This is a genomic window from Candidatus Margulisiibacteriota bacterium (assembly GCA_003242895.1).
In the GTDB taxonomy this organism is placed as follows: Bacteria; Margulisbacteria; Riflemargulisbacteria; order GWF2-39-127; family GWF2-39-127; genus GWF2-39-127.
This window is the reverse complement of sequence record QKMY01000052.1, coordinates 1-53,702: the sequence shown is the minus strand read 5'-3', so window position 1 is coordinate 53,702 and position 53,702 is coordinate 1. Positions and strand designations below refer to the sequence as shown.

Genomic DNA, 53,702 nt, shown 5'->3' with positions numbered 1-53,702 from the left:
TGGAGATGTTTTTTTATGATTACTTGATGCTAGCCTGTTTATTTTTTTAACTCACTAACTATTTCTGTTAACCTTTGCTCTTTATAATTAGAACTACTGCACGGCAGGAATATAACGTTGACAGTAAATTATTTATTGGTTAGTATTTATTTGATCTTTCCCTTGATTGTTTGGAGTATACATAGTGAATAGAGCAATTTCAAAATATCGTAGAATTGTTTTAAGTATATTATTTTTGTTTGCTTTCGCTTCATCAACATTTGGATTCAGCGCTGCAAATGTTGACAAAAATAACTACATGGCTTTTGCCATTGATTACGAAAACAACAACACTGATGTGGATTTTTCTAAGCCGATGAAGGAAAATGATACGCTGGCAAAAAATAGCTCCGATTTAATAGAGCCTCGGTTCACACTCAATAATGAGGAAAAAGACTATATTACAATCTATAGTCCCCTGGACAAATTAATAACAATAAAAGATAAAATCCTTATTAAAGGATTGTTCCTTAAAAACGGCAAGCTGCTGGTTAACGGACAGCCAATCGAAATCAAGGCTGGTAGATTTTACAAACGTGTTGACGTTCCGGAAAATGGAAAAAATCTATTAAGATTCGATTTTATTGATGCTGACAATAGAATTACTACCATATACAGAAGAATTCTATATCTTAAGGCGTTTGATAGCATCTCACTAGAGGAATATCACAACAAATTCGATAACTGTGACCTCAAAGACGTACTCTCTGCTAAAAATGAAGGGAAGTCGCCTTCCCCGCAATATGTCACGAGAGAAAAACTTGCTAAAATATTCGTTCTTATTGAAAAATTAGAATATAACCATGTGAATAATCCGCAATTTATTGACATCCCGGATAATTATGAATATGCAAAATATATTAAAACTGCTGTAAAAAACGGTGTTATGGACGGCTATCCCGACGGAACGTTCAGGCCTCAGGAGTACATTACAAAAGCGCAACTCATTGTGATTTTTTCACGGTTCAATAAGCTGGATATTCCTGTAAAAGAAGGTAAGCTGGTATTTAAAGATATCCTGGCCTATCATTGGGCAGCGAAATATATAAGCGCTGCCATAGAAAATGGTCTGATTAATTCCAGCGACTATTTTTATCCGGATAATCTTGTCACGAATAAAATGCTTGTCGAAATGCTGGCCCGCTCATTACGCGTCAATGAGAAGGCTAATAAACTCTATAACTTTAACGAAGGATACCGATATGCACAAGCTGCTGCTTCCAAAAACATCGATATCGAAAAGACAACTTTACAACTGAAAAAAAAAGCAGAGTTAAAAACTCCTACACCCCTACAAGTTGAAAAAAGACCTGTAAAAAGCAAGGTCCCGGATAATAAGATTGAAGAAAAGCCGATATCAGAAAAAACACCGGGAATAACACATCCGAAAATACCAAGTTCCAGCATCAAAGAAATCAAAATTACCAAGGTTAAGTCAAAAATAGAGAACTTAGACAAAATCGCAGACTATTACCCTAACCTCATATTAACAGCTATAAAAAACAAAGAGATAACTACAAAAGATAAAATATATATCCGAGGTAGAATGAATGGATATCTCAACAATACAGAGATTAAAATAAACGGCGAATTAGTAAGGCTCACGAGGAGTGGCAGGTTCAATCATAAAGTAACCCTTCCGCCGGGAAAATCAGATATAATTCTAACCGTAAATAATATGGACTTCCAATATAGGATATTCAGGCTCAACACCTATAAAGACGTACCACCAAATCACTGGTGCTATACTACAATCAACAAACTCAATACCTTAAAGTATCTTTATGACAGTGAATATTTTTATCCCAACAACTATCTTACGAAAAAAGAACTGGCATATACTTTAAATAAAATATATGGATTACTTGAGACAACTGAACCTGCAAAAAAAATAAGAGATATAGACAATAAAAATCCTTATCAAAATTCTGTAAAAAATGTAGTAGATAATAATATTATGTATCTTGATGCCGAAGGATTCTTTCATCCTGATGATAAGATAAAAAAAGCTGAGGCGATTATCTATTTGAGCAGCCTGTTTACAATAACCGGAAACACGCAAGAAATACCTTATAAAGATGTCCCCCTTGATCATTACGCAATAGATGAAATAACCTATTTCAAAAATCAGGGAGTTATTTCTAATGACGAAAATTTTAATCCTGATAATTACATTACCAAAGCCCAATTTGTCGCGTTAATATCCAAGATACCCCAAATTAACGTAGATATTAATAAAATGGAAAACTGGAAATAAAGATGACCTATGATTTGGCGGTTGACATAGGTACTACAAATATATGTGTCAGCCTGTTCGAAGATAACATCTCTGTATACTCCGAAAAAATAAAAAACAGCTTATCTAAATATGGGACGGATATTATGACTCGTCTTTCCCACTATAAAAACAATGAAATGTTAAAAAAACAATTTCAGGCAGCTTTGTTTTCAGACATTATCTATCTTATCAACTCCTTCAATTGCCATCCGACCAGATTCAGGAATGTATTGATAGCAGGCAATACAGTTATGCTCTATTTCATGATCGAGAAAGATGCCATTCCGCTTGGCAGATATCCTTTCGAAGGATCGATTACTGACAATGATATTGTTCATTTCAAAAAAGCTTTTATAAAACAATTAGGAGCGGTAGAAAACATCACTATCCCTCCGATAATAGGCGGATATGTAGGGGCTGATATGTTCTCGGTTCTCTACTGGATCAATAAAAACATGAGCACCTCAAATTTCATGGTTATCGATCTTGGAACAAATGCCGAATTAGCAATCAAATCAGCAAGTAAATGGTGGGTAGCATCAACGGCAGCAGGTCCGGCGTTTGGATTTCAGGGAAGTAACTTAATAAAAAATGTCGCTGACGGTTTAAGAAGCAATTCGATTTCGAGAGATGGTCAACTGAAAGACACCGATTATCCGGTCTCACAAGCACAAATCAGAAATCTTCAGCTCGCGAAGTCAGCAATATATACAGGAATAGAAACCCTAATTTCCATAAGTAAAATTCCGACAGCCAATATCGACACTATCTATATTGCCGGGGTCTTTGGAAGCCTTTTGACCGCCGATGATATCCTCGAAATTAAATTGATACCGCATATAAAATCAAAAATAATTATAATAGGGAACGCTTCTCTCTCAGGCCTCGAAGAAATGAACAAAAATTATCCTGAGATTAGTTTTTCTATCATAACAGACCACTTGCATTTTGTTGAACTTGCTAATACTGAACAATTTAGTGTAAACTATGTTAAAAATATGAACTTTTAGAGGTATCCACATGATCGAACATCAAATAAGGAATGTCCTTGGCGCATCATTAGAGAAACTAAATATTAGCACTCCCTTAGACCAGATCGTTATTGAGACCCCGAGAAATGAAGAGCATGGAGATTATGCAACAAATGTAGCATTTTCTCTTACAAAAGCACTGAAAAAGTCTCCGGCACTCATCGCGCAGGAAATCTCAACAACGATTAATGATAGCGCTCATTCCAGCATACTTGCAAAGCCAATAAACGGATTTATCAATTTTTTTCTTTCTGACGAATATCTTCATAAAGAAGTAACTTCGATTAACGATAATTACGGCAAATCTGACAAGGGTAAAGGCGAGAGATATCTTATAGAATATGTTTCAGCTAACCCTACCGGGCCACTTCATATCGGGCATGGAAGATGGGCTGCAATTGGGGATAGCCTCGTTAAAATGCTTAAAGAAGTGGGATTCGATGCGCGGTCTGAATTCTACATCAATGATGCAGGTAATCAGATCAACAAATTCCGGGAATCAGTTCTTGCTGCAAAAAAAGGCCAACCGATACCTGAAGACGGTTATCATGGGTCCTACGTTCTTGACCTTGCACATGTTGATCGAGATCCGGTTTTAGCTATGCTTGAAGATCAGGAAAAGACTCTGGAATTGTTTCGTTGTTCTTTTGATAACTGGATAAATGAATCTAGCCTCCACCAAAGAAACCTTGTTTCACAGCTAATCGAAGTGCTCAAACAAAAAAATGTCACCTACGAAAAAGATGGTGCATTATGGTTCAGGAGCACTGATTACGACGATGACAAAGACCGTGTACTGATTAGGGAAAACGGAGAACCGACATACTTTGCTGCGGATATTGCCTATCATTATGACAAATTTCAAAGAGATACCGATCATGCAGTTAATATCTGGGGAGCGGACCACCATGGATATGTACAACGGATGAAAGCAGCGCTCCAGGTTATTCTGGATGAGAAAATCCGTTCTCAGAATAAAACAATAGATGATTATTTTACGGTTATCATAGGCCAGTTGGTAAAATTGTTTCGATCAGGCGAAGAAGTCCGTATGTCTAAACGGACTGGCGATATGATAACGCTACGAGAAGTTATTGACGAAATCGGTGTTGATGCGGCGCGTTATTTTCTCGCGATGAGAAGTAATGACCAGGTACTCGATTTTGATCTCAATCTGGCAAAAGAGCAGTCGAGCAATAATCCGGTCTATTATGTCCAGTACGCCCATGCTAGAATATGCAGCATAATAAGAAAAGTTGAAAATTATTCTGCAGATACTGCGCTGAATCGACTTCTCGAAGCTGAGGAAAGAAAATTATTAGTAAAATTAATTCGATTTCCAGGCCTGCTTCAAAAAGCAGCCAGAGATTATTCTCCCTATATGCTCACACAATATATGGAAGAACTTGCAACGACCTTCCACGCTTTCTACCAACGATGTAAAGTGATCGGCGATGACGCAGCAATTATGGACCAAAGGCTCACGTACATTGAGAAAGCAAGTGTGATAATCAAAAAAGGATTAAATCTGATCGGGGTTGATGCTCCGCAGAGCATGTAAGTCTATGAGAAAAAAAACAAAACAAATAGCAATCGGTAATGTCTTTATTGGCGATGAAAATAAAATCGCAGTTCAATCGATGACCAATACCAATACTGAAGATTATGAGGCCACGTTACAGCAAGTTAAACGGCTTGTCGAGTCCGGTTGCGAAATTATCAGGGTGAGTTTTCCAAGCGATAGATCAGTCGGGCTCATACCTGAATACAAAAAAATGTTTACGGTGCCACTCGTTGCTGATATACATTTTGATCACACCTTAGCTATTAAAGCTATCGAAGCTGGAGTTGATAAGATAAGGATTAATCCAGGCAATATTGGTTCTGACGAAAAGGTCAGAAAGGTTATACATGCTGCGCGTAGCCATAACATACCGATAAGGATAGGAGTAAACGGCGGCTCGCTTCCTTCCAATATTGACCAGAATCGTGATCTATTACCAGTAACTATTGCCGCGATAAAATACATAGAATTCTTTCATAACGAAAAGTTCTACGATATCATTATTTCCGTAAAAATGAGCGATGTAACCACAACAATAAAAGCGTACCAGGAAATATCGAGCTACTGTAATTATCCATTGCATGTCGGAATCACCGAAGCCGGAACGAAACACTACGGTATCGTTAAGTCGTCAGTCGGCATAGGCGCAATACTATCGCAAGGAATAGGCGACACCATACGAGTCAGTTTGACAGGTGACCCGGTACAGGAAGTGTCTGTTGCCCAAAATATCTTGAAATCACTGGGACTGAGAAAGTTCGGACCGGAAATAATAGCCTGTCCTACCTGCTCAAGGACAAAAGTAAATCTTGAAGAAATCGCACTTCTCGTCGAAGAAAAAACAAAAAGATTAACGACACCGATTACCATAGCCGTTATGGGATGTGCAGTTAACGGTCCGGGAGAAGCGAAACACGCGGACATTGGAGTAGCCTGCGGTCAAGGAGAAGGTCTGCTTTTTAGGAAGGGCGAAATCGTAAAGAAAGTCCCCGAAAAACAAATCGTTGACGAGTTGCTCCAATTAATTGATACAATAGCCAAAGAATATGAGAATACTTAGTGACAATGGGTACAGAAATCAAAAGAATTTTAATAGAGCAAGAAGTAGCAGAACATCCTTCTGTTCGGAGAATTGTTTCACAATTTAATACCCTTGAGTTCCAGTATATCGACACACTTGATAGTCGCACCTTAAAAAATGAAAATGATTACAAAAACACTCTGGTCCTTGCGAAACAGCGAGGGAAATTCGTGTCAAAATGTCCTGGAACTATGGGGCATATCTGCTGTAATTATTATGTTGTTCACAATGGCATGAATTGCATCTATGATTGTACCTATTGTTTCCTTAAATTTTATAATAATAATCCGTTTTTATGCATCTACGTCAATAAAGAAGATCTTTTCAAGGAAATCGATGAGTTGCAAGCGTCGGGTCATGTCCGACATATACGGATTGGAACAGGAGAATTCACCGACAGCCTGGCATTAGATCACATTACCCAGGAAAGCATGGATATCATTCCTTATTTTTTAAAAAATCCTTTAATCTTCGTTGAATTAAAGACGAAAAGTAATAATATAGAAAACTTGAGACGCTTCAAACCTACGGCAGGAAACATCGTTATCGGATGGTCCGTAAATACAGAAAAGGTCATTCAGGGAGAGGAACATTATGCTTCGAACCTCGAAGCCCGGCTACAAGCTGCAAGTGAATGCGCTAAAATGGGCTATAAAATTGCCTTCCATTTTGATCCGATAATCCATTATGAAAACTGGGAAAATGAATATCGGGAGGTAGTCGATAAAATCTTTCAATATGTCAGCCCCGATAAGATTTCATGGATAAGCCTGGGTACCCTTAGGTACCACAAAAGTTTGAAAAATGAAATTATCTCAAAATTTCCCGAATCAACTATAATCTATAATGAAACTATTTACGGAAAAGATGATAAGGTACGATATTTCAAACCTATCCGAGTAAAAATATACCGGACATTGAGATCACATATTATGAAGTACTCAAAAGATGTTCCACTCTACCTCTGTATGGAATTACCGGACGTTTGGGAAAAAGTATTCGGTTATTGTCCTGACTATACAAATAAACACGATATCTTATTTGCCAGATAACTAATATATCTTTTTGGTTAGAGTAAAAATTTCCGAAGGCATATTAATTATCTATTTTTCAAATTCAGAATATATTCTTTCTTCTTCTCCGCATATTCTTTTTTATCTTCCACGGTTGGTGCTGTTACCGCTGAATTTGATGAATTGTGATTATCGGAATCATTATGATAGTAATGATATGAATATGGAGCATCACCACGGACAATATAGCCTTGACGATAATATAAACCATACGGCGAATACATGTAATTATGTCGCAAATACACTACCTGCTCTTCGATCGGCTGCTTTTCAGTATGCATATTATCCCATTGCTGGTTTAAGCTAGTTAACCGATCTTTAGCTTGCGAAACTTCCAGGTCAAGTCTTTTTACCTTTTTTTCTAAATACTGTACTTTTTTGTATTGTTTTGCAAATTCAGGATCATTTTCATCGTAATCCTTTTCGGAATAAAACTCATCGATATGTTGTTCTATCTGTTTCCGTTTCTGCTTAATTTCATTGATTTCGGTTGTCAATTGTTGTATTTCAAGCAACATTTCCTCTTCTTTTTTATTATATTTATAAGCGACCTTCTCATTATTGTTCTGCCCAATTCCCCTATCATTTATTGGAACCGAGAAGCCGATCCCTACAGTGAACGTCCAACTGTTAAAATTCTGGGATTTATCGAAAAATATTTTCGGTAAAAATTGCTTTTGATAAATAGCATCAAGGAAAAGCCCTTCAGCTACATCAATTTTTGCACCAGCAAGGAAATGAGTTCCAAATTTAGTGTCCGTTTCCAATTCTCCATAAATATTGTCTTCTACGTCATAGAAATAAGCGCCAATTCCGCCGCCTATATAAGGACGTATAGGTAATCCAAACGGAATATTGTAAATTATCGACCCGGTTAAGGGGGTTATCCCTAACGTTAAATCGGTTCCGATATCAGCATCTTTATGGCTTATATCACTATAATGCCCTAGCCCTGCACGAACTTCTAATCCATTAGCAGCCATAAATCCAAGATAACCATTTATTTGAAAATTTGCGCCAAAGGTCTCACGAACTTTTTGATCTTCAGGATTGAGCATTCCCATGTTTAGGGCCATTTCAAATCGCGGACCGGCGTATACATCAGAAATTGTGCCACAGAGCGCAAAAGCTATAGCAAAAATTATTATTATTCTATTCATAGTAAGTTCCCCTTCTTTTGATAACAAGTTCGAAATTAGAGCTATTCTCTCTATTACATTCAACAATTCCGCAACTCAAAAAGTTCCCGGTATAATGTAATACGTGCTGACTTTTATTCAATCACCAGCTAATAAAGAATAAACCCGTACAGAGGACGGCTCGTCCACCTATTATCAATTATATACCAATTGTCTCTGACGGTTAAGAACCGTAATTAAAACAGTGCGTGAAAATTAATGAGTTTATTGATTCGATCAGAATCCAGCTTCTCCTGATATTCCCAGTACAGTAGGATTTGCTCAGATTTTTACCTATACTATAATCTCAGACATCTCGGCGTCCTATAGTTACCTCTACAGGCATACCGATCTTGAGGATTCCGGATTTATTAATTACGTCAATTTTAACTTCATAAACAAGCGTGGTACGAGTCTCTTTGGTGAGAATAGTTTTAGGGGTAAATTCAGCTTCTGAGGCGATCCAAGATATGTTCCCGGTAATTGTTGATGGTAATCCATCAACATGTATGTAGGCAGGTTGCCCAAGTTTTATCCCGGACAACTGTTCAAGTGGAACATATATGTGGACCTCGATATTTCTAAGGTCTGCAAGCTCAACTAAGGGTGTCCCGGGATTAACCAACTCGCCTTCATTATGGTACTTGTTCGTTATCGTTCCATTGATAGGCGAGCGGACAATAGCGTCCCCTACCTGTATATCAATTAGATCGATGGCAGTTTTGGATTGCTGTATCCTATTCAGAGCTATTCGATAATTGACCCGCAACGAATCGACCTGAGCTTGAAGTGACTTTACCTGTGACAAAAGTTGATCACGTTGCTGTGTTGTAGCAGCACCTTCTTTAACCAGTGCTGCCGTCTTTTCCAACTGTTCCTTGTTGTAGTTAAGTTGTGCCTCAATTTGTCTGATCTGGGCATTCGTTGATTGCACGTTAAGGTTAGATTCCTGGATTTTCTCTTGCTGCTGCTTACGTTGCACTGTAATATTCTCTGTGTCTATGGTTACCAGCACTTGACCGGTTGCTACGATATCGCCCTCATGGACTGTCACCGAAGCAATCGTGCCCATTAATTTCGATGACAACTTAATCTTAGTAGCTTCAATCTGTCCATCATAGGTATCAGCCCGACGTGGATTACAACTCTGTACTAATAACAGTAATAACAAAAAAACAAACCAAAACCCAACCTTAATATAAGATCTCATAGAGACAACCTCCATTCACAAATATTCTTTCCGCTCAAGGAATCAATCTCTGTAGTTTTTAAAGCTATTTTGACCATCTCCATTTTTTTCTGCGCCATTGTGTTATATTGTCTGACAACTATGTTATAAAAAGACGATATCTGGTTTCGAGCATTAGCTTCTTGCTGATCAAATGACATTATACGGGCAAACCCTTAAACGCTTCAGCGGAATTTGCCTTCGACATCAGAATAACATTTTACGGCATGCACTTTATCACATCCAAGATTCAGGCGTCAAATATGATTATATATTAATATTACATCCATACAATATTATTGATATACAGACTTTTCTAGCCTATAATAAAAGCACACTATACTAAACAATTATTTCGCAACATATATAATATCAAAAGGAGTATCTCCGGTTATGAAGGAAAACAAATACGTAACAGCATTTATTGCGATTTCTTTCATTCTTCTCATTGTGGTTTCATTTTATATTTGGCATTCAAGCAAAATTACGGAAAAACAGACTAAAGCCAAAACACATGTCAACACAGGATTACCTGTTCCGGTCAAAGAATACTATCAACTCTACAGCAATTATAAAAGCTTCAATTTTTCTGATACTACCGATGAAAAGTTCAAAGAATATATGGGCAATAGGTTTAAACGGATCTTTATGCCGCCATTGTTAGATGATTACCTAAGTTTCCTTAATAACGGATCAATCAATTCAGATTATTATCCCAGCTTCTTCGAGTTCGAAAAAAGCCCAAGAATCCTTCATTATAGTTACAAAAATGGAGTCTGCACCGTCTTCATTCAAAAATATCTGGAACTAAGTGCAGGCTGGGCATCGATGGAAGGTGCAATTAATCTCGATACTATAGCCAAAGACCTTAAAATCAATAATATCACGCAGGATGAGATTAATCGAAAACTTAATGATAACAGTGACAAGTCAAACCTTGTTCTTAAATTAGATATCTACGAAAAAGATACCTTCCAAATTATCAGCATCGTTAATCCGCCGCTTGTCAGCAGCATGAATAGAGAGTATCTATCCACAACAATGAATTTTAACCAGGCTCTTGATAAGAATTAATTACTGATTAAGTTCATCACAGTTTTTCCCGAATTCTGAGAATCCAACAAACAAAGTAACCGTGATTACCTCTTTAGGTTGTTAACGATTCGCATACATATTCCTTGACAAAACAAAGATAAAGCAATAAATAACATCAGAAATTCAGAATGCAAAATTGACCCATCGGGGAATAAAATGTATAGCAGATTTAACATTAATCATAAGGAAAAAGGCTATTATTTCAAAGAAGTGGCACAAAAAATATATTCGTACCAGGCGCATAAGGATAGGAAATCCATACCATTACACATCTCGTTCTAGAGGAGTTCAATTATGATAAGCTACATTACCAGTAAAATACCCGGAAAAAGCGTAGCAAAAAACAGCATTATTAATTTGTCGACAAAGATAGCCTTGCTGTTCATTACACTAGGCTATATTGCTTATACATCCCGACATTTAAGTCAGACAGATCTAGGTATATTCGCAGCTATGTTCGTTTTTTACTCATTGCTGGGTCTGGTCGGAGGTTTGGGATTGAACACGATGGCACTTCGATTGATCCCAGAATTACAAGCAAAAAAAGAACAAGGAAAGATATCCGACATTGTCAAAATAACCGTAGCAATCTCTGCTCTTGCTACATTTATTATCGCTTTGATCGGAATTCTTTTTGACTATCAGATATCGATGATATTTTTAAAATCCCCTGTATACTCAAACTATATTGACTGGATAATTATTAATAGTTTTTTCTATGCGATTTTTGATAGAATGATACTCATTTATCAGTCTTTCCAAAGCTTTACAACAATGTCCGTATTAAATGTTATAACTAACATTTCTCAAAGAATAATCGCTGCGATATTGATGATTTTAGGATACGGGCTGCAAGGTATCATGGTGGGATTTCTAATCGGCACACTCCTCGGGTTAATCTGGTCAATAATTGATCTGCGTTCATACTTGTTCGGCAAATACAACAAATACCCGGCAATGGATTTCATCAAAATCTCTTTCCCATATTACGGTCAAGGAATTATGAGGTTTATATTTACCCAGGCCGATCAGGCATTGATCGCTTTCATGTTCTCTCCTGACAAATTGGCCATTTACTTTATCGCAAAAAAAATAATAAATCTCATAACCCTTGTTTTTGAAGCTCTTTATGATACGGTGGTGCCTAAACTGGCAGAAATCAAATCCCGTGGCATTGAAGTTTTCAGGGCAAATCTGGATAAAGTATCAAGCATACTCATTTTTCTGGTGGTTATTGGAATATCACTGGTATTTCTCAATTCAAAACTATTCATGTACCTGCTAGGCGGCGAGAAATTCATAGAATATTACTATCTTTTGAATATCCTGGCTTTATCTATTGTTTCCTATATGCTGTATACGGTATCAATTACCGGTGTATATCTCTACAACGAACCAAACGATGTATTTAAATTATCTTTTTATGTAGGAATTACCACAGTCTCACTTGAAATCATATTCGGCATGACATTCGGACTCATTGGCTTTTCTATTGCGCAGACTTTAGGATACCTGGTCGGGATAACAGTTATCAGGTTGAAATACAAGGAAACGTCGATAGAATATGCCTGGAATAAAGACTTACTCCACGTAGCGTTAATTAGCTGCGGACTTATTCTAGGGTACTATATCAATACCTACTGGTTTTCAATAGGATTTAGCATTCTTTCATGCATAAAAATAACACTTATCAACTTCGTCATGATAATCTTAGCAATCGGATTTTATCTAATAAAAAACAAGGCTTTTTTATTGAATATTAAAAAAACGTAGACCACAAAAAAGGGGAAAGAAATGAGGACAAAAAGTTTCATTCAAGATGTAATATGCAAAAATCCAATAAAAATGTCGTTTTCGCGATTGGGAAAAAAAGATTACTGGAAAAACCTTCATCAAAACCAACTAATCCATCATTCTGAGCGTTCTACCATTGAACGGTTCCAGCTAGACAAGCTGAAAAAGTTGTTATATGTAGCACAGAAAGCGCCCTATTATAATGTGTTCATTAAAAACCTAAAGAAACCTATAGAGAACATAACGATTACCGACTTAAAAAAATTCCCGATTCTGACAAAGGAGATTATTCGCAGCGAAGGAAGAAACATGCTCACGAATAATCAAAAAAAACTCATCCCGATAACAACCAGCGGGTCGACCGGAACACCTCTGCTTTTTTATCAGGACACTGACTATCAAAAGCATGTCTGGTCAACTAATATGATTATCAATGAAATGTGCGGCTGGTATTATGGTGCACGACTGGCCAGAATATGGGGCTGCATGCCAAAAACCAGCAAATTGTTACTCAACTGCAAAGACTATATCCAAAACACCAGATTCTATAATATAGCCGAGCTCTCTGAAAAAAAAATAGAAGCCTATCATCTCGATATGTCAAAATTCAAACCTGAAATTATCAGTTCATATACTTCTTCTATCTATTTAATCGCGAAATATCTTGAGGCAAGAAAGATTAAACCAAATTATCCGAAAATAGCAATCTCGACTTCCTGCGAAACCCTCTACCCGCATATGAGGAGGACCATCGAAGGGGTATTCGGAGTAAAAATATTCGATCGATACGGCAGCCGTGAAGTCAACGGTATCGCAAGTGAATGCGAGGCACATTCCGGTCTCCATATCTTCGTGGAAAACGTAGTAGTTGAGTGTCTGGACCCGATAACCGGAGAAGAGGTCATTGATAAGCCGGGAGAAATTATTGTTACTGATCTTAATAACTATGGAATGCCTTTTATACGCTACCGCGTTGGAGATGTCGGGATCGCAACAAAACAAATCTGTAGTTGTGGAAGGAATTCTCTTATGTTCAAACAGATTATGGGAAGAGATACCGACTTCCTTACCTTAAAAAACGGGTCGGTTTACGACGTCGATCATTTCACACATAAATTCTTTGACATCCAGGGAGTCAAAGAATTCCAGTTCTGCCAGGACACCATCGAAACATTCACGATATCAATTGTTACGGATAATTCCAATAACCAGCAAATCATTGATAAAGTAAAAAAAGAAATATCAGATGTACTGGGCCATGGATCATCGTTAGATGTTAAAGTTGTTGATTCAATACCAAAACCGGCAAACGGTAAATACCGTTACTTCATATCAAAAGTGTCCCCGGATAAAATATGGCAACAAGTGAGCTGCGAGCAACGGAATTAGAAAATAAACTATCATTTTGAAATATATAATAAACTTCAACGATATAATAATAGACTAAATATTTCAGGCAAGGATTTTTGAGTGAAAAACAAAGTCATCTCTATACCAGAGGAACCTACTCATATTGTATTTAATAAGCAGAGCATCGGAATACCTGATGATCAATATACTGATAATATCAACAAAATAAAGTCTTTCATTAATGAACAGCTATGGGTAAAAGCTCTTGACGAAATAAAATATTTACTCAATGACCTGATAACCATTGCACATCAGGATATACCGCAGATTAAAGATATAGCAAGGATTATAGAAGAATATACAATCGCCAATGAATCAAATAAACGAATTAATACCCAATTAAATAATATTGATAAACTACTCAGTAACAACAAACACAAAATAGCTCAGAATTTAAAGCCATTAGTTAATCATTTTGAACGGCAACTCAATATATGGAAATCCTATCATGCCCGAACAACTGCCGGAATTTCCACTAATGTTTCCATTCATTTTGCTAATAATGTTATGGACAATGAACAGACTGTTCTTAATGATATTTTGAAGCGTAAAGAAGTATATGACGATGTGTTCAGAAATATCTTTCGCCGTTCGGATATTTCAATAGATAACATGAGAATAATCAATGCTTCTTATTTTTCGGAAGGCGGATTTAAACGAGTATACCGGATCTCCTGTATCCTTGATACAGGGTATCATTTTACTTTCCTGGTAAAAGTAGTTAAAAAAGATGTGGCTTTTTCTGACACAGGGCACAAATATGATATTGAATATGCTAGTAAATATATTGAAATTGCCCACCAGGCAAGGGAAATCGACCTGTTCTTACACCTGCCGATAGGAGGCTTATACCAGGCGAAAGATAATGATAAACAGCAAAGGATTGTCTACACAGAAGCATTGCTACCATCAATTGCCAGCGAACCTGCCAAAGAAATAAAAGGAAGAATAACTGTTGCTGCATATCTTCGTTACTGGACTGCCTTTAATGAAAAAATATTTTTTGATGATCCTAATAATCGGAATGTGGTCATTCAGGTAATAGGAGATAAATACAAATGCACGGTTATTGATCTCGACAATATAGACTTTGACAAAACATTCTATCCTTATTCATTCTCCGAGCCGTTTATATTAAACGGCTTTTCTTACGCAGATCTGGCAATGGGAATTGTGGATGCCTTGGATAAAAACAAAGCCATGGATTTTGCTCAATCAATAAAACATGTACTCGATATATTAGGGGATAAAAAACATGCCACTGATTTCTGGGAATATTTTCTCGTAACTAAAGAAGAAGGTCCCTATGAAGCCCGCCCAAAAAAATCGGATAATAAAGTAAATATTATAGTCAACGGAATAGATGCAAAAATAAGTGAAGATACAACCCTTCTGGAATTACTCCAGGATTCTTACGTTGATATTAATGAAACGATAATAAAAATTAACGGAAAACCCATCGATATTAGCAATCCTAATAACAGAGAATATATATTATCGTCTTACTTAGCCCATGGAGACGAAATCTCTTTCCATCATAGATATACAGAATTAATAACCTGAAGTAATTCATATAATCATTTTTACATTTTAGAGATATTCTGATCAATCACTATTCCCATCGGATCCTGGGATTATTAGCGAGATTGAACAAGCACTAGAAAAGATATAAACTAATCTATAGAATTAAGTTTAAATAAAAATACTTTTTTGGAAAAGAATTAAAGGAGGATCTAAAATGAAAATTGCGAACAACATTACCGAACTCATTGGGAATACCCCATTAGTCAAAATCAGCAAATTAAACAAAGACGGAAAAGCAGAAATCGTTGCCAAACTTGAGTACTTTAACCCAGGATCGAGCGTTAAAGACAGGATCGGGGTTGCTATGATTGAAGACGCGGAAAAAAAAGGATTACTTAAACCCGATACTACAATAATCGAACCGACAAGCGGAAATACCGGAATAGCACTGGCTTTTGTAGCGGCAACCAAAGGATATCGGCTAATCCTTACAATGCCTGAAACGATGAGTATCGAACGAAGAAAAATGCTCAAGGCACTTGGCGCCGAGTTGGTATTGACCGAAGGTACCAAAGGAATGAAAGGCGCGATTGCCAAAGCGGAAGAACTAGCAATGCAAATACCAAACTCGTTTATTCCCCAGCAGTTCCAGAACCCGGCCAATCCTGAAATACATCGGAAGACAACAGCAGAAGAAATCTGGAGAGATACTGATGGCAAAATAGATATTTTCATCGGAGGAGTAGGGACCGGTGGTACTATCACCGGTGTTGGAGAAGTTCTCAAAAGCAAAAACAAAAACGTCCGGATTGTGGCAGTGGAGCCGGAGAGTTCCCCTGTAATTTCAGGTGGCACACCCGGACCACACAAAATACAAGGAATTGGCGCCGGATTCATTCCTCAGATATTGAATACATCAATAATTGATGAAATTATAAAAGTGAAAGATTCAGATGCCGGAACAACAGCCAGGCGACTCGGAAAAGAGGAAGGAATTCTTGTCGGCATATCATCGGGAGCTGCGCTTTGGTCTGCACTTGAAGTGGCAAAAAGATCGGAAAACAGCGGCAAACGTATTGTCGTAATTTTACCTGATGCTGGTGAGCGGTACCTTAGCACATGGCTTTTCGAAGAGGCTGCACTTTGATTAAATACAAGGTTGGGAGAAGAGCATGGATTTTGATACGCTGATTCTGCATAATGGAAATGAAATTGATGAACAAACAGGGGCGATGAGCATCCCTATCCAGACTGCTTCCACCTATAGGCAAAAGGACATCGACTGCAAGCAGGACTACTATTATTCTCGCTCCGAAAACCCTACAAGAAGTGCCTTAGAAAAAACCATGGCCATCTTGGAAAAAGGGAAAAACGCTTTTGCTTTTTCATCCGGAATGGCAGCGGTATCAGCGGCACTCCTGGCTCTACTGAAAACGAATGACCACATTATCCTCTCCCGGGATATTTATGGCGGCACCTATCGTCTGATAACAGAATTCCTGACGAAATACGGTATTTCCCACTCCTTCGTGGATACCTGCAATCTCCAAGAAATCAAAAATGCAATCCGGCAGGAAACCAAGGTACTATTCTTAGAATCACCTTCGAATCCGCTACTCAGGATCGTCGACCTTGTCGGAGCAGCTAAGATAGCCCAAGAGAACAACCTGATCACTATGATAGATAACACGTTCATGTCGCCCTATCTCTTAAACCCTCTTGATTATGGCATAAACATAAGTATCCATAGTGCAACCAAATTCCTTGGAGGCCATAGCGATTTGATTGCCGGGATTGTTGTGACTGACTGCACACAGCTCGGGGAGAAAGTCTACTTCGTACAGAATTCGCTTGGAGCAGTTCTCGGGCCTCAGGACTGCTGGCTTCTCTTAAGGGGCATTAAGACCCTCTCGGCAAGAATGACAATCCAAGAACGATCGGCAACTGTAATTGCACAATGGCTCCAAACCCAACCATGGGTCAAAGAAGTATACTATCCCGGATTAGCCAGCCATCCCGGACATGATATCTTAAAAGCACAAGCACGCGGGTTTGGAGCTGTAGTATCATTCAAAACTACTACAGAACAAATCGCACAGGATATAATGAAAAAAGCCAAACTATGGACTGTTGCCGTAAGCCTTGGAGGGGTTGAATCTATCCTATCTTATCCATGCAGAATGTCCCACGCGTCAATCCCTCCGGAACAGCGAAGAAAGCTGGGAATAACAAATGATCTGATACGGCTCTCGGTTGGTCTTGAGAACAAAGATGATCTAATCAAAGACCTTACCAACTAAGCCATTCTCCCTCTGATCCAGAATAATCCATTATGCAAATGTCCATGCTCGATTTTATTAAAGCCGCTGAGATGGAACAGACATATTAATTCTGAGGGTTTTCTAAGATACCCCCAGAACTGACCGGGGTTATAGGCATTACAGGCTGCCAGTATATCCTTGACCAATTCTTTGGCAAGCAATCTATAGGACTTCCTGTTATATCTCCTTGTAGCTATTAATATAAAATCTTTTATCCCGGAAGCTATAATTTTATTTAAAAAATATAAAAGCTCTTTATCACTAAAGACATAATCAACATATACCATGTAAGCCAAGTCATAATTGCATTGAGTGGGCTGAGAAAAACATTGAGGAAAATACCCGTGGAATAGTTTTGTCGTGCTGTAACCATCCAGAAACTTACAAGCTTTTTCGGAAGGCTCTATCGCGGTAATGTCCCTTCCGACTTTTCCAAGGAGATACTCTACATACCCAATCCCGCACCCAATGGATAATATGGAAGTATGAACCTGGGTATTCTGGAGAATAAATTCCGCAACTTCTCTTTTTTCTTCTCTCCATTCCCAAGGCAATTCCTGAAATGACAGGTATCTCGAAAAAAAACTCGTATAAAACTTATCGTAAAAGGAATTATCTGCAATATTGTTACGATCTAATGTTGTAAAATCCGCAAACTTTATAGTGAACCATTCCTTAAGATACATCTTCTTCATTGAAATTAATCCCTTCAATTAAAAAAAATCCTTTGACTACGAGTACCTAACCGGACTGCCTCTCCCATAGTACTTCAGATTTTACTTTCGATATAATAAATTGTACTTTTCCTGACAGTAATAACGGTATATTATCAACATAATTTGCATTATTTATTATCGCTTACTAAACCCTGACTGATCTTAGTCAAAGAGGCATCAAATTGCAAGGGACGAAAATTGTCCATTATTACGATGTTTAAAGTAAAGTCTCCCATAATTATTGTCCCCACAAATAGAGTAAGTATCTCCAAGTTTGCCGATATTTATTGAGAAGTACAACGATATCGTATACTTCTAAAACTAGGCAGCATGTTCGTGTGGAATATTAACCGATCGCAGGTTCCCTATCGCCCAGCCGGCAACTTCATTTAGAGAGGGATGGATAACCATAGATCTATCAAGAGGAAGGAAGGTCCCGGCACCCGGACAGGCTTTTAACAGCTTGTCTGCAGTTACTCCCCGGCCTCTTTTTTGGATGAGCCCTTCGCAGGTATAGCCTGCATTCATCAAATAAACAAAGGGCTGAACAAGCAATGCTGCTTCCGGGCCTATCGCGTGAGCACCGAGGATCTTATACGACCTGTCAATTATCAGCTTGAAGTACCCGTCGTCATAATCTCCCGGTTCAAGCCCCATAGCAAACCCTTTAGCAACTGAAGAATAATTGTTTTCAGCAACATAGATTTTGTGACCTTTGGCTATCGCCTCTTCTTCCGTCATCCCGACATGCCCAATTTGGGGATCAGAAAAAACCGCCCAGGGAACTGAAGAGTAATCAACCGCGATTTTTTTGGTTCCGAACATATTCTGCATGCAAATTGACGCTTCCATGTTGGCCTTATGCCGGAATTGATATTTTCCATTCGCATCGCCAAATGCCCAGATATTCTGTTTCGAAGTTTCAAGGTATTCATTTGTCACAATCCAGCCATTATTGTCCGTGTGAACTCCGGTTTTATTAACATTGAGCACATCAGCATTTGATCTTAGACCAGCTGCAATAAATATCTCTTCTGCTTCCAGTTCAATTCTTTCAGCTGTCAGGGTATCTTCTACGGTAACAACCTTCATTCCCTCTTCAATTCTGGCACTCACCGCCCGATACGTCGTAAATACGTTCATACCTCGAACAATGAACTGCTCTTCCAGTTTCCGGCTGATCAACTCCTCTTCCGTCGAGACGAGTCGCGGTTTCATCTCAACAATAGTAATATCCGTGCCAAAGGCTGATAAAATGTGAGCAAACTCAACGGCAATAGTTCCCCCACCGATAAGTATCAAACTATTCCACGGGGAACGAGGGAACTTGTCACCGAAAAACGTCTCGTAGGTCACATAGCCAACCTGTTCAATGCCTTCAATATAAGGAATAACCGGTCTAGCCCCGCTCGTCAAAAGAATCTTTTTCCCTACAAACTCTTCGGAATAATCTCCTTTTGCATTGGTTCTTACTTTCATTCGATATTCGTCGGTAAACTCGCCAACTCCCCGGTAAACGGTTAAGTTTTCTATCGAAGACAAACTCTCGTTCATGGCTTTACTCTCATCAATTTGCGACCACATCCGTTGAGCTATCAGATCCCAGTCATATTCCTTAATCTCGAAGCTAAGACCAATTTTTTTTGCCCGCTCTTCCTGCCGGATTATGTCTGCCGGTTCAGTGAGTATCTTGGATGGAATACATCCTCTCGTCAAACAGGTACCACCCATCTTCCCACTCTCGATTAAAGCACACTCAAGTCCCTGATCAATGCCCTCGCTCAACACCGTCAAGCCCACCCCGCTTCCAACAACAATGAGATCATAGATTTTCATAATATCAACCTTTCAGTTTCAAGCATGGACCCATTAAAAATTAATAATTTTTGGCTATTATAATGAGCGGCTGCTCAAAATCAAGGTTAAAAATAATCGGCAAGAGTGATCATTTTCATACTCCTATTTCATTCAAGCGATAATCATTATTTCTATAGTTGCAGACTATTCAATTAAGCGATTTCGCCATTAGATTTTCTTGACAAACGTAATCGGGTTCATTGCTGCGGGAGTTGTTTCCGGGTCAAAAAAGATGTCCACTTCTTTCTTCCCGGACCTAAGTCCGGAGGTACTTAAAGTGGACACTCGCTAGCTACCCGGCATTATAGTCGATCTTATCCCGCTGTCAATCAACTGTTATTTTCTGCGAATATCGAAAAAAAGTATCTCTGCCACTACCTTTGAATGACTAAGTTCTGTACACCGTTTTCTTCGAATTCATTTTCGTATTTTTCAGTTAGCGGCAGACGCAAAATTAATTTTTCTTCAAGAGATAAGGCAGAGAACTTTTTGAGCGTGAATTGGTTACGTAGCTCATTATTTACCATTTCGTCAGTCAAATGATCCCAGAACGCATCATGTTGAAACCTATCGATTATCGGACAGAGTTCCTCGTCATAGGCTTGTTCGCCCGGCAAGTTTTCACTGCACGGAATTCCCACATCACGCTGATAGTCTCTCGTAGACAACAGCACGTATTTTTGTAATTCAGCCATGTCCTCATACAGTTGATCCGGAGCAAAACCGTCACAAACAAACGTTGCAACATAGAGCATCTTAGTTAATGTAAAGCATTGTTCCTTCGTAAGCTTAAGATCCATTTATAACTCCTTTTGTTTCCCAATTTATTATAAACTCAGATAATTCTTCTATACTTTCCACTAAGAATATAATTATTATATATTTCGAGAGGACTCCTGATCGAATAGCACTTTAATTAATCCACTTCTCTTTCCTAATGCCCATGTTTCCCGTGACTGCTATGCTTCCCAGGTTTCCAGGTTTCTTTACCCTTATGGTCCTTAATGATTACTTCACGGCGGGTAGTCTTATCGACAACAATTACGTCTGCCCCGCCTTTCAGTTCTTTGAATTCCCTTGATCCCGGCTTGATGCCCATCTCGTGCGCCAAAACGCCCCACCCTCTACCGTGACGCCGCCGGACAATCTCACGAACTGGCCTTTTCGTCATTTTTGAAAGTTTCACGGCCATATAAACATCAGCAGGATCCAGCTTCTCTACAATTATCAGATTGTGGACTTCTCGCTTCGGAACTCCGTAAGTTACGTTCATTCTCGTAGAAAACGAATCGATATCACCTCGAGCGTTGTGATTAAGGTTATTTAAAGAAAACTCCAGTTCGCTGTCAGCTGACCTTGAGTTAAACTGAAAACCAAGTTGAAGTTCGGCACAGGCACAACTCCCTGTAACAATACAAAATGATAATGCAATAATTGCCTTTTTCATAATGCTCCCCTTTTCATAGAATATATTTAAATTATAAGTTATAGAATTGAGTAAAACAACTTCACATTATGGCTGGAGAGCCTATACCATCTAACTTTAAGCCCAGGCATCATCAAATTATTTTTTATAAAAAAACCTCTAATTATTACCTGGCAATTACCAGGATACAATTTTTTACAGATTGCTTAATAAAGAATAACTATTACTCTCGTGTTATAATTTTAATATACCTGCTTGTATTAAAGAGAAAGCTATAAGATTAAGGAGATGATGATTCTGTATCATTTGAGTGCCGTCGAAAAAGTTTATCTAAGGCAAAGTACCAGAGAACTGATCTATCCTCAAGAAAAAATCCCGGTTATCGAGGTACAGAATGTTGTTGAACTTGGCAAGCTAACGGTCCTCCGCTTTCTGGAATGGGTTATCGCTCATCCGGAAGGAGTCATAGCGCTTCCCACAGGCAAATCACCGGAATATTTTATTAAATACCTCCATCACTATAAAGCCCATTGGAATGACCAGGGAGTCCAGCTCGACTTAAAATCGAATGGAATTGACAACCTTCACTTCCCGGACACTACCAGGCTAAAATTCATTCAAATCGACGAGTTCTATCCGATCGATCCCTGCCAGCATAACAGTTTTAATTATTATGTACGGAATTACTATCTTCCTTTACTCGGAATTACACAAGTGAACGCATTGTTAATTGATAGTTCCAAAATCGGGCTATTGTCAAAAACAAACTATCACCGGATTTTTCCAAAGGGTAACGTCGATCTTCTGCTCAGAGAACGGGAACCGCGAAATAAACTCGAAATACTTCAGAAACAGGCTATCCTGGAGGCCGACAACTATTGTCTCGATTACGAAAAAAAGATACGTTCATGGGGCGGTATAGGATTCTTCCTCGGCGGTATCGGTCCTGACGGCCATATCGCATTTAATATTAAAGGATCAGATTATTCTAGCAGGACAAGATTACTAGCTCTCAACTATGAAAGTGCAGCTGCTGCTGCGGCTGACCTGGGCGGGATTGAGACAGCGCGGAACAAAGCTGTCATCACAATAGGACTGGGAACCATAATAGAGAATAAGGATATTACAGCTATTATAATAGCTTCAGGTGAAGCGAAGTCAGTCATGGTTGCCAGTGCAGTCCAAAACCGGCAGCACCCGGACTATCCAGCAGCTATATTACAGGACCGGACTAACGCCCGCTTCTATCTGACCAAAGGAGCTGCATCCCGGCTGCAAGCCAGAGAAATTGAGGACCTCAAAGTTATCCCGACAGGAACTGCCAACCAGCACCTTATTGATGATATACTCATTACTGTTTCTTTAAACTGCGGAAAGAAACTCGATGATCTCAAGATCGAGGACCTGCGCAGTCATCTGCAGGGAAAAGCATTACTGGAAAAACTGGAACCCGCAAATATTGATCATCTATTACAGGGAACAAAAGCTGCAATTATCAGAAAGATACAGAGAGGCCTTCATTTGCCGCAGGGAAAAACAATCCTCCATACTTCACCTCATCATGATGACATTATGTTATCATATTTGCCCGCCATGAATTACCTGGCGCATACCAATACTAACTTCTCCGCCTATTTGACCAGTGGCTTCAATGCGTTGTCGAACCATTTCGTGGAAGACCTGTTAATCAAAGTTGACCGGGTCTACACGAACGACGAGTTGGATCTCCTGTTTAATCATCACGAACGTGTTATTCTGGAGCAGTTCACTTCGGCTTATAAAAGCAATGATTATGAAAAAATGCATGCAGTGGAAGAGCTGCTTTTCGTTAAAACAATTATCCGATGTTTTACCATTACCGATATTGATCATGTTCATGTAAAGATCAGGGAACTGCGTACGTATTTCCATAACGCGTATCCCGGACAGAAAGATCCGCATGATATACAGATATTCAAGGGAGCTATCAGGGAAACTGAGTCTGACAGAAAGTGGAATATCATTGGGGTTCCCAATTACAATATTCATCATATGCGCCTGCATTTTTATACCGGAGACCTCTTCACTCCTGCTCCAACTATTGATGAGGATGCACTCCCGGTTTATGAACTTATGGAGTCTATAAACCCTGATTTCGTCACAGTTGCTTTTGATCCCGAAGGGAGTGGCCCGGATACTCATTATAAAGTATTGCAGATTATAGCCCAGGCTATTCGTATGGCACCGGACAAAAAGCCATTGTTCTGGGGTTACCGGAATATCTGGTACCGGTTCACCCCGGCAGAGGCCACTACCTTTATCCCTGTCCAAAATGCAGATCTGCTTGAAATGCAAAAAATGTTCCTGAGTTGTTTTTCATCACAAAAGAACGCATCCTTCCCGAGTTATGAGTATGATGGTCCTTTTTCTGGCTTAGCTGTCAAAATACAGGCTGAGCAGAAGAATATCATCACCCAATTGCTGGGTGATGATTATTACAAAAACGAGGCTTTCACCGATGTTCAGAGCAATATCTTAAAAACCACCCGGGGATTTGTTTTTCTCAAAGAAATGGATGTAGATCAATTCTTACATTCTGCCCGCGAATTACAAAAAAGCACTGAATTGCTAGATGAAACACTTACCTGATGGGATGATCATAGGCCAGCTCCATGAATTAGAGGTGAAGGGTATAAGATACTTCCGGGAAAGAATTCGGGCGAAAAAGGCAAACAAGATTGTCGGATACGACGAACATCCCGGTATAATTAGCGGTAACACAGATGAGTTTTCTTATTAGCAAATTAGTTTAATTATATGTCCCCTTTATTTAATACGTCGGAACAAACAGTTCGAAATATGCTTGCGGATGTGCGCATGCCGGGCAGGATTTTGGTGCTTCTTCCCCGAAATGATGGTACCCACAATTCCGGCATTTCCATTCAACTGACACTGACCTACGAAACACTTGTTTTTCTTCCAGATTTTGTAATAAGTTCAGGTATCTCTTTTCGTGCTGATTTTCCACTTCCGCAATCCGGTCAAATTGGGTAGCAACTTCAGGGAACCCTTCTTCCCTCGCAATGCTTGCAGCATCAACATATAACATAGTCCATTCCAAATGCTCTCCTGCCGCTGCGTCCCTAAGATTATTATCGGTTGAGGTAATGACTCCCGCAGGATACGTACCATTTATTTCTACCATGCCCCCTTCTAAAAAACGGTAGAACCTCTGGGCGTGCTCTTTTTCGTTATCGGCAGTTTCCAGAAAAACTGCCGCGATTTGTTCGTACCCTTCTTTTACTGCAACCCCGGCAGCATAAGTATACCTGTTCCTTGCTTGCGACTCCCCTGCAAATGCAGTAAGTAGAATTCGTTCGGTCTTAGTACCTTTAAGGCTTTTCATACAGCACCTCCCAGATAGCTTTGGCTCAAATCGGGGGTACTTTAAAGGACGCCGATGGTTATGTCAATGTGACTTGCCCTGTACTAATAGACAATCACTTAAAACCCGGTAAGGTTCTGAAGATTAAGGTATTTCATCGTCGTACTTTTTGCACCAACCGGAACATCAGTGACATATCCCAGTACAACACCGAATTCTGTTCCGTTATAGCCTGCAACTATCAGATCGTACGTCCCCTCTTCAAGAAATGGGATGACAAAGGTCATGTCATCATTAACCTTTGCACTGTTAATGCTATCTGAAAATAACAGGTTATTTGCACTTACCTGGCTCAGATCAAACGTGTTAACCCTGTAGGCATAAATAACAAGATCAGAGTAACTGTTTATCCCCTGGACAGAGCCTTTGATATCCCCGGCCTGATTGTTAACTATGAGCCTGATCGTTGGTTTGAGTATATACCTTTCATTGCCGGCAATTTTGGTCCCTGTTTTGGTGAGTGATTTTCTCAGGTCGAAATCAGCGGTAATATCAACGCTTCCATTGATTGGAACAGTAAATGTCCCGGTTGCTTTATATCCGGTATTTACTCCACTGGGTATAAATAAAGGTTTCTTTTCACCACTAGTAAGTTCGACATAACATCCACTGTTTTCTGATGTTATTTGATCCGAGCCCCCGGTATCCAGGACAAACCTGATCTGACCATACTCTCCGGCAGGCAACGTTGAATTACCAAGGAGGGCAGATTTCCCTTCTCGCAGCTGCGATAAATTATAGGTCATAGGATGATCCAAAACTTTCCAAGTTACCCATTGTCCGTTATGATTGACCTCTATTCCCGACACAGTAACGTAAACACCGGAAATATCCAGAGAATCCACCGGGGCATCGGTGATATTAATCCGCAACCGACCTTCTTCAGTGCTACTAAATTGATACATGTTCTGGCAACCCACCAAAAATAACAAAGCCAGGAAGACAAGAAACAGACCCGGTTCTTTATAATGAAACATACAATACTCTCCTTTATTATGATTTATTTTATTGATACAAATGGAATCAAAATAAGTTCCTGGAAAAATCAATGAGTTAGAGAGATTTCAATATTTCCTGCACGGTTTTATCTTTGGTTATTTTGTAGAGAGTTGCTAGTATTTTTTTCGCTTGGACAGGCTGTTTGGCTTTTATGTAACTATGCCCTAACAAATAATATGCTTCTATATAGGTGCTGTCTTCTTTTAGTACTTCGTTAAAACAATCTATAGCCTTCGCATATTCTTTTTCTTTGTGATATGAGAACCCTAACCAGAAGAGAGTTTCTGAGTTTTTCCCATTGCTGAGGAGTATTCTATGCAGGTATTTCCGGGCACTGGCATACTGATCTTTGTTTATGCAGGTTTGCGCTTCGGACAGTAAATACGAGACATAAGAAGAATTCTTATTGGGAAACTGGTTTCCGATAGGTAATGAATAGGACACACCCAGGAATGAGACCTTATTGGCATAGCGATTGTCATCATCTGTCGAATTATCAACACTAAAAATATATCCGGCCTTTAGCATAAAATTATGCCAGAAGCTGTAATCTATCTGGTAGCTTTGTACACTGATTTCGTCATGCCTTCGAGGGGATGGATAATCCAGAAACTCAAGATCTATTTTTGATGTGAACGACAGCTCGTTTGATGGATAGAATACTGCCGTCACGTTATATCCATGTCCTTTGCTGGCATATGACTCCGTTCTTGAGGTATTGTTTATCAGCTTCGTTCCCACGGCACCCATAAGCCAAGGAAATAACTGCCAGGTGAAAGTACCATAATATTCGTTCGAAATTAAACTTTCATTGGAGTCATAGAATGTGTTTTTGTAATTAAACGATAGGGCTAATGCAGAATAGGGCCCTAACTGGTAATATAGGGTTGGGTCCATAGACATCTGGAGGTAATCATGCTGAGAATAGAGGGAGTCTTTATTCAACCCGGAAGCAAAAGAAATACCAGCTTTCATTTCCGGCGCAAGCAAATATTCTCCATATATTTCCAGATTATTTGAACGTTGAAAACTATTACCTTTTTGCACCAAACAAGAATATAAATAGGTTCCTTCCAGGTAAATATCCGGATTAAGATAAGAAGCCAAAACTATAGAGAACTCGGTCCTTGACGGAATTCCGGAGGTTATATTGCGGGAAGCCATATAGGTTGTGCTGTTAGCTCCGCTGTCTAGGATCAAGGCAGGTTTAATGAGTACATCCGGATATATTGATATAGGAATAATGAGAATAAGGAAAATACAAGACAAGAAAGCAATTCTATTCATTGTTTGAGAAAAATCCCGAGAGCTGTATCGTCCCTTTTGCGGATATGGCACGTCAGCTCTCTATTACTCTATCATATCCTGTGAGACCTAACGAAGTCTACGGCTGTGTACAGTGATTGCTCGTGGTTTGATTTCCCGGTCTGATTTATTCCTTACCTCTTTCGGCCTCCCTACCCGAGTTTCGCCCTTTTCGCTTCGTTCCATGACCCGGTCCATCTTTCTCAGCTGATCTTTGGTCATTACTTTTCTCATATCCATAATCGCATCCACTTTTTTCTCCAAGAGATCGTCTCGCAATTCGTTCAGTGTTTTGGTAAACATTTTTATTTTTTCCTTGTCAGGTTCGGCGCTCGTCATCTCCTTCTTAAGTATTTGTTCATTTTCTGATATTTTAGTTTTAAGTGATTCCATTGTTCTTGTATGTTCTAACTGCTGATCTCTGAGTTTTTTTACCTGAGGATGTGTCAAATCCAGTTTGTCGATCAGATTTTCAACCGAGGCATAAAGCGTTGATCCATACAAAACTATTATAATAATAAAAATAAAAAGTAGTTTCATGATTATTCCCTCCTATAATTTTATACAATCGACCGACTAAAAAGTTCCCGGCAACTTTACATCTTCTACTAAAGGTTCATCTGTATAGGTAGACTGCATCAGATCATTGATATATAAGTTCGTTTCTTTATACATAATAAGTTCTTTTGTTCCTGTGAATAATGCAAAGACAACCAGAGCAAGACTGGCTGCCAAAGCAAAACCTTTTTTGGTCCTAAATGAAAATAACTCTTGAATATACTGAAAGTAGTTCTTTGACTGCTCTCTCGATTCCAATGTTGTCCTTACCCTCTCCCATATTTCTGCTGGATGATTATCCAAGGTTATGGATTTCAGCTCAGGACGTATATACCCGTTATAAAGAATACTGTCTCGCTTCTTGAATTTCATATTGGCCCACCTCCTTTATATAGCTATCGAGAAGCTGTTTTCTTCCCCGGTTTATTCTCGACCTGACTGTCCCTATGTTTACACAAAGCTGTTCTGCAATTTCCTCATATGACAGGTCTTCGATATCCCGCAAAATTACACAAATCCTATATTCCGGCTTAAGCTGCTTTAATGCTTTTTGTATAGGGGGAATATCTTCTTCAACCACATATTCACTAGTATCTGAGCTATGATGAAAAAATAGCTGAGGTAATCTGATAAAAAAAGACCGTTTTTTGTTCAAATAATTAATAGCGTGGTTCGTCGCTATACGATAAAGCCATGTCGTGAACTTGTTACCCGGAACATACACTTTCCGGTTTTCATAGATTTTCACATAAATATCATGAGTAAGATCTTTCGTTTCCTCACGGTCCAGAACCATTTTATAGATGATAGAGTATACGTACCCTTGTGTCAGGTCATAGATAGTTTTGAAGGCATCAGAGTCGCCTTGCTGAAATGCTCGGATAACATGTAGCTCAGGCTCGATATTCATAAAATGTCCACCTTTATAGATAATACAAATTACCGCTAAAAATAGTTCCCGTTACTTGGAACTATTTTGTCGGATATTTAGAAAATATTTTGGAGAAATTATTGCGGGTTGATGATTTACTTCTAATTTCATAGGATTTATCGTGAATATGGCAAACGAAAACATCAGCTTATTTCAGCTCACCATTCGGTTCTTTTTAATATCGAGGGATTATTTCTTTAAATGTTTTATTTCTTGTTGGAGTTTTAGTATCTGTGCATTGCACTTCGTTGATTCATCAAACTTTTCTTTTTGTAATTGCATTATTTTAACTTGCAACTCAGATAATTTATCAGTTAGATCTCTTGCAATGACATGCAAATTGTTATCATTAGGGTATAATCTTATCAGATCGGTTGCTACTTGAAGTAAGGCCATTAATTCTTTTTTCATACTTTAATTTTATAATAATTTTTTGTATTTATCAAATAGTTCTTTACCTAATTTTGTCAATTACTTTGATCCCAGCAAGTGTTTAGCTGGAATTCACACATATTTATAGCTATGGCTCCCTGATAATGATATTAAGGGATGACATGCGATTGCCCTGCTGCACTATCCTGACACTTCAAATCGGGAATAGTTCGATTCTATGCAGGCAAAAAAACGTTCTTAAAAAAAAACTGCGATATACCGGCTTATTCTTCATAAAAACCTGAAAGTTTGTTCGCTCAAGTCGAGCTGGTAGAATTTTATTGATTATAAAGGTCAAATTAATTACATTTATGTAGATATATCCATGTTAAAAATACTAATTTGTATAACTTTCATATATCGATGCAATACCAGATTGCCACTCAATATCGATTTACCCTAACAAAAAAGCATTTACAACAACCTGGCACAAAATTTGTTATATATCATATATGGAATTCAGCATAGCACGTTGTTTTTCTATATTTTCTTGCAAACATAACTATTCGATTCTTCAATGTGGTTTTTTTTAAGATTTCCGAGAGTAATTATAGCTATTTCTGTATGTTCAGTTAAATTAAGAGCACAACAAAATATTGACTTAAATATCGATTAAAAAGGAGATTTCAGGGATGTTGAATTATATAAAGGGCTTGAGGATAAAGGATCAACTGTTGCTTACTATCGGCATATTTTCACTGGCGTTTCTGGTATTCGGGATATATTCATATACTACACTGAACAAGGTAAAGGTTAACGGTCCTATCTATACAAACATTGTACTGGGAAAAGATCTAATAGCCGATATCCTGCCTCCTCCGGAATATATTATCGAAGCCTATCTTGTCGTACTTGAAATGCTAAATAATAATGACGAGGAAGAATTAAAAATCCTGTTGGAAAAAAGCAAGCAATTGAAGATAGATTATGATGTCAGGCATGAATACTGGATAAATAAAGATAGATATTCTTTCTGGACTAATCCGTTTGCGCCTAAAGAAATGAAAGATGATATGGTGCTTCATGCGTATGATCCGGCAATTGAATTCTTTAGTATTCGGGACAGTAAGTTTATTCCGGCTATCCTTGAAGGAAATAAAGACAGAGCTTCTGAACTGGCAATGGGTATCCTAAAGAAAAAATACCAGGAGCATCGCGGGTACGTCGATAAAGTCGTCGCAGCAGCTACTGACATGAACAGCAAGCTGGAAAAAGACACAACAGGCATTATATCTCAGCGTACCTTCTTACTAATCACTATCGCAGTAGCCGGTTTTCTAGTTACGATAATATTTGCATTGATTATAATAAGTTCTTTGTCGGCACCTATCAATACGATCGTAGAAGCACTGAAGAAGATATCAAGAGGCGAACTGGATGTAATCCTTGACGGCAAAAACAATAATGAAGTAGGCCAGATAAACACGAGTATCAATACCATGGTTGGAGATTTAAAGAACCTTATCAAAAACGTTAAGGAGCTTGCCTTAACCATTACCGAAAAGTTCCAGGATCTATCCACAATGCACCGGGAAAGCGCAACAGGGGTAGAGCAGATAACCCTGGCAATCACTTCAGTAGCCGAATCAGCAGGTAGACAGGTTACTGATCTCAGTTACGTTAAGGCTGATCTTGGCGAGAAAATGGGAATTATCAATAAGGTCGCACAGGGTGCGGATAAGCAGGTGGCAGATATCAGCAAGGCTGTTAAAAATATAAATGAAAATAACGAAGCTATTTCCGGCCTCTATAACGAAGCGAAAAAAGAAAGTGACGAAATAAAGAACGCAAAAATGATCACTGAACAAATGGCCCGCGCCATAGAGCAGGTCTCGATAGAAGCCAACAACGTTTCGCAGAACTCCGAAAAAACAGCCCGCATCGCCGCTAACGGCGAAACAATTGTTATAAATGCCGTTAATAGTATTAACAACATAAAAGAAACTGTTATGAACACGGCAGACAAAATAAACCTTCTTGGTGAAAGCTCTACACAAATCGGCGAGATCGTCGAAGTGATTAATGACATAGCGGGCCAAACCAACCTGCTTGCCCTTAATGCTGCAATAGAAGCGGCCAGGGCAGGTGAGCAGGGCCGTGGTTTTGCGGTCGTTGCCGATGAAGTACGAAAGCTTGCCGAAAGATCAACAAAAGCGACCAAAGAAATAGCAGCAATAATCAAAAACATCCAAAGTATAACTGTCGAAACTGTTAAATCCATGGAAACAGGTACACTTGAAGTCAAAAAAGGATCGGAGCTTGCCAGCCAGGCCAGGGAAGAGCTGACAAAGATAATTCATGCGGTAACGGATACTGTCCAGCAGATACAGAGTATTTCAGCTGCTGCGGAAGAAATAAACGCTTCCAGCGGAGAGACAGTAAATAGTATTAATAACATTGCCCAAACAGTTGAGAAGACGCTGGTATCAGTAACGAAAGCTGTTGGCAATACGGAAAGTATGGTCAACTCTTTCAATGAGATCAAGAAAGTCGCAGATAACAATAAAGAACTATCAAATGCCATGAGAAGCGGTCACGAAAATTCTATCAAAAAGGTGGATAATGTAGTGAATCTGGCAGAAGACAACTCCTCAACGGCAGAAGAAGTCAACGCGTCATCCGAAGAGATCACCGCGGTTACTCTAGGTATTAATGAGATGATAGCTAATATCCGGAATCTGGCGATTAACCTAACGGATAACGTCTCGCAGTTCAAACTATAACGGAAAAGACTGTCAGGATTTATTCTATGATGGAAACTGAGAGATTGTCCTCAGTAAGTACGTACCTAGAGTTATCGACAAAAGAAAGGGCAAAGAAAAGCTGGGAACTCGCCCAAAAAGCCTGAGAAAACCATGTCAAAAACCATGAAATTTACTAGAAGAAACAGCAATAAAACAGAATAAAATAAAACAACCGAGTCAGATTATCTCGATAGCTTTGAGATAATCCGACTCAGCCCATTAGAAATTCTTACTTTTTTTCACCACTTAAATCAAAGCCATCTTCCTGCCATTTTTTGACGCCACCTTTTAGAAAATAAAAATCGGTTTTATCATGCTTCTTGAGGTAATAGTATAACCAGCCAACCTGTTTTCCTACGTTATCAACAACAAGAAACTTAGAATCAGGAATTGCCTTTGCATTACCTTTGTTCATCAAATCAACAATTTTATCAAAAGTAATAACCTTAACCTTTGGCATCGTAATTTTTCCGAAGTCTGCCTGAGAGAAAGGCTCTCTTAAATCAATAAGTTCATATCCCTCATCCTTATATTTTTTCAGAAAGGCCTCGGTGCCTAAATAAACACTCTTTGATGCACTCTGTATCTGATTAAAGTTTTTAAGAGATGCGGCGGTAAAAGGCTTACCCCAAAACAATGCCTCGTCCGAATTTGATTTTATCCAATCAAATATACCGTCATCGTAGACATAAGAATTGGTATACCCAAAACTTAGAGCTTTTTTATCTGCCTCATAGCTTTTTGGACAGGTAATACCATTGCAATAGAAAACAATAATCTTCTTATTTGAAGCTTTAACAATCTTATCAAGCCCTGACTTTGTTATCTTCTCTGCAGGGTAGAAGACTGCATTTTTTATTCTTACAACATCATATTCACTTTCAAAACGGGCATCAATAATCAGGGCATCATCATATGCCTTAATTAATTCAGCAGTACTGATAGGTTTGCAATCCGGGAAAGTTTTTCTTAACGGATAACTCTCTTCAGCCATTACAGCGGTACTCAATAAAACAACAAAACTACATATCATTAATAATTTTTTAATCATGCGTATTACCTCCCATTAACATTTGTAATTATTTTTCCAATCCCTACCTTGCTTTGCATCATTCTCTCAGAAATTTGCAGCAAAATAGATAATGACTCATAACGATTAATCCCTATTTATTTTCACCTCCATTCACAATCAGACAGTAAAAATACCTACTTGTTTCGATAATTCAGTAGATATTACTGATAGATCGTTCATTTGTTTATGAATATCTTTCATTTTATCACCAATTTCTTCCATCGAAGCATTAGTTGAGGTTGCATAATCCGAGTTATCTTTTGAAATGTTCAAAATATATCCAAGTTTATCATTAACATGCAAATCTTTTTCTTTAAGTTCATTAATCATGGTTTTACTTTGTTCCGAAAAAGTTCTCGTTTCAGTAATGGATTCCTTCAATTTGGCGAAATTAGTTACTACATCGCTCATTGTATTAACATTTTTATCAACAATGTTGCAAACATGATCAGTCATTTCCGTTACATCGGATGTCGAAGCTGACAGTTCTTCCGATGCTGCAGAAATATTTTGTACTTGTGCAGTAATGCTATTCACTCCCTCAACAATATTAACAAAAGCTTCTTTGGTTTGATTTGCCATTTCCACTTCTTTTTTTACACTGTTACTGACATTACTGAAGTAATCTGTAACTTTTTGTATTTCTCCCTGGGTTATCTTTATGAGATCGGAAATATTTTTTGTAGCTTTAACAGCTTTTTCCGCCAGTTTTCTTACCTCATCGGCTACGACAGCAAATCCACGGCCATGCTCACCGGCTCTGGCAGCTTCTATCGCAGCATTAAGAGCCAACAGATTAGTTTGTCCTGAAATATCATCAATAACTTCAACTATCTGAATAATTTTTGATGATTGTTCCCCCAGATTATGTACTTTTTCTCCTGCTTCAAGCATATTACGATGTATCTGTGTAAGTCCTTCCAATGTATCAGATAGTACGTTTTTTCCGTCCTGTGCGATATTGGAGGTATTAACAGCGGCCTGAGCTGCATTGGTAGAATCGGCACTGATCTGCTTTATTGCCATGATCATATTGTTTACAATAGCCCTCATTTCGAACAATTCTTTCTTCTCGATGTGAGAAGAATCATTAATCTGATTTACAATAGTATTGTTATTATTTATATTATCTTCTGATTGTTTCATTAACCTGACCTGCTGATCAGTACCGATGTAAACATTTCCCGCCACGTCCAGTATCTCTTTCATCTCATCCAGTACTTCGTTAATGTTTCTGACCTGATTTTCAGCAGCTTTGGAAACATTGGTTATGTTATTATTAATTTCATCAGTATTATCAGTTATTTCCTGAATTTTATTATTGCTCTGGATTATTAGCTCGTTAGTGGCAGCAGATGCAGTAATCGATAGTTTTAATACTTCCTGCAATTTCTGCGTCATTTCATTAAGCAGTCTGGCGGTAATATCCAAGTCATCAGGAATACGGCTGCTGATTGTTACCTGAGTAGTTAAGTTGCCTGCGCCAATCTGTTCAAATGATTTATTAATAATTGCTAGTTTTTGAGATATATCCAGTGAAATCTTTCTGCTTAGAACTTGTGAAAGAATAACTGCCAGCACAGAAATAACAATAAAGATAATTAAACTATTAACATTCATTTTTTTACTGCTTTGATATAAAACAAATGTATTCTTAATGTATTTTTCGAATGTTATGTCGCTTACCTTATCTACCGAATCAAACGCTGTTTTTAATTTATTACTGGCATCTTCTTTTAAATAAGACTTACTCATCTCGGTTATCGCTTTAATGTCAGATTCTAGCTTTTGCCATTCAACCAGAAATAAACGCTGAATATTCTGCAGTGATTCCTTGTTCAAATCAATTTTGGATAGATCAGTCACAGTATTGTTATTCTTTGTAACAACTTTCAATTTGGAGATATATAGATCATTTATTTGTCTGGTCAGCGAGTCGATTTCGTTTTCTATAGCAGTAAGGCGTTCCTCATCACTTTCCGCAACATGATAATAGAGTTTTCCTTTTATTGTTTCTATATGAAATCTCAGCTGCGACCATTCCTTCATTGGTAACACCGAATCGTTGTATATCGTTCCCATTGAACGTTCCATAGTACTAAGGATAAAAACAGATAAAATTGCAATAACAATCAAAAAACCGCAAATCACATTAGCAATTACCGCTATTTTCGCTTTAATTGAAAAAAAGCTCAGATTATAAAACATAGTCGCACTTCCTCCCCAATATATTTAAATAAAGCCCTGAGACAAACCAGAGAATTTCCGTCATTAATTATTCTTGCACCTATGATCCTTAACACCAACTACAGTGCTGGCTAGAAATATACATAATTCTGTTTTTCACTGCTTTTTTAAGATATCCCATAGGCACTGCTACGACCAAAACTTATGCCCAAAAATCAGTTCATCATATTCTTATGTGTTTTGTATATAAACTGGAGAAATTAGCAAACATTATTTTAATGCAATATATTAGCGAGAAATCTGTAATAACGAATAATTCTACGGTATCCCTCATCTAAAAACACCCTAAACCTCTATAATTTAATTATAGCAAACAGGTATATTTAATGCAAAAATATTATTGCTAACGAGAGAAATACAACCGCTAATAATAATTTATTAATCCATAGATGCTGCTTAAACAGCTTCTCTATCTGCCCGATAGATAACCCATAATAGACTAAAAGAAAAACAAGTATAAGCGGAATGATAAAGGCAAAATTGTATAAGCAAAGGTAGAACAAAGCATTATAAAAATAAGCTTTTTCTTTAATTAAATACATGATGGTCGGGAAATAGATTTGACCGGTACATGCCAGTTCTATCGAAGAAATAGCCATCCCTAGGAAAAACGAAAATACCACGAGATGTTTATGCTTGACTGAGATTCTTATATACTCATGTATTTTAAGTTTATACGACTTAGGCAGTTGCAATAGCAAATCATTCTTTTTCTTGAATAGAAGAACAAAAACGTCATAAACAGAAAGCGCAAACAGGACCAGCATAACAATACCGAGTATAAGCTTCAGATAATCAATCTGGTCCAACACATTCTCAAAAAACCTGACAAACACCCCGTACAACCCGATACCAATAAAAAAATATAAAGTAAATACTCCCAGTGTAAAAAAAATCCCGCTGTATAAAATATTTTTCCTGCTGATCTTCTGGACTGATAAATAGGATATAAGAAAAATTATAGTAGCAAAAGCGCAAGGATTAATTCCATCAATCAAACCGGCAGCAGCAATAAGATAAATTTTGAATTGCTTCAATTCTTTTACTGCAGCTTCCTGTATTGCACTATCGGAAGGTTGATAGAGCCTCACTCGATCTGAACCTTTTTTCAATAGATGCTTTAGTTCGTTCTCAATACGATTATCACCAAACAGGATATTGGCTTCGCCAACGATAACAGGCAACAATTTTCCATCCAGATTTTTGTCTTTAAGCAAAAAACTGAGCATTTCATAATTAACAGGGTTATCCAGCGCAAAAAACTCTACATATGTTTTTTTATTTAATTTTTTTGAAATTTCAGGGATAGTATCATAAATCAATTTTTTACATTTGGCGCAGTTACGAGTAGAAAAAACTGCGACAACATCCGTATAGCCATCCGGAGGAAATATTTCCCTGGCAAATAGTATTGACTTGTTTCTCGGTGAATTAGCAAAAACTTGCCCCAGTTCTTCACCGCACATGCAATCATCTGCCTGATTATCTGTCACAGCACCAAGGGGTAAGGCAAACGAAAAAAATATAAAAAACAGGATTAAGGTTGCGCGTAAATTTCTCAAAATAGAACATCCTCATTATTTCGTCATTATTTATAGGAAATATTAAAGTATAGCATTACGATAAATTTATAACAACTTTTCAACAAGCGAAATTCACTGTCAAAGAAGGTCAATCACATTTAAAATTCAACTACCGTTTCTCCAGACCAAGAAAATAGTCCCCAAATACTTCGATTCAGCCGAGAAAAAGAATATGATAAGGAAAAAGATGCGTCATTGGATCTAAATAGAAATGTCTTTTACAACATGAGTGAGTATCGTATAAGCTGACCTAAGTGAACTATCGTAGCTACCAGAACATCCCGATGGATATAGGTCCTTTGATCCTAAACACTATATTTATTCAATATTTATAGTCATCTTTCAAATTTTACTAACCCAATACATCAATTAATTGAGAAAAATTGTAGATATCAAGATATGCCTCTCCCAGTTCGTTTTTCCGGGTAGGGTCATACCCGATCGATAGAATGCCGGCATTATTTATCGCGCTTATTCCTCCGACAGTATCTTCGAATCCTATACACCTTTTCGCTAGCACCCGTAAACGTGCCGCACCTTCAAGAAACACATCAGGATAAGGCTTTCCTCTTAATATGGTTTTCTGCAGGACGCTATACTGTCCTACATCTTTACCGGTAATAATTGCCGAATCGTCAAAATATTTATTTAAACCTAGATTTTTCAATACTTGTTCCGCACTGGAGGATGAAGAAACCAAAGCCATTTTCACATTATATTTTTGTAACATTTTTAATAAGGATTCGATCCCCGGCATTGGAATCAGCTTTTCTTTTTCTATCAATTCAAGGTAGTATTTATTTTTATCATTAACAATACTCTTTATCAAAATATTTAACTTCTGCACATCAGCATCCGGCATTTTGCTTTCAAGCATAGCGATATCCATTTCGGCAGGCACCATATCCACCTGTTTTAATACATTAAAAGTACCTACACGGCCAGGCAATCCCTGAACCAGGGCCGGATCATGTTTTTGTGTTATTCCTACATTTTTAAAAGCCATTTCCCAAGATATATAATGAAGGGGCTCAGTATCTGTTATCACACCGTCGCAATCAAATAATGCAGCTTGTATATATCCTGTCATTATTTTATTTTTCAGTTCTATCAGTCGATCATTTATTATAGTTGTTCTTACTGCAATAATTTTTGACAGCATGACCTATATTCCTTTATTCCTTTAAGTTGTTTTTTTATGAGAATTAGAAATGCTGCACCCGATCAATAACAAGGAACATCACTTCAGCGCTTTTGATTCTACCATCTTTTTCTCAAAATAAGCTTTATTTGCATAGACCTTAAACTGCCAATGAAATTCTGCATATTTTTTTCGGAAGCTGCTCATTAGCTTTTCCATCTTTGTATCTTCTTCTACCGGATGTTCTATGGTTTTAACCAGAACACCATTTTCGAGATATTGTATTTTTCCGCTTTTCATATCTTTCAAATATCCCTTAATCTTGTCCTGCGGACTAGCCTGCCAATAGATACCTTTAATAGATTGATCCTCTTCTTCGACAAAAACAAAAAAATTAAATTCCGAAAAAACACCAGCATCAGGTTCTATAACAACCGGTTTTTTAACAGCAAATAATTTTGTTGTATTAATACTAGTGGAATTATCACTGCCGAAGACTGGCCAATTCGGATTCATTTGTGAGCGGTTAACCCAATCAGTAATATCGTTCATATCATACATACTCCTTACTGCATATTTTCAAATTGCGCCTGCATTTCACAAATCTCTGCGTTGTGCGCAGTCAACTTTTTTATATCATTACCCAGCAAACTATTACCTTCAATTTTATTACTCACCTCAGCAGGATTAGTAATCGCAGTTTCATTTTTTACACTTCTTGCCGCTTCCATTAAATCAGAAACACCAGGAAGCCCTATGCTTTTGAAAAAACTTTTTATCCCGTTTACTAAACTGTTAGTTACCCGCCCAATAAATGACGTATTACCTTGACCTTCGATACCATTAACCATAAAACACCTCCGTATTTTTTATACTAAAAAATATTCCCTTTTTCTTATAAGTCTAAACATGATATTTTTAATTAACAAACCATGATTATATTGTTCTTACGGAGCATTTTGATCATCAAAGAAACGGGTAAATTTTTCAGGCAAAGTATTATTTGAACCCAAACCGTGAACAACTAAGGAGAAGAAAAGGAATAAAAATAGGGAAGGGACTCTGAACGGTCATTTTGATATTGATAGAATAAAAAACTGATCAATGAGTACGAAAAAATATCAGATTTATTATTTTTAGAAAAGTTTTTCAAAAGATACAAACAGTCACATATCATTCTGGATTGTTGTTTATTAAGATATCGAACTTTAGACTTCTAAGGGAACTAGGGCAATTGTGCCCCGAGAATTCTTTCAACCGTTTCTTTCGGGGTATCGCTTTTGATAAGTGCGCTCCCGGCAACAAGAAAATTGGCTCCTGCATTAATTGTTTGAGGACCGGTTATTTCGTTAATACCACCGTCTACCTGGATGATCGTTTTCAACCCTTTTTGTTCGATTAGCGCACGTAATCTCTCAATTTTTTCAAGCATATACGGATCAAACTTCTGCCCGCCTTTACCAGGGGGAACAGTCATGACCAGAATCAGGTCCGTTTCTTCAATAATATCTTCGATACTTTTAATTGGAGTATCAGGGCTTATAGCTACGCCGGATATTTTTCCAAGGCTAGAGATTAGGCCAAGATATTTTTTGAGTTTATGCCGATTTGGATCAAAAGAGATCGTGATAACATCTGCACCGGCAATAGCGTATTCTATTATATATTGTTCAGGATCCCGGACCATTAGATGAACATCCAGCGGCACATCGTATTCTTCTTTGATCTTACGGATGAGATGCTGGGTCATAAAAGGAAAATCATTAACGTCAATATTCTGTCCATGGATGTCAAATACCTGGTAAGCCTGAACAAAATGCCCATCCATAACATCTATATGAAAAGAATGAACGATATCTTTGTATTTTTCTATTTTTTCCTTGATAATTGCTTCATCAACCCCTAACAAGGAAACACTCACGCCTTTCTCGGGCAGAATACTCAAATCAACCTGCTTAAGGACCTGCGAATTAAATAAGATCCTATCCGCTAGCAACCGGTTGCGAACCTGCGAAAACATTGCTTTACAGAGAAGTGAAAACTCTTGCAGTTCATCTACTGCAGCGGTAAAAAATTCTTCTTTGTTAACTTTTATTATCATCTCACTATTATTATCTATAGGATATTTAAAAACTAGAAAATAGTTATTATCACCCGAATCTTTGTAGACCTGAAATGGTCCGTTTTCTACAATTCTATTTAACCATTCGTATCCCTCCCTGGGAATAATAGAAGGCTTTGCAAATTCTGAATTTCTTAGATCATTTACATCATAATAAACATGAAAGCTGTCATCCGTAATTTTCCTGCACTTATATATTTCTTTTGATTTTTTATGTAATTCACTTAACTTAACTCTGCCACACAGCTTAATCATTTTCAGACGCTCTGTTTGTCTGTTATACATATATACTGCTACTTGTGATGCTCCCGCGTTATTGATGACACCTTCACTTATAACAAAATCGATACAATCCCAGGGAGTATGGTTACTTATGTCTTTTCTTAATTGTGTCAGCCATTTATATTTGTCATTGAGGGAAACCATTCTATTAAATTCAGACAAAATATTTTTACTTTGTGGCATTGCTATTGTTTTTTTATTCATTTTCTAAACATCCGATTACCATTTTATTTTTGCCATTTCGTTATCCGGCAAAATCTCCTTAAAATAACTAATAAATTTTGATTTTGTGTTGTTTAATACAAAATTTATTCTTTCCTTGAACCCGAGATCACCATATATCTCAACTTTTTCCTTGATCTCCTGCAAGGCGCTAAAGCTGCCGGCTAATATTTCTGTCGAATATGGAGAGGTCAGTATTACATCTAATTTATCGTGTTCTTTTCCTTTTTCTCCCACATAAAGATTTAATGCATCGAATATTAGTTTTTTATAAGGTTCAAACTTATCACTTAGTTTGGTATTAGACATATTTTTCCGGGGATCATACTGTCGAGATTGATTAATGCACGCTTTATCAACCAGTTCATTATACAGTTGTGTTGCTTCGGACATAGAACCATCTAGTAACCAGCTTAAGGAGTAAGGCGTCACGGATGTTTTTATCTGATATTTAAAATATTCGCTTTTTATGTCAGATAAAAATAACTTCATAAAAGCCACCAGAACCTCAGCATGATCCTTCACTGATTCCATATCCAGGGAATCATCAATGCTGAAGGTTAACTCCGTAAGATCTTTTCTGACCGTATCCATCATTAAAAGCAATCCTATTAGCAACCCCGGATCTTTCTGTGAATATAATTCTTTTTTTCCAAAGGTAGGAAGATTAGGTAGCTCATAAAATGATTGTCCGAATCCCTTTTTCTCGATAAAAGAATGTTTATGAACGCTTTCGAGTTTACTCATGAGAGTATCCAAATTAACACCTGACCGCAAGAATAACGCTTTCATTTGTGTATCTCGAGTATAAAGAGAGGATACCTGCTTTTTTACTTTGTCTATATCCCGGTAAAAACTACGTTCTCCCTGATCAGAACTGTTAAAATATTCTGATGCTTCTCTTGTCGCTAATTTTATTTCTCTATAGTCCGTCAGATCAGTTACTATTTTTTCCGGAACCATGCTTACGACTTTATTTTTCATTTTTTCACCTGCTTTTTATATTTTGTTCTGGTTGTTGAGTATCCCTTACCAGCCTATGATTCTTCCTGATAATATTATTCCATTTTAGGGGAAAATTTAAACTTATATTTTACGATTTTTACTATTATTGTCTGCTGTCTATAAGTTCTGCTAACTGGGGGGACACAGCAGTAATCCCATTCAGTCCAAGGGAAGACTCTCAATATAAGACTGCATTAACGGACCTGAATAATTTTGGGGTATGTAGGGCTATACACTAAAAGAGGTTAATTCAATATTCGGCTTGATCCTGAATGAATACTTGACAGGGCCATTCAATCCTTTTCCATTCGGCATAGAAAAAAACTGAAAGTTACGCAATTGGCAGCCTGATTACGAAAACAGTCCCCTTTCCAACTTCAGACTCAAGGGTAATTGTACCGTCGTGTTTGTCGACAATAACAGACCGTGCTATCGCTAATCCCTGCCCAGTCCCCTTACCTACTTGTTTTGTTGTGAAAAAAGGATCGAATACTTTTGTACGGTTCTCTAATGGGATACCATTCCCTGTATCCTGTATGCGTATCTCTACGTGCTCACCTGTGTCCGTAGTTTTAATCGTTATGGTACCTTTTTCCCCTGGCTTAATTACATCTGCTATTGCATGTGCCGCATTGATTACGATATTTATGATTACCTGGTTAAACTCACCAGGGAGACAAGGAATGTGAGGAAGATTCTCACAAAAGTCAAAAACAACATCAGCGACATATTTCCACTCGTTCCTTGCAACGGTCACAGTATTAGTGATTGCCCGGTTAATGTCAGTAGCAACTTTTTCTTTCACTCCCGGATGAGAAAACTCTTTCATAGCTTTTACAATGCTTGCGATTCTTCCGGTACCGTCAAGCGATTCGTCGATAGCTTTTGGCACCTCCCCAATCAGGTACTCGATGCTTGCAACTTGTTCAGCTTTTTTCACTTCAGCTAAAATAGCTTCGGTAACTCCGTTGCTTGCGACTGCTTCCAGTAGTTGTTTATACTTATCAATAAGTGAGCGCATATCATCAAAACTTGTTTTAAGAAAGGACAAATTATCACCGACATATTGGGTAGGAGTATTGATCTCATGAGCAATCCCGGCAGCCAGTTGACCGATCGAGGCTAGTTTCTCAGCCTGAACGAGCTGACTTTGAGTCCCCTGCAGGTCATCATATGCAACAATCAATTTTGCTCTGATTTCTTCCAATTCCTTAATTTTTGCAGTTAAAGTCTTATTTGCTTCCATGAGTTCAAAGGTTCTGCTCACAACCCTGCTCTCAAGCTCCTCGTTAACCTGCTGGATCTCTTCTGCTTCCAGCTTTCTGTCAGTAATATCCCAGAATATCCCCAAAATACCCTCAACTTCGCCATCTTTATTCTTTACCGGAACTTTAATAGTATGAACCCAATATTTAGTGTCTTTTAAGATGTATTCCTCTTCAGTATCGGAGATGGTCCCTGTAGCCATAACCTCTTTATCTTTGCTTCTGTATTGTTCTGCCAGATGATTTGGAAAAAGATCAAAATCACTCTTTCCTTCTATCAAAAGAGGTGTAATGCTCAGATCATTAGCATAATTATTGTTGCAATATGAATACAGCAAATCTTTCGTCTTGAAGAAAATTCTTTGCGGCAGATTCTCTAGTAATAACCGATGCTTGTGCTCGCTGTAAATAAGAGCATCTTCGACCCGTTCACGCTCACCGATCTGGCAGTTGAGTTCCATAATAGTATCCTCGAGCTCCTGAGAATGAGCAGCCAGCAATCTTTCTCTATCTTTGTAATAATCAACTTTCTGTATCAGTTCTTCGGGTGGAAGCTTCAAAGTTGCAAGAACATCTGCATACACTTCTGACAGATATTTAGACTCCGAATCGGTGAATAGCCGGCTGGTAGTCACTATTTTATGCGCAGTAGCTGCGCCCAGATAGCCGGTAATTGTTTTTTCTAACTCATTTTGCAGCTCAGACAGTTTTAAAACAGATATCATGGACATTTGTTCGATACCAACATTTTTTGCGCTTACAGTAATAATTACCGAGGCTTCCTCGGGAGAAAAATAACTACTGAGTTTATCTTCAAGTATCTCCCGCTTATGGAGAAAATCTATGTAATCACCTTCAAATATCCGCATTTTCTTACGAGCTGGCACGTCCTCTTCATTAATAATACCAACGAAAGAATTCGCCAATTCCTGTTCTTCAAACTTTGGTTTATAACTAATAGATCCCATAACGTATAAACCTATATTTATCAAAATTGACCAGAATGCTGAATGAACTATATTATTTTCCAGGGATATGCCAAACAATGCTTCCGGCCTCAAGAAACTTAAACCAAAAATCCCTTCCTTCAATATCGAGGAGGCAAGCCACCCGCTATTGATGAGTGCCGGAATGAACAAAGTATACATCCAGACAATAAAACCGCCCAGAAGGCCAGCTCTCGCTCCAACCTTATTTCCATTTCGCCAGTAGAGTCCACCTATAATAGCTGGCGCAAACTGAAAAACCGCCACAAACGAAACCATCCCGAAATTCGTAAGCACAGACGAATGGCCAATTTCCCGTTCAAAGTAAAAACAGATAACAATAAAAACTGCTATAGTTAGCCACCTGAATTTAAGGATATGCCTGCTCAGGGACTTAAACTTATCAAAATAGCTGATAACCGGCAGCAGCAAATGATTGGTAACCATCGTCGCCAGTGTCATCGAACATATGATTATCATACTTACTCCGGCAGATAACCCACCTATAAAGACGCCGAGGGCCAACCAGTAATTACCATGTATTATAGGTACCAACAGAACAAAACTATCAGCATCTTTTAACTGAAGCGGTAATCCGGCAGTCAATCCTCCCATCGCAACAGGCAATACAAAAACTGCCAGTAATAAAATATATATAGGGAAAAACCACATAGCAGTAAGGATGCTTTTCTCATTTGAATTCTCTATTACTACAACATGGAATTGCCTGGGCAGAAATATAAAGGCGGACATAGAAAGGATAAGGTATGTAAACCAAATGAGATAATTACTTTTCTCATTTCCTCCGATGAACATCAGATCTCTTAACTGGCTGTCAGATACATGCCGCAAAATATCTTCGAAACCGTTAAACACAAAATAGGTAGAAAAGACACCCACAGCTACAAAAGCAACGAGCTTGATAACAGATATTATGGCTATAACGAGAACCATGCCCTCATGCCTCTCAGTAGGATCCAGCCTGCGTGCCCCGAAAATAATCGTGAACACAATAACCACCGCAATGAGAAGCCAGTGAATAAAAGGGGTTGCCCAGGAGAGGTCCCCTTTGCCGATATATGCAGTAATAATGTCAAATGAAGAAAATATTACTTTTAGCTGCAATGAAATATAGGGAAGGATGCCTAATAAAATTATCACAGTGACGAGCGCAGCTATCGATTGTGATTTGCCATAGCGTGCAGAAATAAAATCGGCAATACTCGTAATCCGGTAAGCATTCTTGATCCGGACCAGTTTGCGCAGAAAAAACCATCCAAAAAACATAATCAATATAGGGCCCAAATAAATCGGCAAATATGTCAACCCAGTCGTAGCTGCAGTACCTACACTGCCATAGAATGCCCACGTTGTGAAATATACACCGAGAGATAACGCATAAACAAGTGGATTACGGCTCAATTTCTTAAAAAAAGGACTCCCCTGCTCCGTTTTCAATGCTATAAAAAAAAGGACTCCCATAAAAAGACAAAACGCTATAATTATTGACATCACTGTTATCATATGGGTAGATCACCCTTATCGACTTTTTGATATATACTGTCGGTATCGGCATTTTTAGAATAGCTGTATTGAATAAGAAACAGCATAATTATTACAAATACCACTATGAAAAATAGATAGAAATAGATATGGAAGGGATTACCTTTATCAGCAATAGTTAAAAAAGGCCAGTTAAGCATAAGGAAAACAACAAAGAAAAAAACAATGATAAACTCTTTTTTCCTAATAACCGACATCACCTTACTTATTAAATTAGTGAAAGTATCTTTCATAAACAATCCTTCCAGCTTGTCATGACCTGCGCTATTTTGCAATAATAATCATTGAGTATCTAACATTAAATTATAGTAAAGTTTAATAGTAAAGTAAAATCACCATCAAATTAAGGATTCAGAAACTACCAAAAAGCCCGCAACTTGCGGGCTTTACAGATTTATTAACAGAAATTATATCAGGACTTAAACATGTTGAGATTATCTTCCAGTTCTGTGGCAAGTTTTTTGAGATTATATGCAGCTTTTGAAACATTTTCCATTGAATCCTGAATATGCTGAGTAGATGCATTTAATTCTTCCGAAAGAGCAGTATTCTGATTAGTTATATCTCTCACTGTATTAACGGAGTTTTCCGTTGACTTGCTATATTCGCTTACTTCACTCGCAAACTTAACGTTATTTGCTGCAATATCTTTTGAAATATTCACAGAAGACTGGACGCTCTGGAAAACGGTGTGAACCTGATTGATCGAACCCAGGCTGCTATCGTTCTTGTTTTTAATTCCTCCCATAATCTCATATGTCTCTGTAGAGTTAGCGGCAATTTCCTCTGTTGAGCTGGAAATACTCTGGATTTGTACGAATATCTTATCCATGGCTTCTGTTATGCTTAAAAGCACTTCTTTAGTATGAATTGACAGATTCATTCCATTTTCTACCTCTATAATACCACCTTCCATGGCTTTAACGGCTTCATTTGTTCCATGCTGGATAGATCTGATTAATATTGCTATTTCGTCAGTAGCTTTGGTTGACCGCTCTGCCAGCTTCCGAACTTCATCGGCAACTACGGAAAATCCCCGGCCATGTTCACCGGCCCTTGCAGATTCAATTGCGGCATTCAGTGCCAGCAGATTAGTTTGATCTGCGATACCGTTAATAACCTCAATGATTTCCCCAATCTGTGACATATTTTTGCCCAGCTCATTGATTTTTACTGCCGTTCCTTCAACAGTATTCTTCACTTTTGCCATACCATCAACACTCTCATTAACCACTCTCTCACCTTTTTTTGTAAGTTCAAGTGTTCGGGAAGAATCCTCAGACATTTTGTTAGCATCAGTAGCTATCTGATCTACCCCCGATTTTACCTGGCTAGAATTCTCTGTGACAATTTTGAAACTATCGGTTTGTTCCTTTACGACATTGCGGAGAACTTCGACTTTTTTAACTGTATCATTAATCAATGATAAGGTTACATCTGTGTCTTTAAACTGCGTTTGTGATTTTTCTGACATCTGATCTACACGATCTCTGATACTTCTAAATGCACTGGTAACTTTTTCAACTTCATTATCCTGCTTTACCAAATCTTCAGAAAGGGTATTAGATACTTTCAGGATTTCCTCCGAACTATTTGAGGTTTCATCCGCATCAGCAGTTAGATCAACAGACGACTTTAACATTATTTTTGATGATTCCTTAACCTTATTTACCATTCGCTGAATGGTTTCTATAAAGTGGTTGAAATAATATCCTATTTCATTAAGCTCATCTTCATTCGCCATTTTGTAAACTTTGCATTCTTTGCAACTTTTATAAACATTATTAAGGATCTTCGGACATTGAATATCACGTTTGTTAAAAGCAAAAGACCCAACTTCAAACCAACAGGCCCTCTCTTTGTCAAAACATTTGCATCCGGTTTTTCCACAGCCCGTAATTCTGGAACAGTTGAAGCCTTCAACAGGCATTCGCTTTGTCAGATCACCTTCCGTTGCCATTGCATCGTGAAGTCTGGTAAATATTGTCCGCATAGCTTTAATAACGAGCAAGATCATAATTGTGACTAAAATAATGATACCCATAAAAGTGAACAAAAGAACGGTCTTCATTATAGCTGATTCTTTAGCCAGCAGCTTTTCGTTTTCAACAGATAGATTATTATAAAATTTTCTCACGTATGCAAACTTTTTCTGAAGTTGCTCAACAGTCCCAATTGCATCCTGATAAACATGTATCGCCCTATCTTTTCCTCCCTCGCCTTCAACTTCCTCGATCTCCAATATGGTTACAGCAGATTCATGCAATTTATTATGTAAAGGTTCCATGCTTCGCAGGGATTCCTGATAATTCTTGCCTATACTTTTGAATTCTTTTGAATCCATATATTCATAATACCATTTCCCGAATCCACATTTGGTCGGGTCTGTCTGCTTATCAAATTTTTGACTTGCAAGTAAATGATTGGACAGTGTATTCATCCAGACTAGATGATCAACCAGTTTTTCTTCCAGAAAAATTTCCATACTCATATTCTCTTTTACAGAATGCTGCAATTTAAGTACTTTGTTTGTAGAAAGATAACTAAAAGATAATGTTCCGATCAATAGAATAATCGAGCCAAGTCCTCCAAAAAGCAACTTTTTTTTCATACTAAGATGTAACATAAGCCATCTCCTTTTTAACTTTTTTGATTTACCAAAGTTTTCCAAATCATTAAAGCATTACTATTAAGTATATCCGTTATTTATTGAGAACTCCAGTGTTTCCTTGGCCGAGAGTCAGGGAAATCGAATACTAACCGAACACTACCACTTAATGCCATATCGATCTAATATTTTGACAGTGAGCTAAATAGCCATATTTGAATAGGGTATAGGGTACCAATTACTCCTACCTGTTTTTAGAACAGGCTCTTCAATAGACAGTTACATACTATCAGGACTTCTCCTTCAGAGTATATCTTACGAAAAATATTCGATATTTATTGTACAACGAACTGAAAGCCCTGTTGCGTTCACAATCAGGGCTTTATATATATTTTTGTTGCTCCCCGGCACGAAAGCCTCGAATTAAATTATGACAATTTAATACCGAGAACTAAAGCCCCAGAGGGACTGCACTCACCTGGTTTGACATCCCAGTAATCGCCCTCTAGCGTGCGAATATAAAAATAACTTTCTTTTAAATCACCTATCTTATCGCTGTTAACTATTCCTGCGACAGGCTCGGAATCATTTCTTTTACCATAGGTATATATTTCGCCTGTCCAGAACCACATTATATCTGTTAGATGATCATTCTGTTCACGCATCTTTTTATATACAGCTTTAGATCCCTCCAAATTATAGAAGCCTAATTCCTCCTTCAATTCAGGATATTTTTTTATTACGGCATCTAATAATGCCTTTTGCTTATCTAACCTCAGATTTAAAACAAAGCCCGCCTTAGGCACTTCCAAACCTTCAAAAACATGGGACAAGTCAACACCCAGGCTACTAACACCTTCATAAGATACCAATACAGCTTTTGTATTGATGCCATATTCATGATTGAGGTTATAACTTGTGCCAAGTTTTTCAATTAGCTGAAGCATACTTGCCCTAGCTACCTCAGCAATTTGAGCTTGGGTTTGCTGCGGAACTATACGATTCCCAGAGGCTACGTCTCCTGCCATGATTTTCTTATACATTTTCTATTTATCCTCCTTATTTTATATACATATCTTAGTCGATAAAGATATAACCATATCAAGATATCTCTCCACGACTCCTTCATTAAAGTTATCGAATGTAAAATCAAGATATTTCATTTATTTCTGTAATATAATTTCGGCAATTAGCTGTGAGTTGATTCAGTCCCAAAAGATATTTTCTGGATATTATTTGATGCTTTTTATAAATAGCAAAATATATAGACAGAAGGAAACAATCTCATATACATTGGAAGCGCATACAATTCAGAGAAAATAAAGCTCCACAAACAAAAAAAAGCAGATTAGCAGGCAAGTCCCCAATAAATTACTGATACCTAAATCCTAAACCTTTTGTAACGTATATTTTTCAATAACGTCATTATCTTCGGATAAAGACAAAGAATATAAAGTTCCTTTTTCGGTTATCAATAGAACCTGTCCCAAATTATTATATTCGGGAGAAAAACCGGCATCTATCCTTATAAGACGTCCATCGGCAAATTTCTCGACCAGTCCCTGGTCATTAGGAGTATGTCCATTTATTATAAAAAGGTTGTCAGCAGGCACTCCAAGCTGCCCCGCAAGAGTGGCTAGCATGGAATTAACATGCTCCATATTTGCGGAAGCATTCTGGATCTTCTGATACCAATCATCTTTCGGCTCTTTATAGGTACCACTCTCCTCAGGCAAGTAAGAACGCTCAAAGGTCTTCATAACCCTACCATAAAGAGGACTGTCGTAACTCCACGCTAACCAGTCAAAATAATTATTCTGATTTCGGGCAAATGCAATGAATTCATCAACTTCCTGTTCATTATTTATATTGAGTTTTTCATAACGGTCATAGCTTTCATTAATCTTTTGTTGTAAATAGTCAAGCAATTCAATCCCACCCAGACGTCTCCCATCAATTGCAATCTCACGAATTTGACCATTTTTGTCAATTGGAATATTGCTATGAAAAAAAAGAAAGTTTTTCCCGTTAGCTTCCTGAAGATCATAAAGCTTAAAGTATTTCCCCATAAGAATTGATTTTCTAAATTCGCTGTTTTTAATCAGTTGTTTCTGCAAATCTGCTAATACTACCATCTCCTCAGAAGAAATGTAGTGATTACCTTTTTTTATGCGTCCTATAATTTCCTGCTCTTCTTTCGTGAATTTCAGTTGAAAAATCTTTTCCTGTAATGTTAAAAAAACTGGAGATATCAGTTTATTTTTTACTGTACCGCTTTTAATATTAGCCAGAAAGTTTTCCTGTTCTTCAGTTTTAACCTCTTTCTTTTTGATTGTCTTCAGTAATGCTGTTTCTTCTTCCGTTATCGCAAACTTCGCTATCTTATACTGAAGTGCTTGTAATACCGGATCATTTATACTTTTTTCATTAATACCAAATTTAAGGTTATATAATAAATTTGATTCATCTTCGGTTAGTGTTACAGAAGGATCACCAAATGTTAATTTTAATTGAAGATCGGTGAATAAAGCCTCAAGACGCCGGTTCATCTCTACGCCAGCTACACGGTCTCCACCTTTTGCTTTATAATTACCTCTATATTCGTGTTTAGAGGCCAAATCCTTCAATTCTGACAAATCCAATCCCAATATTTCCTCGAAATAATCACTTTCATTATATCTAAGCGCAAACCTGAAATAATGGGCTAAAGACGTTAGATCTCCAAGGCCTGCACCAAAAACCATCGCATCATGGTTACCCATTGTGCTTTTAAAATACTCATTATCGTGGACTGTTATCTCATTATCGGAAATGCCATGTAGATAAAAGTTTTGAAACAGACAATTCGCATGATGCTGATTTTGTGCACGATCAAAAAGATCACCGGAAAATATAACCTTAGCTTGAGGGAAAAGAGTAAGCGCGTTAAACGTTTTACTAGCTGCCCCGTGAATATCAGATAAACAAAGAAATTTCACAGGACCATCCAGTGCCTTAATGATCTCATAATATATAGGACTGATCTCAAATAATCTAACATCCTTTTGGACATAATATATATATCTAAGATCATCGAATGATATCTTTCTCAACTCACCATCATAAACAAACAGGAATTGCTCTAGTTGTTTAGGAGTAAGCCGTTTCATAAAATAATCATCAATAACATCATTCTCATCTATTACTCTGTTAGGACTCGGAAAGTGAGTGATATCAACAGTATTGACACCATCCTTGCTAGTAATTGCAACAGAAATACTGCTCAAAACAAATTGATAAGGCACTTGGTCTATTTGTTCATCCGAATAATATATAAATATAGGATTTTTTGGAGTTTCACGTAAAGAGGAGGTAGTGTTCAGCGCGACTATTTTTCTGTATAACATAGGAAGCCCTTTCATTTTGTATTAATTTGTTGTAACCATATATTTATCGCTACATACAAAAAAATATTTCAATAAAATACAAATCGAAATTCGCTATTTAAGTCAGCACAAATTAAAAAAAATATTAGGAATACACCGAACCCACTATCACGAAAAAAAAGAGGCTCTAGTATAGAGCCCCCTGTTTATAATACTTACATAACAAATACGAGATGTAGCGGTCTAATGTCACGGCGGGATCTGTTCCATCCGTTTTTTCATCTTTTTCCGGCGTTAAGCAAAAAAAGCCCTATGACGCTAAACAACCCGACTTTTAAAAAAATTTACATGAACTTTCTTAAAAGAATACGTGAAGCAAGTAAATTAGCAATTGTTCTAACTGTCCCAGATTGTGCTTTGAAATAATCACATAATTTGAGTGCATTTTCTTCTGAAAGTTGAGATTCAGTCAACTTGAGAACAGACAAGGCGTCATTAATTATCTTTTCGGCGCCGTCTCTGCCAAAGCTCTGGGTGTATGCAGCTATAAAGAATTCTACTTCAAAATTCATATTACTCCAGGAAAGCCATTATAACAGTTGTAGTATTATGGAATCCACTCAACTGTCCCGGCTCAAAAGCTATCTCTCCATACGTGGCCAACCCAACAATTGGGCATTTTAAAATATTTTTAATTTCATCTATTGCCTTATAGAACTCTTCACCGAGCAATGCGCTTCTAACTGCACAATCAAAAACAATTGCCCCTGCAATTTTTTGTCCTGCAGCCTTCTGAACTGCAACATTAGCAGCTTCTCGAGCTGATGCAAATTGCTGCTCGTTTGAACTCCGCATGACCCTGAGAACCACACCTTCAGGCATACTACAAACAAAAGGAAGTGCATCTTTTGTATCAGGACGTATACCGCTCCATCTTACTTTGTAACTATCCCCCAGATCAATTCCAGCTTCAAAGATCATGGTAAATCTGCCCAATTGATCAGGTTCGTCCCACATCTTGTCAACATCTATTCCAACCGCTTTTGCAGCTTCTCTCGTATAGTCCTTCCATACTTCAATAGCAGGCTTTCCATCGAGTTCATACACAAGATTATCAACTGATTTTGTTATTTTAAGTGGGGGACTGATAGGTTCGTGCCCGTGATTAACGCTGATAACCACCGGTTTCTTTGAAGCTACAAAACCCATTGACAATGCATTTGAGGCAATTGTGTCATTATTAAAAACAGAAGTGTGACTAAACTTAAAATCATCTCCTGCCGCACCTCCTGCCACTTTTATCCTATCTTCCATAATACCTGCAAGGGCCAGCGTACAATCCTCCCCTTTGCCGATAAGACCATCCACCAAGACAATCGATGCAAGATTAGGAAATCCTTCTACATCACTAGGAAAATCTTTCATTGCAGCCAAAATAGCGGCACACTCATCTTCCTTAACATTATTTCCGAGTCCAGTAAAAAACTTATACTGATCAGAAGAAATCATAGCACAGGAGATGCCTCCGGTTACCACTTGCATCTCAGTAAATTCTCCTGCTGATGATGCACCTATGAGAGGTGCGTTTCCAGATACTTCATTAAAAGCTTTAACTACTTCTGCGTAATCGTAGTGTGTAGAAGAAAATACTATACAAAAATCAGGTTTTTGCCCCTCAAGTTTTTGCATTGCTTCTAATGCACATTCTTTCGCTGTCTCATAACTATCCTGCCCTTTTTTACTCGATGTAGCAAATTTTATCGTCATCAAAACGCCTCCTATAATAAATTCAAAGATATTATTAATTATACCAATTAATAAATTAATTTCAACAAATGACACGTTTTGGGTGCAGATACTTTCGGTGGGTAAATAACCTTTTGGCAGTTTGAAGTTGGTTGGCGGTTTGGATTGAGATTTTTCCCAGGCTGCAACCTTGTTTTGCAAAATGAAGTAAAATTGTTGTAGTGGTAGTAAAATCAACTTGACAAATAGAAAAACTCCCCAAAATTTTTATAGAGGCGACTACTGACAATAGACCTCTAATAAAAAATTTAGGGAGCCAAAAAGTGATTCAATTATCTGGTATTTTCAATAAAAATAAAAGCATTAAATTTAGTGATGACCGAAAAGTGCAGATTCAGATGAAGCTGTTCAGGTAATTCAGGTAAACTGTCCACCTGATTCAGATTGATGGTGTCCAGTCAATCTCCGAGACAAAAATACAAGCAGA

At 37.8% G+C, this 53,702-nt stretch carries 42 protein-coding genes; 13 read left to right on the top strand and 29 right to left on the bottom strand.

The window, feature by feature from the left end; genetic code table 11:
* The first annotated feature begins 184 nt into the window (after nt 1-184).
* From DKM50_08425 to DKM50_08405, 5 genes are read left to right on the top strand one after another with little or no spacing between them, the layout of a single operon-like run.
* A complete protein-coding gene (locus DKM50_08425; protein PZM79620.1) occupies nt 185-2,296 on the top strand; it encodes a hypothetical protein in 2,112 nt (703 codons plus the stop codon).
* 2 nt (nt 2,297-2,298) lie between these two features.
* Nucleotides 2,299-3,327 carry a hypothetical protein gene (locus DKM50_08420; GenBank protein PZM79619.1) on the top strand — a complete coding sequence of 343 codons (1,029 nt, stop codon included), beginning with the start codon at nt 2,299-2,301 and terminating at the stop codon, nt 3,325-3,327.
* Between the two features lie 10 nt (nt 3,328-3,337).
* Entirely contained in the window at nt 3,338-4,909 is a 1,572-nt protein-coding gene (gene argS, locus DKM50_08415) for an arginine--tRNA ligase (GenBank protein ID PZM79618.1), read from the top strand.
* Nucleotides 4,910-4,913: 4 nt separating this feature from the next.
* Nucleotides 4,914-5,972, top strand: a complete 1,059-nt coding sequence (locus tag DKM50_08410; protein PZM79621.1) for a 4-hydroxy-3-methylbut-2-en-1-yl diphosphate synthase — start codon at nt 4,914-4,916, stop codon at nt 5,970-5,972.
* Nucleotides 5,972-7,045: a hypothetical protein gene (locus tag DKM50_08405; protein ID PZM79617.1), complete on the top strand. Its 1,074-nt coding sequence runs from the start codon at nt 5,972-5,974 to the stop codon at nt 7,043-7,045. Before DKM50_08410 ends, DKM50_08405 begins: the two co-directional genes overlap by 1 nt.
* A gap of 47 nt (nt 7,046-7,092) precedes the next feature.
* Here DKM50_08405 and DKM50_08400 read toward each other — a convergent pair whose 3' ends face one another.
* The 3 genes from DKM50_08400 to DKM50_08390 form a co-directional block, all read right to left on the bottom strand.
* Nucleotides 7,093-8,226: a hypothetical protein gene (locus tag DKM50_08400; GenBank protein ID PZM79616.1), complete on the bottom strand. Its 1,134-nt coding sequence runs from the start codon at nt 8,224-8,226 to the stop codon at nt 7,093-7,095.
* Between the two features lie 325 nt (nt 8,227-8,551).
* Nucleotides 8,552-9,469, bottom strand: coding sequence for a secretion protein HlyD (locus DKM50_08395; protein ID PZM79615.1), 918 nt, complete (start codon nt 9,467-9,469; stop codon nt 8,552-8,554).
* Entirely contained in the window at nt 9,451-9,633 is a 183-nt protein-coding gene (locus tag DKM50_08390) for a hypothetical protein (GenBank protein PZM79614.1), read from the bottom strand. The genes DKM50_08395 and DKM50_08390 overlap by 19 nt, the downstream gene beginning before the upstream one ends.
* Nucleotides 9,634-9,865: 232 nt before the next feature.
* Here DKM50_08390 and DKM50_08385 point away from each other — a divergent pair, with 232 nt between their 5' ends.
* The 6 genes from DKM50_08385 (at nt 9,866) to DKM50_08360 (ending at nt 17,595) form a co-directional block, all read left to right on the top strand.
* Nucleotides 9,866-10,546, top strand: a complete 681-nt coding sequence (locus tag DKM50_08385; protein PZM79613.1) for a hypothetical protein — start codon at nt 9,866-9,868, stop codon at nt 10,544-10,546.
* 315 nt (nt 10,547-10,861) lie between these two features.
* Nucleotides 10,862-12,340 carry a hypothetical protein gene (locus DKM50_08380; protein ID PZM79612.1) on the top strand — a complete coding sequence of 493 codons (1,479 nt, stop codon included), beginning with the start codon at nt 10,862-10,864 and terminating at the stop codon, nt 12,338-12,340.
* 21 nt (nt 12,341-12,361) lie between these two features.
* Nucleotides 12,362-13,750, top strand: coding sequence for a hypothetical protein (locus DKM50_08375; protein PZM79611.1), 1,389 nt, complete (start codon nt 12,362-12,364; stop codon nt 13,748-13,750).
* Nucleotides 13,751-13,831: 81 nt separating this feature from the next.
* On the top strand, nt 13,832-15,334 hold the full coding sequence (locus tag DKM50_08370) for a hypothetical protein (protein ID PZM79610.1): 1,503 nt from the start codon (nt 13,832-13,834) through the stop codon (nt 15,332-15,334).
* A gap of 175 nt (nt 15,335-15,509) precedes the next feature.
* Nucleotides 15,510-16,442 carry a cysteine synthase A gene (gene cysK, locus DKM50_08365; GenBank protein ID PZM79609.1) on the top strand — a complete coding sequence of 311 codons (933 nt, stop codon included), beginning with the start codon at nt 15,510-15,512 and terminating at the stop codon, nt 16,440-16,442.
* Nucleotides 16,443-16,467: 25 nt separating this feature from the next.
* Nucleotides 16,468-17,595 carry a methionine biosynthesis PLP-dependent protein gene (locus DKM50_08360; protein ID PZM79608.1) on the top strand — a complete coding sequence of 376 codons (1,128 nt, stop codon included), beginning with the start codon at nt 16,468-16,470 and terminating at the stop codon, nt 17,593-17,595.
* Here the strand turns inward: DKM50_08360 and DKM50_08355 are convergent.
* The 4 genes from DKM50_08355 to DKM50_08340 form a co-directional block, all read right to left on the bottom strand.
* A complete protein-coding gene (locus DKM50_08355) occupies nt 17,592-18,311 on the bottom strand; it encodes a hypothetical protein (GenBank protein ID PZM79607.1) in 720 nt (239 codons plus the stop codon). The two genes, DKM50_08360 and DKM50_08355, sit on opposite strands and share 4 nt — an antisense overlap.
* 342 nt (nt 18,312-18,653) lie before the next feature.
* Nucleotides 18,654-20,168 (bottom strand): dihydrolipoamide dehydrogenase, encoded by a 1,515-nt coding sequence (locus DKM50_08350; protein PZM79606.1) that lies wholly within the window; start codon nt 20,166-20,168, stop codon nt 18,654-18,656.
* A 395-nt stretch (nt 20,169-20,563) separates the two neighbouring features.
* Nucleotides 20,564-20,989: a hypothetical protein gene (locus DKM50_08345; GenBank protein ID PZM79605.1), complete on the bottom strand. Its 426-nt coding sequence runs from the start codon at nt 20,987-20,989 to the stop codon at nt 20,564-20,566.
* 134 nt (nt 20,990-21,123) lie between these two features.
* Entirely contained in the window at nt 21,124-21,636 is a 513-nt protein-coding gene (locus DKM50_08340) for a hypothetical protein (GenBank protein PZM79604.1), read from the bottom strand.
* A 270-nt stretch (nt 21,637-21,906) separates the two neighbouring features.
* On the opposite strand from DKM50_08340, the gene DKM50_08335 reads away from it, so the two are divergent.
* Entirely contained in the window at nt 21,907-24,243 is a 2,337-nt protein-coding gene (locus tag DKM50_08335) for a glucosamine-6-phosphate deaminase (GenBank protein ID PZM79603.1), read from the top strand.
* Between the two features lie 181 nt (nt 24,244-24,424).
* Here DKM50_08335 and DKM50_08330 read toward each other — a convergent pair whose 3' ends face one another.
* From DKM50_08330 to DKM50_08300, 7 genes are all read right to left on the bottom strand, one after another.
* Nucleotides 24,425-25,000, bottom strand: a complete 576-nt coding sequence (locus DKM50_08330; GenBank protein PZM79602.1) for a rubrerythrin family protein — start codon at nt 24,998-25,000, stop codon at nt 24,425-24,427.
* Nucleotides 25,001-25,098: 98 nt separating this feature from the next.
* Entirely contained in the window at nt 25,099-26,016 is a 918-nt protein-coding gene (locus DKM50_08325) for a DUF4382 domain-containing protein (protein PZM79601.1), read from the bottom strand.
* Nucleotides 26,017-26,092: 76 nt separating this feature from the next.
* On the bottom strand, nt 26,093-27,325 hold the full coding sequence (locus tag DKM50_08320) for a hypothetical protein (GenBank protein ID PZM79600.1): 1,233 nt from the start codon (nt 27,323-27,325) through the stop codon (nt 26,093-26,095).
* Between the two features lie 87 nt (nt 27,326-27,412).
* Nucleotides 27,413-27,883, bottom strand: a complete 471-nt coding sequence (locus DKM50_08315) for a hypothetical protein (protein PZM79599.1) — start codon at nt 27,881-27,883, stop codon at nt 27,413-27,415.
* A 36-nt stretch (nt 27,884-27,919) separates the two neighbouring features.
* A complete protein-coding gene (locus DKM50_08310) occupies nt 27,920-28,273 on the bottom strand; it encodes a hypothetical protein (GenBank protein PZM79598.1) in 354 nt (117 codons plus the stop codon).
* Nucleotides 28,239-28,811, bottom strand: coding sequence for a hypothetical protein (locus DKM50_08305; GenBank protein ID PZM79597.1), 573 nt, complete (start codon nt 28,809-28,811; stop codon nt 28,239-28,241). Before DKM50_08305 ends, DKM50_08310 begins: the two co-directional genes overlap by 35 nt.
* Before the next feature lie 210 nt (nt 28,812-29,021).
* Entirely contained in the window at nt 29,022-29,228 is a 207-nt protein-coding gene (locus tag DKM50_08300) for a hypothetical protein (GenBank protein ID PZM79596.1), read from the bottom strand.
* A gap of 668 nt (nt 29,229-29,896) precedes the next feature.
* Between DKM50_08300 and DKM50_08295 the strand changes: the two genes are divergently transcribed.
* On the top strand, nt 29,897-31,987 hold the full coding sequence (locus DKM50_08295) for a hypothetical protein (GenBank protein ID PZM79595.1): 2,091 nt from the start codon (nt 29,897-29,899) through the stop codon (nt 31,985-31,987).
* A 250-nt stretch (nt 31,988-32,237) separates the two neighbouring features.
* Here the strand turns inward: DKM50_08295 and DKM50_08290 are convergent, their stop codons facing one another.
* From DKM50_08290 to DKM50_08220, 15 genes are all read right to left on the bottom strand, one after another.
* The gene (locus tag DKM50_08290) at nt 32,238-33,059 is read right to left on the bottom strand and encodes a hypothetical protein (protein PZM79594.1); all 822 of its coding nucleotides are present in this window, start codon (nt 33,057-33,059) and stop codon (nt 32,238-32,240) included.
* A 138-nt stretch (nt 33,060-33,197) separates the two neighbouring features.
* Nucleotides 33,198-35,288 carry a hypothetical protein gene (locus tag DKM50_08285; protein ID PZM79593.1) on the bottom strand — a complete coding sequence of 697 codons (2,091 nt, stop codon included), beginning with the start codon at nt 35,286-35,288 and terminating at the stop codon, nt 33,198-33,200.
* A gap of 362 nt (nt 35,289-35,650) precedes the next feature.
* The gene (locus tag DKM50_08280; GenBank protein PZM79592.1) at nt 35,651-36,889 is read right to left on the bottom strand and encodes a hypothetical protein; all 1,239 of its coding nucleotides are present in this window, start codon (nt 36,887-36,889) and stop codon (nt 35,651-35,653) included.
* A gap of 373 nt (nt 36,890-37,262) precedes the next feature.
* Nucleotides 37,263-38,072, bottom strand: coding sequence for a hypothetical protein (locus tag DKM50_08275; protein PZM79591.1), 810 nt, complete (start codon nt 38,070-38,072; stop codon nt 37,263-37,265).
* 78 nt (nt 38,073-38,150) lie between these two features.
* Nucleotides 38,151-38,603, bottom strand: coding sequence for a hypothetical protein (locus DKM50_08270; GenBank protein PZM79590.1), 453 nt, complete (start codon nt 38,601-38,603; stop codon nt 38,151-38,153).
* A gap of 14 nt (nt 38,604-38,617) precedes the next feature.
* Nucleotides 38,618-38,902 carry a hypothetical protein gene (locus DKM50_08265; GenBank protein PZM79589.1) on the bottom strand — a complete coding sequence of 95 codons (285 nt, stop codon included), beginning with the start codon at nt 38,900-38,902 and terminating at the stop codon, nt 38,618-38,620.
* 374 nt (nt 38,903-39,276) lie between these two features.
* The gene (locus DKM50_08260) at nt 39,277-40,659 is read right to left on the bottom strand and encodes a hypothetical protein (GenBank protein PZM79588.1); all 1,383 of its coding nucleotides are present in this window, start codon (nt 40,657-40,659) and stop codon (nt 39,277-39,279) included.
* Nucleotides 40,660-40,674: 15 nt separating this feature from the next.
* Entirely contained in the window at nt 40,675-41,661 is a 987-nt protein-coding gene (locus DKM50_08255) for a hypothetical protein (protein ID PZM79587.1), read from the bottom strand.
* Nucleotides 41,662-42,013: 352 nt separating this feature from the next.
* Nucleotides 42,014-45,457, bottom strand: coding sequence for a hypothetical protein (locus DKM50_08250; GenBank protein ID PZM79586.1), 3,444 nt, complete (start codon nt 45,455-45,457; stop codon nt 42,014-42,016).
* A complete protein-coding gene (locus tag DKM50_08245) occupies nt 45,454-45,729 on the bottom strand; it encodes a hypothetical protein (protein ID PZM79585.1) in 276 nt (91 codons plus the stop codon). Before DKM50_08245 ends, DKM50_08250 begins: the two co-directional genes overlap by 4 nt.
* Nucleotides 45,730-45,908: 179 nt before the next feature.
* Nucleotides 45,909-48,122: a hypothetical protein gene (locus tag DKM50_08240; GenBank protein PZM79584.1), complete on the bottom strand. Its 2,214-nt coding sequence runs from the start codon at nt 48,120-48,122 to the stop codon at nt 45,909-45,911.
* Between the two features lie 410 nt (nt 48,123-48,532).
* Nucleotides 48,533-49,147, bottom strand: a complete 615-nt coding sequence (locus DKM50_08235) for a hypothetical protein (protein ID PZM79583.1) — start codon at nt 49,145-49,147, stop codon at nt 48,533-48,535.
* A gap of 345 nt (nt 49,148-49,492) precedes the next feature.
* Complete coding sequence (locus DKM50_08230; protein PZM79582.1) at nt 49,493-51,505, bottom strand: hypothetical protein; 2,013 nt, start codon at nt 51,503-51,505, stop codon at nt 49,493-49,495.
* Nucleotides 51,506-51,813: 308 nt separating this feature from the next.
* The gene (locus tag DKM50_08225; protein PZM79581.1) at nt 51,814-52,041 is read right to left on the bottom strand and encodes a hypothetical protein; all 228 of its coding nucleotides are present in this window, start codon (nt 52,039-52,041) and stop codon (nt 51,814-51,816) included.
* A gap of 1 nt (nt 52,042) precedes the next feature.
* The gene (locus tag DKM50_08220; protein ID PZM79580.1) at nt 52,043-53,236 is read right to left on the bottom strand and encodes a hypothetical protein; all 1,194 of its coding nucleotides are present in this window, start codon (nt 53,234-53,236) and stop codon (nt 52,043-52,045) included.
* Nucleotides 53,237-53,702: the final 466 nt, after the last annotated feature.

Excerpts from the sequence above, each read along its gene's own strand:
- DKM50_08420 (PZM79619.1), top strand. The coding sequence starts at position 2,299 with ATGACCTATGATTTGGCGGTTGACATAGGTACTACAAATATATGTGTC.
- argS (PZM79618.1), top strand. The coding sequence starts at position 3,338 with ATGATCGAACATCAAATAAGGAATGTCCTTGGCGCATCATTAGAGAAA.
- DKM50_08410 (PZM79621.1), top strand. The coding sequence starts at position 4,914 with ATGAGAAAAAAAACAAAACAAATAGCAATCGGTAATGTCTTTATTGGC.
- DKM50_08400 (PZM79616.1), bottom strand. The coding sequence starts at position 8,226 with ATGAATAGAATAATAATAATTTTTGCTATAGCTTTTGCGCTCTGTGGC.
- DKM50_08395 (PZM79615.1), bottom strand. The coding sequence starts at position 9,469 with ATGGAGGTTGTCTCTATGAGATCTTATATTAAGGTTGGGTTTTGGTTT.
- DKM50_08390 (PZM79614.1), bottom strand. The coding sequence starts at position 9,633 with ATGTCATTTGATCAGCAAGAAGCTAATGCTCGAAACCAGATATCGTCT.
- DKM50_08385 (PZM79613.1), top strand. The coding sequence starts at position 9,866 with ATGAAGGAAAACAAATACGTAACAGCATTTATTGCGATTTCTTTCATT.
- DKM50_08380 (PZM79612.1), top strand. The coding sequence starts at position 10,862 with ATGATAAGCTACATTACCAGTAAAATACCCGGAAAAAGCGTAGCAAAA.
- DKM50_08375 (PZM79611.1), top strand. The coding sequence starts at position 12,362 with ATGAGGACAAAAAGTTTCATTCAAGATGTAATATGCAAAAATCCAATA.
- cysK (PZM79609.1), top strand. The coding sequence starts at position 15,510 with ATGAAAATTGCGAACAACATTACCGAACTCATTGGGAATACCCCATTA.
- DKM50_08360 (PZM79608.1), top strand. The coding sequence starts at position 16,468 with ATGGATTTTGATACGCTGATTCTGCATAATGGAAATGAAATTGATGAA.
- DKM50_08355 (PZM79607.1), bottom strand. The coding sequence starts at position 18,311 with ATGAAGAAGATGTATCTTAAGGAATGGTTCACTATAAAGTTTGCGGAT.
- DKM50_08350 (PZM79606.1), bottom strand. The coding sequence starts at position 20,168 with ATGAAAATCTATGATCTCATTGTTGTTGGAAGCGGGGTGGGCTTGACG.
- DKM50_08345 (PZM79605.1), bottom strand. The coding sequence starts at position 20,989 with ATGGATCTTAAGCTTACGAAGGAACAATGCTTTACATTAACTAAGATG.
- DKM50_08340 (PZM79604.1), bottom strand. The coding sequence starts at position 21,636 with ATGAAAAAGGCAATTATTGCATTATCATTTTGTATTGTTACAGGGAGT.
- DKM50_08335 (PZM79603.1), top strand. The coding sequence starts at position 21,907 with ATGATTCTGTATCATTTGAGTGCCGTCGAAAAAGTTTATCTAAGGCAA.
- DKM50_08330 (PZM79602.1), bottom strand. The coding sequence starts at position 25,000 with ATGAAAAGCCTTAAAGGTACTAAGACCGAACGAATTCTACTTACTGCA.
- DKM50_08325 (PZM79601.1), bottom strand. The coding sequence starts at position 26,016 with ATGTTTCATTATAAAGAACCGGGTCTGTTTCTTGTCTTCCTGGCTTTG.
- DKM50_08320 (PZM79600.1), bottom strand. The coding sequence starts at position 27,325 with ATGAATAGAATTGCTTTCTTGTCTTGTATTTTCCTTATTCTCATTATT.
- DKM50_08315 (PZM79599.1), bottom strand. The coding sequence starts at position 27,883 with ATGAAACTACTTTTTATTTTTATTATTATAATAGTTTTGTATGGATCA.
- DKM50_08310 (PZM79598.1), bottom strand. The coding sequence starts at position 28,273 with ATGAAATTCAAGAAGCGAGACAGTATTCTTTATAACGGGTATATACGT.
- DKM50_08305 (PZM79597.1), bottom strand. The coding sequence starts at position 28,811 with ATGAATATCGAGCCTGAGCTACATGTTATCCGAGCATTTCAGCAAGGC.
- DKM50_08300 (PZM79596.1), bottom strand. The coding sequence starts at position 29,228 with ATGGCCTTACTTCAAGTAGCAACCGATCTGATAAGATTATACCCTAAT.
- DKM50_08295 (PZM79595.1), top strand. The coding sequence starts at position 29,897 with ATGTTGAATTATATAAAGGGCTTGAGGATAAAGGATCAACTGTTGCTT.
- DKM50_08290 (PZM79594.1), bottom strand. The coding sequence starts at position 33,059 with ATGATTAAAAAATTATTAATGATATGTAGTTTTGTTGTTTTATTGAGT.
- DKM50_08285 (PZM79593.1), bottom strand. The coding sequence starts at position 35,288 with ATGTTTTATAATCTGAGCTTTTTTTCAATTAAAGCGAAAATAGCGGTA.
- DKM50_08275 (PZM79591.1), bottom strand. The coding sequence starts at position 38,072 with ATGCTGTCAAAAATTATTGCAGTAAGAACAACTATAATAAATGATCGA.
- DKM50_08270 (PZM79590.1), bottom strand. The coding sequence starts at position 38,603 with ATGAACGATATTACTGATTGGGTTAACCGCTCACAAATGAATCCGAAT.
- DKM50_08265 (PZM79589.1), bottom strand. The coding sequence starts at position 38,902 with ATGGTTAATGGTATCGAAGGTCAAGGTAATACGTCATTTATTGGGCGG.
- DKM50_08260 (PZM79588.1), bottom strand. The coding sequence starts at position 40,659 with ATGAATAAAAAAACAATAGCAATGCCACAAAGTAAAAATATTTTGTCT.
- DKM50_08255 (PZM79587.1), bottom strand. The coding sequence starts at position 41,661 with ATGAAAAATAAAGTCGTAAGCATGGTTCCGGAAAAAATAGTAACTGAT.
- DKM50_08250 (PZM79586.1), bottom strand. The coding sequence starts at position 45,457 with ATGATAACAGTGATGTCAATAATTATAGCGTTTTGTCTTTTTATGGGA.
- DKM50_08245 (PZM79585.1), bottom strand. The coding sequence starts at position 45,729 with ATGAAAGATACTTTCACTAATTTAATAAGTAAGGTGATGTCGGTTATT.
- DKM50_08240 (PZM79584.1), bottom strand. The coding sequence starts at position 48,122 with ATGTTACATCTTAGTATGAAAAAAAAGTTGCTTTTTGGAGGACTTGGC.
- DKM50_08235 (PZM79583.1), bottom strand. The coding sequence starts at position 49,147 with ATGTATAAGAAAATCATGGCAGGAGACGTAGCCTCTGGGAATCGTATA.
- DKM50_08230 (PZM79582.1), bottom strand. The coding sequence starts at position 51,505 with ATGAAAGGGCTTCCTATGTTATACAGAAAAATAGTCGCGCTGAACACT.
- DKM50_08225 (PZM79581.1), bottom strand. The coding sequence starts at position 52,041 with ATGAATTTTGAAGTAGAATTCTTTATAGCTGCATACACCCAGAGCTTT.
- DKM50_08220 (PZM79580.1), bottom strand. The coding sequence starts at position 53,236 with ATGACGATAAAATTTGCTACATCGAGTAAAAAAGGGCAGGATAGTTAT.